The organism is Methylobacterium radiodurans (assembly GCF_003173735.1).
GTDB lineage: Bacteria > Pseudomonadota > Alphaproteobacteria > Rhizobiales > Beijerinckiaceae > Methylobacterium > Methylobacterium radiodurans.
This window is the reverse complement of record NZ_CP029551.1, coordinates 2235314-2290848: the sequence shown is the minus strand read 5'-3', so window position 1 is coordinate 2290848 and position 55535 is coordinate 2235314. Positions and strand designations below refer to the sequence as shown.

General features: G+C 70.3%; 58 protein-coding genes, 1 tRNA gene and 1 riboswitch (2 of these 60 running past the window's edge). Of the genes, 37 read left to right on the top strand and 22 right to left on the bottom strand.

Going from position 1 to position 55535, the window contains the following annotated elements; translation table 11 throughout:
* A protein-coding gene (locus DK427_RS10565; RefSeq protein WP_245930882.1) for a hypothetical protein crosses the window boundary here: on the bottom strand, positions 1 to 111 show its start. 159 nt of this gene lie to the left of the window's left edge; the window shows 111 of its 270 coding nt (coding positions 1-111); it begins with the start codon at positions 109 to 111; its stop codon lies off the left edge, out of view.
* 160 nt (positions 112 to 271) lie between these two features.
* On the opposite strand from DK427_RS10565, the gene DK427_RS10560 reads away from it, so the two are divergent.
* Positions 272 to 1126 (top strand): metal-dependent phosphohydrolase, encoded by an 855-nt coding sequence (locus tag DK427_RS10560; protein ID WP_109951220.1) that lies wholly within the window; start codon positions 272 to 274, stop codon positions 1124 to 1126.
* Between the two features lie 6 nt (positions 1127 to 1132).
* Here DK427_RS10560 and DK427_RS10555 read toward each other — a convergent pair whose 3' ends face one another.
* The 9 genes from DK427_RS10555 to fliL form a co-directional block, all read right to left on the bottom strand.
* Entirely contained in the window at positions 1133 to 1540 is a 408-nt protein-coding gene (locus DK427_RS10555) for a PRC-barrel domain-containing protein (protein ID WP_109951219.1), read from the bottom strand.
* Between the two features lie 76 nt (positions 1541 to 1616).
* A complete protein-coding gene (rfbA, locus tag DK427_RS10550) occupies positions 1617 to 2504 on the bottom strand; it encodes a glucose-1-phosphate thymidylyltransferase RfbA (protein WP_109951218.1) in 888 nt (295 codons plus the stop codon).
* A gap of 2 nt (positions 2505 to 2506) precedes the next feature.
* Positions 2507 to 3400 (bottom strand): dTDP-4-dehydrorhamnose reductase, encoded by an 894-nt coding sequence (rfbD, locus tag DK427_RS10545; protein ID WP_109951217.1) that lies wholly within the window; start codon positions 3398 to 3400, stop codon positions 2507 to 2509.
* Between the two features lie 16 nt (positions 3401 to 3416).
* Entirely contained in the window at positions 3417 to 4472 is a 1056-nt protein-coding gene (gene rfbB / locus DK427_RS10540; RefSeq protein WP_109951216.1) for a dTDP-glucose 4,6-dehydratase, read from the bottom strand.
* A 128-nt stretch (positions 4473 to 4600) separates the two neighbouring features.
* Positions 4601 to 5152, bottom strand: a complete 552-nt coding sequence (rfbC, locus tag DK427_RS10535; protein ID WP_109951215.1) for a dTDP-4-dehydrorhamnose 3,5-epimerase — start codon at positions 5150 to 5152, stop codon at positions 4601 to 4603.
* Between the two features lie 154 nt (positions 5153 to 5306).
* Positions 5307 to 6158: a MotE family protein gene (locus tag DK427_RS10530; protein ID WP_245930880.1), complete on the bottom strand. Its 852-nt coding sequence runs from the start codon at positions 6156 to 6158 to the stop codon at positions 5307 to 5309.
* Complete coding sequence (locus DK427_RS10525) at positions 6155 to 6655, bottom strand: DUF6468 domain-containing protein (RefSeq protein WP_109951214.1); 501 nt, start codon at positions 6653 to 6655, stop codon at positions 6155 to 6157. The genes DK427_RS10530 and DK427_RS10525 overlap by 4 nt, the downstream gene beginning before the upstream one ends.
* Positions 6656 to 6661: 6 nt before the next feature.
* The gene (fliM, locus tag DK427_RS10520) at positions 6662 to 7882 is read right to left on the bottom strand and encodes a flagellar motor switch protein FliM (protein ID WP_109951213.1); all 1221 of its coding nucleotides are present in this window, start codon (positions 7880 to 7882) and stop codon (positions 6662 to 6664) included.
* A gap of 7 nt (positions 7883 to 7889) precedes the next feature.
* Positions 7890 to 8396: a flagellar basal body-associated protein FliL gene (gene fliL / locus DK427_RS10515; RefSeq protein WP_109951212.1), complete on the bottom strand. Its 507-nt coding sequence runs from the start codon at positions 8394 to 8396 to the stop codon at positions 7890 to 7892.
* A 276-nt stretch (positions 8397 to 8672) separates the two neighbouring features.
* Here fliL and flgF point away from each other — a divergent pair, with 276 nt between their 5' ends.
* The 8 genes from flgF (at position 8673) to DK427_RS10475 (ending at position 16120) form a co-directional block, all read left to right on the top strand.
* The gene (flgF, locus tag DK427_RS10510) at positions 8673 to 9413 is read left to right on the top strand and encodes a flagellar basal-body rod protein FlgF (RefSeq protein ID WP_109951211.1); all 741 of its coding nucleotides are present in this window, start codon (positions 8673 to 8675) and stop codon (positions 9411 to 9413) included.
* A 13-nt stretch (positions 9414 to 9426) separates the two neighbouring features.
* Positions 9427 to 10218: a flagellar basal-body rod protein FlgG gene (gene flgG, locus DK427_RS10505; RefSeq protein WP_109951210.1), complete on the top strand. Its 792-nt coding sequence runs from the start codon at positions 9427 to 9429 to the stop codon at positions 10216 to 10218.
* A 119-nt stretch (positions 10219 to 10337) separates the two neighbouring features.
* Entirely contained in the window at positions 10338 to 11336 is a 999-nt protein-coding gene (gene flgA, locus DK427_RS10500) for a flagellar basal body P-ring formation chaperone FlgA (RefSeq protein ID WP_109954102.1), read from the top strand.
* A gap of 23 nt (positions 11337 to 11359) precedes the next feature.
* Positions 11360 to 12118, top strand: coding sequence for a flagellar basal body L-ring protein FlgH (gene flgH / locus DK427_RS10495; RefSeq protein ID WP_109951209.1), 759 nt, complete (start codon positions 11360 to 11362; stop codon positions 12116 to 12118).
* Positions 12119 to 12199: 81 nt separating this feature from the next.
* Positions 12200 to 13261 carry an NAD(P)H-dependent flavin oxidoreductase gene (locus DK427_RS10490; RefSeq protein WP_109951208.1) on the top strand — a complete coding sequence of 354 codons (1062 nt, stop codon included), beginning with the start codon at positions 12200 to 12202 and terminating at the stop codon, positions 13259 to 13261.
* A gap of 174 nt (positions 13262 to 13435) precedes the next feature.
* Positions 13436 to 14299, top strand: coding sequence for an ABC transporter ATP-binding protein (locus DK427_RS10485; RefSeq protein ID WP_109951207.1), 864 nt, complete (start codon positions 13436 to 13438; stop codon positions 14297 to 14299).
* 19 nt (positions 14300 to 14318) lie between these two features.
* Positions 14319 to 15104: an ABC transporter permease gene (locus DK427_RS10480; RefSeq protein ID WP_109951206.1), complete on the top strand. Its 786-nt coding sequence runs from the start codon at positions 14319 to 14321 to the stop codon at positions 15102 to 15104.
* A 14-nt stretch (positions 15105 to 15118) separates the two neighbouring features.
* Positions 15119 to 16120 (top strand): ABC transporter substrate-binding protein, encoded by a 1002-nt coding sequence (locus DK427_RS10475; protein WP_109951205.1) that lies wholly within the window; start codon positions 15119 to 15121, stop codon positions 16118 to 16120.
* Between the two features lie 149 nt (positions 16121 to 16269).
* On the opposite strand, the gene DK427_RS10470 is transcribed toward DK427_RS10475, so the two are convergent.
* Positions 16270 to 16731, bottom strand: coding sequence for a GatB/YqeY domain-containing protein (locus tag DK427_RS10470; protein ID WP_109951204.1), 462 nt, complete (start codon positions 16729 to 16731; stop codon positions 16270 to 16272).
* Between the two features lie 192 nt (positions 16732 to 16923).
* On the opposite strand from DK427_RS10470, the gene carA reads away from it, so the two are divergent.
* Both carA and DK427_RS10460 read left to right on the top strand, forming a co-directional pair.
* Positions 16924 to 18165, top strand: a complete 1242-nt coding sequence (gene carA / locus DK427_RS10465; protein WP_109954101.1) for a glutamine-hydrolyzing carbamoyl-phosphate synthase small subunit — start codon at positions 16924 to 16926, stop codon at positions 18163 to 18165.
* 107 nt (positions 18166 to 18272) lie between these two features.
* On the top strand, positions 18273 to 18650 hold the full coding sequence (locus DK427_RS10460) for a hypothetical protein (RefSeq protein ID WP_109951203.1): 378 nt from the start codon (positions 18273 to 18275) through the stop codon (positions 18648 to 18650).
* Positions 18651 to 18693: 43 nt separating this feature from the next.
* Here DK427_RS10460 and DK427_RS10455 read toward each other — a convergent pair whose 3' ends face one another.
* Positions 18694 to 20856: a TonB-dependent receptor gene (locus DK427_RS10455; RefSeq protein WP_245930878.1), complete on the bottom strand. Its 2163-nt coding sequence runs from the start codon at positions 20854 to 20856 to the stop codon at positions 18694 to 18696.
* Positions 20857 to 21247: 391 nt separating this feature from the next.
* Between DK427_RS10455 and purB the strand changes: the two genes are divergently transcribed.
* The 16 genes from purB to DK427_RS10370 all read left to right on the top strand — a co-directional run bounded on the left by purB (position 21248) and on the right by DK427_RS10370 (position 40162).
* A complete protein-coding gene (gene purB / locus DK427_RS10450) occupies positions 21248 to 22555 on the top strand; it encodes an adenylosuccinate lyase (protein ID WP_109951201.1) in 1308 nt (435 codons plus the stop codon).
* 96 nt (positions 22556 to 22651) lie between these two features.
* Complete coding sequence (locus tag DK427_RS10445; RefSeq protein ID WP_109951200.1) at positions 22652 to 23509, top strand: D-amino-acid transaminase; 858 nt, start codon at positions 22652 to 22654, stop codon at positions 23507 to 23509.
* 64 nt (positions 23510 to 23573) lie between these two features.
* A complete protein-coding gene (locus DK427_RS10440) occupies positions 23574 to 23915 on the top strand; it encodes a hypothetical protein (RefSeq protein ID WP_109951199.1) in 342 nt (113 codons plus the stop codon).
* Between the two features lie 58 nt (positions 23916 to 23973).
* Positions 23974 to 25494: a malonate--CoA ligase gene (locus DK427_RS10435; protein ID WP_109951198.1), complete on the top strand. Its 1521-nt coding sequence runs from the start codon at positions 23974 to 23976 to the stop codon at positions 25492 to 25494.
* Positions 25495 to 25587: 93 nt separating this feature from the next.
* The gene (locus DK427_RS10430; protein ID WP_109951197.1) at positions 25588 to 26736 is read left to right on the top strand and encodes a YihY/virulence factor BrkB family protein; all 1149 of its coding nucleotides are present in this window, start codon (positions 25588 to 25590) and stop codon (positions 26734 to 26736) included.
* Between the two features lie 58 nt (positions 26737 to 26794).
* The gene (gene msrB, locus DK427_RS10425; RefSeq protein WP_109954100.1) at positions 26795 to 27208 is read left to right on the top strand and encodes a peptide-methionine (R)-S-oxide reductase MsrB; all 414 of its coding nucleotides are present in this window, start codon (positions 26795 to 26797) and stop codon (positions 27206 to 27208) included.
* Between the two features lie 268 nt (positions 27209 to 27476).
* Positions 27477 to 28397: a CYTH domain-containing protein gene (locus tag DK427_RS10420; protein ID WP_109951196.1), complete on the top strand. Its 921-nt coding sequence runs from the start codon at positions 27477 to 27479 to the stop codon at positions 28395 to 28397.
* A gap of 440 nt (positions 28398 to 28837) precedes the next feature.
* Positions 28838 to 30253, top strand: a complete 1416-nt coding sequence (locus tag DK427_RS10415) for a dicarboxylate/amino acid:cation symporter (RefSeq protein WP_204165300.1) — start codon at positions 28838 to 28840, stop codon at positions 30251 to 30253.
* A complete protein-coding gene (locus DK427_RS10410) occupies positions 30250 to 31164 on the top strand; it encodes an ROK family protein (RefSeq protein WP_245930876.1) in 915 nt (304 codons plus the stop codon). Before DK427_RS10415 ends, DK427_RS10410 begins: the two co-directional genes overlap by 4 nt.
* 107 nt (positions 31165 to 31271) lie before the next feature.
* A complete protein-coding gene (dnaG, locus tag DK427_RS10405; RefSeq protein ID WP_109951195.1) occupies positions 31272 to 33185 on the top strand; it encodes a DNA primase in 1914 nt (637 codons plus the stop codon).
* Between the two features lie 199 nt (positions 33186 to 33384).
* Positions 33385 to 35379, top strand: coding sequence for an RNA polymerase sigma factor RpoD (rpoD, locus tag DK427_RS10400; RefSeq protein ID WP_109951194.1), 1995 nt, complete (start codon positions 33385 to 33387; stop codon positions 35377 to 35379).
* A 141-nt stretch (positions 35380 to 35520) separates the two neighbouring features.
* Positions 35521 to 36789 carry an adenylate/guanylate cyclase domain-containing protein gene (locus DK427_RS10395; RefSeq protein WP_109951193.1) on the top strand — a complete coding sequence of 423 codons (1269 nt, stop codon included), beginning with the start codon at positions 35521 to 35523 and terminating at the stop codon, positions 36787 to 36789.
* A gap of 311 nt (positions 36790 to 37100) precedes the next feature.
* Positions 37101 to 37231, top strand: a riboswitch (TPP riboswitch).
* A 68-nt stretch (positions 37232 to 37299) separates the two neighbouring features.
* Complete coding sequence (gene thiO, locus DK427_RS10385; protein ID WP_109951192.1) at positions 37300 to 38508, top strand: glycine oxidase ThiO; 1209 nt, start codon at positions 37300 to 37302, stop codon at positions 38506 to 38508.
* A 7-nt stretch (positions 38509 to 38515) separates the two neighbouring features.
* Positions 38516 to 38728, top strand: coding sequence for a sulfur carrier protein ThiS (gene thiS / locus DK427_RS10380; RefSeq protein ID WP_109951191.1), 213 nt, complete (start codon positions 38516 to 38518; stop codon positions 38726 to 38728).
* A 2-nt stretch (positions 38729 to 38730) separates the two neighbouring features.
* Positions 38731 to 39540 carry a thiazole synthase gene (gene thiG, locus DK427_RS10375; protein WP_109951190.1) on the top strand — a complete coding sequence of 270 codons (810 nt, stop codon included), beginning with the start codon at positions 38731 to 38733 and terminating at the stop codon, positions 39538 to 39540.
* The gene (locus tag DK427_RS10370) at positions 39527 to 40162 is read left to right on the top strand and encodes a thiamine phosphate synthase (RefSeq protein WP_109951189.1); all 636 of its coding nucleotides are present in this window, start codon (positions 39527 to 39529) and stop codon (positions 40160 to 40162) included. Before thiG ends, DK427_RS10370 begins: the two co-directional genes overlap by 14 nt.
* On the opposite strand, the gene DK427_RS10365 is transcribed toward DK427_RS10370, so the two are convergent.
* The 7 genes from DK427_RS10365 to map form a co-directional block, all read right to left on the bottom strand.
* Positions 40137 to 40622 (bottom strand): hypothetical protein, encoded by a 486-nt coding sequence (locus DK427_RS10365; RefSeq protein ID WP_109951188.1) that lies wholly within the window; start codon positions 40620 to 40622, stop codon positions 40137 to 40139. The two genes, DK427_RS10370 and DK427_RS10365, sit on opposite strands and share 26 nt — an antisense overlap.
* A gap of 66 nt (positions 40623 to 40688) precedes the next feature.
* Positions 40689 to 41444, bottom strand: a complete 756-nt coding sequence (locus tag DK427_RS10360) for a proteasome-type protease (protein ID WP_109951187.1) — start codon at positions 41442 to 41444, stop codon at positions 40689 to 40691.
* A gap of 58 nt (positions 41445 to 41502) precedes the next feature.
* Positions 41503 to 42330 carry a transglutaminase family protein gene (locus DK427_RS10355; RefSeq protein ID WP_109951186.1) on the bottom strand — a complete coding sequence of 276 codons (828 nt, stop codon included), beginning with the start codon at positions 42328 to 42330 and terminating at the stop codon, positions 41503 to 41505.
* Between the two features lie 27 nt (positions 42331 to 42357).
* Positions 42358 to 43302 carry an alpha-E domain-containing protein gene (locus DK427_RS10350; protein ID WP_109951185.1) on the bottom strand — a complete coding sequence of 315 codons (945 nt, stop codon included), beginning with the start codon at positions 43300 to 43302 and terminating at the stop codon, positions 42358 to 42360.
* An 88-nt stretch (positions 43303 to 43390) separates the two neighbouring features.
* Positions 43391 to 44830, bottom strand: a complete 1440-nt coding sequence (locus DK427_RS10345; protein ID WP_109951184.1) for a circularly permuted type 2 ATP-grasp protein — start codon at positions 44828 to 44830, stop codon at positions 43391 to 43393.
* Between the two features lie 91 nt (positions 44831 to 44921).
* On the bottom strand, positions 44922 to 45659 hold the full coding sequence (radC, locus tag DK427_RS10340) for a RadC family protein (RefSeq protein WP_109951183.1): 738 nt from the start codon (positions 45657 to 45659) through the stop codon (positions 44922 to 44924).
* A 25-nt stretch (positions 45660 to 45684) separates the two neighbouring features.
* On the bottom strand, positions 45685 to 46515 hold the full coding sequence (gene map, locus DK427_RS10335; protein ID WP_109951182.1) for a type I methionyl aminopeptidase: 831 nt from the start codon (positions 46513 to 46515) through the stop codon (positions 45685 to 45687).
* Positions 46516 to 46740: 225 nt separating this feature from the next.
* On the opposite strand from map, the gene DK427_RS10330 reads away from it, so the two are divergent.
* From DK427_RS10330 to DK427_RS10320, 3 genes are all read left to right on the top strand, one after another.
* On the top strand, positions 46741 to 47016 hold the full coding sequence (locus tag DK427_RS10330; protein WP_109951181.1) for a zinc-finger domain-containing protein: 276 nt from the start codon (positions 46741 to 46743) through the stop codon (positions 47014 to 47016).
* A 17-nt stretch (positions 47017 to 47033) separates the two neighbouring features.
* Positions 47034 to 48215 carry an FAD-dependent monooxygenase gene (locus DK427_RS10325; RefSeq protein WP_109951180.1) on the top strand — a complete coding sequence of 394 codons (1182 nt, stop codon included), beginning with the start codon at positions 47034 to 47036 and terminating at the stop codon, positions 48213 to 48215.
* Between the two features lie 47 nt (positions 48216 to 48262).
* Positions 48263 to 48349, top strand: a tRNA-Leu gene (locus DK427_RS10320).
* Positions 48350 to 48363: 14 nt separating this feature from the next.
* Here DK427_RS10320 and mgtE read toward each other — a convergent pair.
* Positions 48364 to 49731 carry a magnesium transporter gene (gene mgtE / locus DK427_RS10315; RefSeq protein WP_109951179.1) on the bottom strand — a complete coding sequence of 456 codons (1368 nt, stop codon included), beginning with the start codon at positions 49729 to 49731 and terminating at the stop codon, positions 48364 to 48366.
* Between the two features lie 438 nt (positions 49732 to 50169).
* Here mgtE and pqqA (DK427_RS10310) point away from each other — a divergent pair, with 438 nt between their 5' ends.
* Positions 50170 to 50259 carry a pyrroloquinoline quinone precursor peptide PqqA gene (pqqA, locus tag DK427_RS10310; protein ID WP_043388520.1) on the top strand — a complete coding sequence of 30 codons (90 nt, stop codon included), beginning with the start codon at positions 50170 to 50172 and terminating at the stop codon, positions 50257 to 50259.
* Positions 50260 to 50324: 65 nt separating this feature from the next.
* On the top strand, positions 50325 to 50414 hold the full coding sequence (gene pqqA, locus DK427_RS10305) for a pyrroloquinoline quinone precursor peptide PqqA (protein WP_109951178.1): 90 nt from the start codon (positions 50325 to 50327) through the stop codon (positions 50412 to 50414).
* Positions 50415 to 50550: 136 nt separating this feature from the next.
* On the opposite strand, the gene ldtR is transcribed toward pqqA (DK427_RS10305), so the two are convergent.
* Both ldtR and DK427_RS10295 read right to left on the bottom strand, forming a co-directional pair.
* On the bottom strand, positions 50551 to 51060 hold the full coding sequence (gene ldtR, locus DK427_RS10300) for a transcriptional regulator LdtR (RefSeq protein WP_109951177.1): 510 nt from the start codon (positions 51058 to 51060) through the stop codon (positions 50551 to 50553).
* 162 nt (positions 51061 to 51222) lie between these two features.
* A complete protein-coding gene (locus DK427_RS10295; RefSeq protein ID WP_109954097.1) occupies positions 51223 to 51660 on the bottom strand; it encodes a DUF6163 family protein in 438 nt (145 codons plus the stop codon).
* A 183-nt stretch (positions 51661 to 51843) separates the two neighbouring features.
* On the opposite strand from DK427_RS10295, the gene hemB reads away from it, so the two are divergent.
* From hemB to carB, 5 genes are all read left to right on the top strand, one after another.
* Complete coding sequence (gene hemB, locus DK427_RS10290; RefSeq protein WP_109951176.1) at positions 51844 to 52899, top strand: porphobilinogen synthase; 1056 nt, start codon at positions 51844 to 51846, stop codon at positions 52897 to 52899.
* Positions 52896 to 53270, top strand: coding sequence for a hypothetical protein (locus DK427_RS10285; protein WP_109951175.1), 375 nt, complete (start codon positions 52896 to 52898; stop codon positions 53268 to 53270). Before hemB ends, DK427_RS10285 begins: the two co-directional genes overlap by 4 nt.
* A gap of 156 nt (positions 53271 to 53426) precedes the next feature.
* Entirely contained in the window at positions 53427 to 53915 is a 489-nt protein-coding gene (locus DK427_RS10280; RefSeq protein ID WP_109951174.1) for an RDD family protein, read from the top strand.
* A gap of 129 nt (positions 53916 to 54044) precedes the next feature.
* Entirely contained in the window at positions 54045 to 54791 is a 747-nt protein-coding gene (locus DK427_RS10275) for an arginyltransferase (RefSeq protein WP_109951173.1), read from the top strand.
* Positions 54792 to 54984: 193 nt separating this feature from the next.
* Positions 54985 to 55535, top strand: the start of a protein-coding gene (carB, locus tag DK427_RS10270; RefSeq protein ID WP_109951172.1) for a carbamoyl-phosphate synthase large subunit. It continues 2923 nt past the right edge of the window; 551 of the gene's 3474 nt are visible here — the first part of the coding sequence; the start codon lies at positions 54985 to 54987; its stop codon lies off the right edge, out of view.

Below are 55535 nucleotides of genomic sequence, written 5' to 3'. Positions count from 1 at the left end.
GTAGGGCGAGAGGCCGCTGCCGGCATCGCTGTTGCCGCCGAAGGCGAGGGCCGCCGCGGGCGTGCCGAGCACGAGGGCGGCGGCGAGGAGCGCGGTCTGCGCGCGGGCCATGAGAGAACTCCTGTTCCGATAGGCGTATCGTATCCGATCGAACGGCGCCGCGCGAAGGGAAGTTCCGGGGGCGCGGCGATGTCCCGCTGCAACCGCCACTGCCGCTCCGACTTGTCGCTGGGCGGGCCGGCGCTTCCCGGCCGCGGGCGCCGGACGGGCCATGCTGGAACTGACGCAGCTCCTGGCGAACGCGCTGGGCCACCACCTCGCCCACACCTACAACCGCATGTTCGGTAGCCGCGAGCCGCGCTACGCCGAGGTGATCGACGAGGCGGCACGCCTCACCATCGAGCGGCTGGTGGGCAGCGACGCGCTCTACCACGACGCCGACCACACCGCCCTCGTCACCCTGGTGATGCAGGACATCCTGCGCGGGCGCTTCGTCAGCCGCTCGGTCGCCCCGGAGGACTGGCTGCACGCGATCCTGGCCGCGCTCTACCACGACATCGGCTACGTGCGCGGGATCTGCTCGGGCGACCGCCACGGGCGCTACGTGGTGGACGCCGACGGCACCACGGTCGGCCTGCCGCGCGGCGCATCCGATGCGGCGCTGGCACCCTGGCACGTCGAGCGCTCGAAGATCGCCGTGCGCGAGCGCTTCGGCGGGCACGACCTCGTGGATGCCGAGCGCGTCGTTCGGGCGATCGAGCTGACGCGCTTTCCCGTGCCCCACGACGCCGATCACGCCGAGACCGCGAGCGAGGCGGGCCTGCTGCGCGCCGCCGACCTGATCGGGCAGCTCGGAGACCCGCTCTACCCGCGCAAGCTCAACGCCCTGTTCCGGGAATTCGCCGAGGTCGGCCTCGACAAGGAATTCGGCTACGCCGACCCGGCCGATCTCGCGGCGGGCTACCCGGCCTTCTTCTGGTCGAAGGTTGAGCCCGTGATCGGCGACGGTATCCGCGCCCTCGACGCGACCGTCGAGGGGCGGCGCTGGGTGGCGAACCTCTACGCCCACGTCTTCGCCATGGAGCACGACCGGCGCCGGATGGGACCCGATCCGGGCCGGGCGTGAAGCGCCTCAGGTCCGGTTGAACTTGCCCTCGTACTTGAACTCGGGCGCGGACTTGAGCTGATCCTTGCTGGCGCCGATGATGGCCTTCCACTTCTTGCCGTCGGCATCGTAGCCGAGGGCGATGGAGTCAGGCTTCACCGCGACGTAGCGCTCACCCATGCCGAGGAAGCCGCCGACCGACAGGATATAGCCGGCGAGCTGCCCGTTCTCGATCACGATGTCCTTGATCTCGCCGACGCTGTTCTGCTGCCCGTCGACCACGTTGAGGCCGATCAGGTTGTAGCTGAGCACCGCGTCCTTGGGCACGCTGGTGAATTCCGGGGCGCGGGTCGGAGTCTTCTGGTCGTTCTCGACTGCGAGAGCGGGACCGCTGAGGGCAACGACAGCGGCGAGCGCGAGAGCGATGCTGCGCATGGGGGACTCCAGGTTTGCGGACGGGCCTGTCCGGGCAATCACCCGCCCGTCCGCATCGTTCCCCGGCGTGCCCGGCTCAGGCCGGGGGCGTGGCGTCGTGCTCGCGCGCGAGGCGCAGGAGGTTCTGGCCGTAATTCGTCTTGGCGAAGAGCTCGCCCCGCGCGATCAGCTGCTCGCGGCCGATGAAGCCCTGCAGAAAGGCGATCTCCTCCAGGCAGGCCACCTGCAGGCCCTGCCGGTGCTGGAGCGTGCGCACGAACTCGGAGGCCTCAAGCAGGCTGTCGTGCGTGCCGGTGTCGAGCCATGCGTAGCCCCGGCTCATCCGCTCCACGTTGAGCTGGCCGCGCTCCAGATAGGCTTCGTTGACGCTGGTGATCTCCAGCTCACCGCGGCCCGAGGGCTTCACGTCGGCGGCGATGTCGAGCACTTGGTTGTCGTAGAAGTAGAGGCCCGTCACCGCCCAGGTGGATTCGGGCTCCTTCGGCTTCTCGACGAGACGCAAGGGACGGCCGGAGCGATCGAGGGTGACCACGCCGTAGGCCTGCGGGTTCTCGACATGGTAAGCAAAGACCGTCGCACCGTGTTTGCGGACGGCCGCGCGCTTCAACATCTCACCCATGCCGGCGCCGAAGAACAGGTTGTCGCCGAGGATCAGCGCAACGTCGTCGTCGCCCACGAAGTCGCGCCCGATGATGAAGGCCTGGGCGAGGCCCTCCGGCCGGGGCTGCACAGCGTAGCTGAAGCTCAGCCCGAACTGCTCGCCGGTGCCGAACAGGCGCTGATAGTTGCCGAGGTGCTCAGGGCTCGAGATGATCAGGATATCCCGGATGCCGGCGAGCATCAGCACCGACACGGGATAGTAGATCATCGGCTTGTCGTAGACCGGCAGGAGCTGCTTGTTGATCGACAGCGTCGCCGGGTGCAGCCGCGTGCCGGAGCCTCCGGCCAGGACGATCCCCTTCATGCTCAAACTCCGGTGCCGACCGGGCCCACGAGCCGGTCGAGAATGTCGTCGAGCGCCGCCTGCCAGGGGCGCATGGTGATGCCGTAGGTCTGGGTCAGCGTCTCGGTCGAGAGCACCGAGTTGGCGGGGCGGCGAGCCGGTGTCGGGTAGGCCGAGGTCGGGATGCCTGAGACCGGCACGCTCCGTCCGCCGCGCCGCGCCCCGCCCGCCACGATGGCCTCGGCGAAGCCGTGCCACGTGGTCTCGCCCGCGTTGACACAATGGAAGGTGCCGGTGGGCGCCTGCGCATCCGCGGCGAGCCGCAGGGCGACGGTCTTCAGCGCCCCGGCGAGATCCGCGGCCGAGGTCGGGCAGCCGTGCTGGTCGGCCACCACGTTGAGGCCGTCGCGCTCGGCGGCGAGCCGCAGCATGGTCTTGACGAAATTCGCCCGGTGCGGGCTCACCACCCAGGCCGTGCGCAGGATCGCGTGGCGCGGGTTGGCGGTGCGCACCGCCAACTCGCCCGCCGCCTTGCTGGCGCCGTAGACGCTCTGCGGGTCGATCGGGTCGTCGGGCCAGTAGGGGCCGGGGGTCTCACCGTCGAAGACGTAGTCGGTCGAGACGTGAACGAGCGCGATCCCGGCCCGGGCGGTCTCGGCCGCCAGATAGGCCGGCGCCAGCGCGTTGAGCTGCCAAGCCTCGGCCACCGCGCTCTCGGCCTTGTCCACCGCCGTATAGGCGGCGGTGTTGATCACGGCGGCGTAGGCGCGCTCCGCGAGAGCCCGCGCGACGGCGGCGGCGTCGGTGATGTCGAGGGTGTCGCGGCCGGGCGCGTGCACCCGCACGCCGTCGGGCCAGGTGAGCGCCCGGAGTTCCGTGCCGACCTGCCCGGCGCCGCCGAGGATGAGGATGTCCATGGGCGCGTCCCCCGGCTCAGCCCGCCTTGGCGAGGCCGAGGCGCTCACCGGTGTAGCGGCCCTCGCGGATCGGGCGCCACCAGGCCTCGTTGGCCAGATACCAGCCGATCGTCTCCTCCAGCGCCGCCTCGAACACCTTGGTGGGCCGCCAGCCGAGCTCGGCCTCCGCCTTGGTGCAGTCGATCGCGTAGCGCCGGTCGTGACCCGGACGATCGGTGACGAAGGTGATCAGCCGGGCGTGCGGGGCGCCGTCGGGCCGCAGCCGGTCGCAGGCCGCGCACAAAGCCTCCACCACCGCGAGGTTGTTCCGCACCGCCCGGCCCCCCAGCAGGTAGGTCTCGCCGATCCGGCCCCGCTCCAGAACCGCCACCAGGCCTCTGGCGTGGTCCTCCACGTGGATCCAGTCGCGCTCGTTCAGGCCGTCGCCGTAGACCGGTAGCGCCCGGCCCTCCAGCGCGTTCAGGATCATCAGCGGGATGAGCTTCTCGGGGAAGTGGCGCGGGCCGTAGTTGTTCGAGCAGTTCGTCACCAGCACCGGCAGGCCGTAGGTCTCGTGCCAGGCGCGGGCCAGGTGGTCGGAGGCCGCCTTGGACGCGGAGTAGGGCGAGCGCGGGTCGTAGCGGCTCTCCTCGGTGAAGAAGGCGCCGGGGGGCAGCGAGCCGTAGACCTCGTCGGTGGAGACGTGCAGGAAGCGGAAGCCCTCCTTGTCCGCCCCGCTGAGGGTCTCGTAGTAGCGCCGCGCGGCTTCCAGCAGGACCTGGGTGCCGACCACGTTGGTGCGGATGAAGGCGCCGGGCCCGGTGATCGAGCGGTCGACGTGGCTCTCGGCGGCCAGGTGCATCACGGCCTGGGGCCGGACCTCGGCGAAGGCGCGGGCGAGCGCGTCGGCGTCGCAGATGTCGGCCTGGATCAACCGGTGGCGCGGGTTGTCGGCCAGCGGCTGCAGCGAGATCGGGTTGGCCGCGTAGGTGAGTGCGTCCAGCGTGGCGATCTCGTGCCCCAGATCCTGCACCAGATGCAGCACGAGCGCCGAGCCGATGAAGCCGCAGCCACCCGTCACAAGTATCCGCATCCGTCGTCTCCGTGCACGAAGGGCCGCATGACTTCAGGCCGGCTGTCGCATCGGGCCGGCTTGTCCCGTCGAGGCTGGGCCTTCGCGCCCCAGACAGGAAGAAAGTAGCGAGCGCGGGACCCCGGCCCCTAGAAGGCCGGCCCGAGATCCGCGAGGCGCGGCGCGCGGCGGTCCTTGTCGGACAGGATCGCCTCGGCGTCGGAGACAGGCCAATCGATGCCAATCTCCGGATCATTCCAGACGATCGCCCGGTCATGGGCGGGACTATAGTAGGCATCGACCTTGTAGGCGACCATCACGTCCGGGGTGAGGGTGCAAAAACCATGCGCGAAGCCGTGCGGGATGAAGAGCTGCTCGCCGCCCTCGGCGTCGAGGGTCACGGCGACGTAGCGACCGAAGCTCGGCGAATCACGTCGGATATCGACCGCCACGTCGAGGATCGCGCCGGCCAGGACCCGTATCAGCTTGGCCTGAGGCTGCGGCGGGATCTGGAAGTGCAGGCCGCGGATGGTGCCCTTCGGCGCCGAGAAGGATTGGTTGTCCTGCACGAAGGCGCAGGCGATCCCGGCCTCCCCGAGGACGTCCGCCCGGAAGGTTTCCGAGAACCAGCCGCGGGCGTCGCCGTGGCGCTTGGGGCGAATGCGCTTCACAGCCGGGATCTCGGTCTCGATGACGTCCATGACCCCTCCGCCCGCCGTCCGGTGTGCCCGGGGCTTCCGGGCATTCCGCCCGGATGTCAAGCGAGCGGTCCCGCGCGCATGTTTGGCCGAGATCCTGGTATCCCGGCCCCGACACACCCGAGATCCTGAGCCTCGGGATCCGCCCCGATCCGGCTCAGCGCGCGGCGCCCGGGTCGATTGCGGGCAGCTCGTTCGGCGGCAGCCCCGGGACGGAGGCCTGCTGGGCGGGTGCGAGGCCGCGGGCACGGTTGGCCAGCGCCACGGTCAGGCGCTCGGCCGCCTCCGGCTGCATCACAGCCAGCACCTCGGCCATCTTGCGCGGGTTCATGGCCAGCACGATCGGCACCAGCACCTCGTGGCCGAGCCGGTCGAAGACGCGCGCGGCATCCTTCGGCTTCATCGTCTCGTACATCGTGACGATGTTCTTCATGCTGGCACGCTCCGCGTCGGCCCGCTCGCGGACGGCGCCCTCGGCCTTGTCCTCGGCCTGTCGCAGCTCGCCGACGCCGGTCTCCAACTTGCGCTCCGCCTCGCCGAGCATGCGCTCGCGCAGCTCCAGCTCCTCGCTCTTCAACCGCAGGGCCTCGCGGCGGGCGCCGAGCTTCTCGAGGAGCGCGCGCTCCGTGGCCGAGACCGGCTCGGGGAGCGGCGGCTGCGCGCGGGTCGGCTCCGCCGGCTTCTCGGCGGGCTTCTCCTGATCCTTCTGGCCGACCGAGCCGGTGGTGGCCGGGTCCTTCGGCTCGTAGCCGGTACGGGCCTGCGCGAGGGCGCGGGCAAAGCTCGGCAATTCACCCCCGGCAGGTTCCTCCGTATGGGACAGTGCGAGGAGCTTGAGCACCAGGAGACCGGCGGCGGCGAGCGTGACCGCATCGACGAGGCGCAGGCGCAGCGGCCTGGGCTGGCGCAGGCGCGACAGGCGAAGCGCCGAGGCGGCCTTGCCCACCGCCCGGCCGGTCGTCCGGCCGGCCGATCCGGCCTCCTGCCGCGCGGGTGGGCCCTTGCTCATGCGGCGCGGCTCCGCACGCGCTGCAGCGCCCGCTCGGTCATGGCGCGGGCGGCGGCGGCGGCGGCCCCGAGGCGCTCGCTGTGCTGGCCCTCGAACGGGTCGGGCGAGGCCGCAGGCAACACAGCGGGCGACGCCGCGGGCTGCGGGGCGGAGGGCGGGCGGCCCGAGCCGCGGGCCTCGCCCACGATGGCGCCGATGCGCGCGATCACGCCCTCCCCGGCCGCGACCTGATCGGCGATCGCGGCCGCGCAATGGCCGGCGGACTCGAGGCGCTCCGCCAGCGTCCGATCGCACTCGTCGATGGCCGCGCGCAGCCCCGCGATCGAGCGCTCGGCGGTCGTGCTCGCGGCCATGAGGTCGCCGATCGTCCGGCGGAAGGCCGCCTCGTCGGCCTTCATCTGCGCGATGCGCCGGGACAGGCGGACCGAGGTCACGATGGTGGCGACGAGCAGGACGGCGACGAGGCCGTCGGCGAGCAGCGTGACCAGGGTACTCATCGGACGCTACCCTTCGTTGCGGTTGTTCATCGAGGCCTCGTAGGCCTGGAGCGTGGTGCGCGAGCGCCGCAGCGGCCGGGTGACCTGGACCGCGATGCTGTCGTCGATGCGGCCGATCCGTCCTTGCGTGAGGTGCCACTCGCCGCAGCGGACGGTGATCAGGTCGGAGGGCTTGGCGTCGAACATCAGGGTGTCGCCGACCTTCAGCCCCATCACCCGCTTCAGCGGCAGCATCATCTCGTGCAGCACCGCCTGCATGGTGAGATCCGCCTGCCAAATCTCGGTCGCGAGGTGGCCTTCCCAGATCTGATCGCGGCCGAGCTTCTCGCCCATGAAGCTCTGCATGAGCAGTTCACGGATCGGCTCGATCGTGGCGTAGGGGAACAGGATCTGCAGGAGGCCGCCGCGGCCGTCCATGTCGAGGCGCAGGCCGATCAGGATCGCGGCGTTGCCGGGCCGGGTGATGGTGGCGAAGCGCGGGTTGGTCTCGATCCGGTCGATGGCGAAATGCACCGGCGAGAGCGGCTGGAACGACTGCTCCAGGTCGCCCAGGATGATCTCCACGAGGCGGCGCACGAGCTGCATCTCGATGCCCGTGAAGGGCCGCCCGTCGAGGCGCGTCGAGGAGCCGCCGCGCTTGCCTCCGAGCAGGAGGTCGAGCGTCGAGTAGGCGAGGTTCTGCTCGACCGTGACGAGGCCCGAATTCTCCCAGGTGTCGGCCCTGAACACGCCGAGCAGGGTGGGCAGCGGGATCGCGTTGACGTAGTCGCCGAAGCGGACCGAGGTGATGTTGTCGAGCGTGACCTCGACGTTGTCCTGGAAGAAGTTGCGCAGGCTCGTCGACAACAACCGGATCATCCGGTCGAAGACGATCTCCAGCATCGGCAGGCGCTCGTACTGGACGACGCCCGAATCGACGATGGCGCGCACGCCTCCGGCCCCTGAGGCCGAGAGCTCGCGCATTGAGAAGCCCAGGACGCCGTCGATCTCGTCCTGGTTGAGGATGCGGTCGTTGCCGGCGAGCTCGGGGAGGTCGTCGGCCTCCCCGTCCTCGATCATCGTCGCCCATTCGGCGGCGACGTCGCTGGCGTTGCGGGTGGTGCCCTGCTCGGCGAGCGCCGCGCCCCATTCCTCGGCGAGCGAGGCGTCGCCCCCCTCGCCGGCGTTGTTCTGCTCGATCAGGGCCGCGGCCCAGTCGTCCTCGAGGTTTGGATCGTCCGGTTCCATGTCGGGCCTACTGGATGATCACGTCCTTGAAGAGCACGGCCTCGACCTTGGCCGGGTAGATCGCCACGTTGACCCGGCGCAGCAATTCCTCGCGCAGCCGGTAGAGGCCCACGGAGCCCGAGAGGTCGCTCGGACGAAGCTCCCGCATGTAGACCTGCAGGGTGTCCTCCACGCGCGGCATCAGGGGCTTCACCTCGCCCTCGACCTTGGCGTCCTTCAATTCGAGCGTGATGCGGAGCTTGGCGTACTTCGCCCGCTCCTGGCCGGAGCCGGCCTCGGACGAGAGGTTCAGCATCATCTCGCGCATGTCGAGAAAGACGACGGGCTTCTGCTCGTCGGCGTGCGCCGCCTGCGCCTCGGCGCCGCGCTTCTTCATCACGAAGGCACCGCCCCCGCCCAGCACGAGGAGCGCCGCGGCGCCGGCCGCGATGAAGAGCTTCTTACGGCTCTTCGGGGCCTCGGCCGCGCCGGCCTCGCCCTCCGCGGCGGGCGCCTTCTTGGGCTTCTTGGCCATGCGAGTCGGATCCGGCGAAGAGTCGGGACTTAGCCGACGCATCCTGACGGTGGACGGCCGGTGTCCTCCGATATCCGGCGAACGCGGTTAACGCGCCGTTAAGGCGGCAAGAACTGCCGGGTCGCCTTTGCCGCCGGGCGCTTCGGGCCGGGCCGGCGACGGCGGGCGCCCCGCGCCAACCCACTGATTCAGAAAGCATCTTCTTCCTGGCCGCCGCTGGCACGAGCGATGCGCTGTGGACAGGGCCGCCCCCCGCGGCACGTCCCGGGTCCAAAGATGCAGAACGCTCTCTTCGTCGGTGTGTCGAGCCAGGCCGCGCTCCAGCGCCAGCTCGACGTCATCGCCAACAACATGGCGAACGTCTCGACCACGGGCTTCAAGTCCCGGGACACCCGCTTCCAGGAATACTTGATGCCGGTGGCGAGCGCCGACAGCTTCACGGGCTCGGACCGGCGCGTCTCCTACGTGATCGACCAGGGCACCGTGCTCAACCTCTCGCAGGGGGCGATCGAGCAGACGGGCAACCCGCTCAACGTGGCGATCCGCGGCGAGGCCTTCCTGGCGGTGCAGACGCCGCAGGGCGAGCGCTACACCCGCAACGGCGCGCTGGAGATCAATGCGCAGGGTCAGATCGTGACGAGCGACGGCAACCCGGTGCTCGGCGAGGGCGGTCCGATCGCGATCAACGCGCAGGAGACCGGCCTGACCATCGGCGCGGACGGCACCGTCTCCACGAATTTCGGCGTCCGGGGCAAGCTCCGGCTCGTCACCTTCGCCAATCCGCAGCGCCTGACGAGCGAGGGCGGCAATCTCTACGCCTCCATCGCGGCGCCCCGGCCCGCCGGCCTCGAGGCCCGACTTGAACCCGGCGCGCTAGAGCGCTCCAACGTCCGGCCTGTCGTCGAGATGACCCGGCTGATGGACCTGAACCGCACCTACGCGACGGTCTCCAGCATGATCACGCGTCTCGACGACCTCCGGGGCACGGCGATCCGCCGCCTCGCCGACGTCGCCTAAGGGAGTCTGAGCGATGCGCGCCCTCTACGCCGCCGCCACCGGCATGGCGGCCCAGGAACTCAACGTCCAGGTCATCTCGAACAACATCGCGAACCTGCGCACCACCGGTTACAAGCGCCAGCAACCGCATTTCCAGGACCTGCTCTACCAGAACCTGCGACGCGCCGGCTCCTCGACCTCGGAGCAGAACACCCAGCTGCCGGCCGGCCTCGCGGTGGGCTCCGGCGTGAAGACGAGCTCGACCGCCCGGGTGATGGCCCAGGGCACGCTGACCTCGACCGAGAAGGAATACGACGTCGCGGTGCGCGGCGAGGGCTTCTTCCGCGTCACCATGCCGGACGGCCGCACCGCCTATACCCGCGACGGCTCCTTCGACCTCTCGGCGCAGGGCCAGCTCGTCACCCGCGACGGCTACCTGGTGGATCCGGGCGTTACGGTGCCCAACACCGCGACCTCCGTGCAGATCAGCGCGACCGGCGCCGTGCAGGCGACCCTGCCTGGCCAGACCGCCCCGCAGCAGCTCGGTCAGTTCCAGCTCGCCCGCTTCGTCAACAAGGTCGGCCTCGAATCGATCGGCGACAACCTGTTCGTCGAGACCGCGGCCTCGGGCCCGGCGATCAACGGCGTGCCCGGCACGGAAGGCTTCGGCAACCTCCAGCAATCCTATCTCGAGGAGGCGAACGTCAACGCCGTCACCGAGATCTCGTCGCTGATCGCCGCGCAGCGCGCCTACGAGATGAACTCGAAGGTCGTCACCGCCGCCGACCAGATGCTCTCCACCACCTCGCAGATGTTCCGCAGCTGATCCCTGGACGCGCCATGACCGACCGTTCCGGAACCGCCTACGCGACCTCGGCCGAGGACCAGGCCGACTTCGCCGACCTGAGGCCGATCGTGCGCCGCCCTCCCTCGCGCGCCGTGCCGATGCGCTTCGCCGTGGTCCTGCGCGCCGGGCTCGCCTTCGCGGCCCTCGCGATGGTCGGGGTCTACGCGCTGCCGGCGCTCGCCGACGCGCCGATGCGCCTGCGTGGCGACGTGACCGCCCGCGGGGACGTGCTCACCCTCGGCGACCTCGTGGAGAACGCTCCCGAGGCGGCGGCGGCGCGCCCGCTCTTCCGCGCGCCAGCTCTGGGCGCCACCGGAACCATCCAGGCCCGGCGCATCATCGACGCCGCCGCCACGGCCGGGCTCGGGCCGGTGGAGACCGGCGGCCGGGTGCAGGTCAGCGTGCAGCGCGCCGCCCGTCGCGTGACGCCGGCCGAGATCGAGGCGGCGCTGAAGCGCGGCCTGGAGACCGGCTTCGCCCTCGACGCGAAGATGCTCAACGTGCGCCTCGACGGCGAGGCGCCGGTGCTGCTGGCGCCGACCGACCTCGACGGGCAGGTCGCGGCGCTGGACCTCACATACGAACCGCGCACCCGCCGGTTCGCGGCGCTGATCAGCCTCGGCGAGCGCCAGGCGAGCCTGCGGGTGACCGGTGTCGCCGTCGAGCTGCGCGAGGTCGCGATCCTCACCCGGGCGGTGACGCGCGGCGAGCGCCTCTCGGATACGGATTTCGCGCTGGAGCGCCGGCCGCGCGAGGGCGCGCCGCAGGACGCACTCGCCCAGCCGGCCATCGGCGAGGTGGCGCAGCGCGCGCTCGGCGCCGGCACGGTCCTGCGCACGGGCGACACGGCGCCGCCCGAACTCGTCGCCCGCGGCGAGATGGTGACGATCCTCTACGAGGCGCCCGGCATCACGCTCTCCATGCGCGGCATCGCGAGTGAGCCCGGCCGGCTCGGCGCCGTCGTCACCGTCGTCAACGCGGTCTCCAAGAAGGTGCTGCAGGCGATCGTCGTGGGCCAGGGGCGCGTCTCGGTCGGTCCGGCCGCGCCGCAGCGTCAGGCCAGCGCCGCCCTGCCCGGCCCCACCGCCCTCCGCTGATCCTGACACGCCGGTTCGAGCCCATGACCCGCCTGGTGACCCGCTCCGCCCTGCGCCTCCCGCTCCTCGCGCTCGCCTGCGCCGGGCTCGGCGCCTGCAACACCGCCGACCGACTCTCTCAGATCGGCGCGCAGCCGGCTCTGTCCGCGATCGAGGACCCGACGAGCCAGCCCGGTTACAAGCCGGTGCGGATGCCGATGCCCGACGTGCAGCCGGTCTCCTACGCGCCGAACTCCCTCTGGCGCACCGGCTCGCGCGCCTTCTTCAAGGACCAGCGCGCCGCCCGCATCGGCGACCTCGTCACCGTGAAGGTGAACGTCACCGACCGGGCGAATCTCAACAACGAGACCAAGCGCTCGCGCTCGAACAGCGAGGGCTTCGGCCTGCCGAACGCCTTCGGCTTGGAGAAGAACGCGGGCGTGGCCGCGGCCGGCATCGCAGCCGACAAGCTGCTCAACGCCACCTCCAACACGTCGAGCGACGGCGCCGGCTCAGTGCAGCGGGCCGAGACGGTCACCACCAACATCGCGGCGGTGGTCACGCAGGTGCTGCCGAACGGCAACCTCGTGGTCGAGGGCAAGCAGGAGATACGGGTCAATTTCGAGGTGCGCGAGCTGATCGTGGCGGGCGTGGTGCGGCCGGAGGACATCGAGTCCGACAACACCATCGACTCGGCCAAGATCGCCCAGGCCCGCATCGCCTATGGCGGCCGCGGCCAGATCACCGACGTGCAGCAGCCCCGCTACGGCCAGCAGGTGATCGACGTGCTGCTGCCGTTCTGAGGCGGGCCGCGCCCCCGCGCGGTAGCGCGGCGGCCGGAAAAGGTGCATCCCTCGTCCATCTTTCGATTCGACGAGGGACCAATGAGCGATCCGCGTCACGCGTTCTGTGAGCGCTTCGGCCTGGAGCACCCGGTGATCCAGGCTCCGATGATCGGGCCGAAGCCGGCGCTCGCCGTCGTGGTGAGCGCGGCCGGCGGGCTCGGCTCGATCGCCTGCGCGGCGATGAGCCCGGATCAGATCCGCGCCGAGGTCGCGGCTTTGCGGGCGCGGACCGACCGGCCGTTCAACCTCAACTTCTTCGCGCACCGCCGCGCCGCGCCGGATCCCGAGCGGGAAGCAGCGTGGGCTGCCCGCCTCGCCCCGGCCTACGCCGCGCTCGGGCTCGATCCGGCGGCGGTCGCGCCAGGGCCGGAGCGCGCGCCGTTCGATTCAGCCATGGCCGAGATCGTGACGGAGTTGCGCCCGCCGGTGGTCAGCTTCCATTTCGGGCTCCCCGAGCCGGACCTCCTGGCCCGGGTGCGGGCCGCGGGCTGCCGCGTCCTGGGCTGCGCCACCACGGTCGCCGAGGCGCGCTGGCTCGCCGAACACCGGGTCGATGCCGTCATCGCGCAGGGCGTGGAGGCCGGCGGTCACCGCGGCATGTTCCTGACGGACGACCTCGCCGGCCAAGTCGGCACGCTCGCCCTGGTGCCGCAGGTCGTGGACGCCGTGGACCTGCCGGTGATCGCGGCGGGCGGCATCGCGGATGCCCGTGGCTCGGCCGCCGCGTTCGCGCTCGGAGCATCCGCGGTGCAGGTCGGCACCGCCTACCTCGCCTGCGAGGCGGCCGGGCTGTCGCCGGTCCACGCCCGCGCGCTAGCGGAAGCGGGCGACGCCGACACGGCGCTCACCACGGTCTTCACAGGCCGTCCCGCCCGCGGCATCCGCAACCGGGCGATGCGGGAGCTCGGACCGATCGCACCCGATGCGCCTGCCTTCCCGCGGGCGGCCGTCGCGCTGCAGCCGCTGCGCGCGGCGGCCGAGGCCGGGGGCTCGGGCGACTTCACGCCGCTCTGGGCCGGCCAGGGCGCGGCGCTGGCCAGGATCCGGGACGCCGCCGCCCTCACCCGCGTGCTCGCCGAGGGCGCGAACCGGCTGCGCTGACGCTTCGCACAGCCCGTTTCATCCCGCGCTGAATGCGAAAAAATCCGGTTGGTGGGGACGTTTCTGTCTCGCCGCAGCGCGCGGCGCGCGATTGATCTCACGCGCCCGCTCGGGGAGAAAGGGCGCCAAGGCCGTCAGGACCAAGGGACGGGTGACGGCCACGGGAGAACACGGATGGACGGCAGCCGGCACGGCTCGGCCGGGACGGTGGACGCGACGGCGACGCCTCGGCAGGCGGCCGTGCGCCTCGACGACGTCACCATCGCGTTCACCCTGAAGGGCGGCAAGAAGGGCGCTCAGCGCTACGTCGCGGTGGAGGGCATCGACCTCGCGGTCGCGCCCGGCGCGTTCGTCGCCGTGGTCGGGCCCACGGGCTCGGGCAAGTCCACGATCCTCAACGCTGCCGCGGGGCTCCTGAAGCCCGCCGCCGGCCGGGTCGACATCTTCGGAGAGCCGCTCGCCGGGTTGAACGGCCGGGCCGGCTACCTCTTCCAGGCCGACGCGCTGATGCCCTGGAAGACGGCGCTCGACAACGTCGCGGTCGCCCTCGAACCGCAGGGCGTGCGCCGGGCCGAGGCGCTGGAGCGGGCGCGCGCCTGGCTCGGCCGGGTCGGGCTCGCGACCTTCACCGACCGCTACCCCCACATGCTCTCGGGCGGCCAGCGCAAGCGCGTGGCGCTCGCCCAGATGCTGATCCGCGATCCCGAGATCCTGCTGATGGACGAGCCATTTGGGCCGCTCGACGCGCAGACCCGCCAGATCATGGGCAACCTGCTCCTCGACCTCTGGGCGCAGAATCGCAAGGCGGTGATCTTCGTGACTCACGACCTCGAGGAGGCGATCGCCCTCTCCGACCGGGTGATCGTGCTCTCGGCCGGCCCCGCCGCGCGCATCGTCGGCGACTTCCCCGTGCCGCTCCCCCGGCCCCGCGACATCAGCGAGATCCGGCTGGAGCCCCGATTCCACGATCTCTATCGCGAGATCTGGTCCTGCCTGCGGGTCGAGGTCTCGCGCGCCTATGCCAGCGGCCCGGCCTGATGCGCCCCGGAGACAGCCGGTGAACCGCCTCGTGCTCCTCGCGCTCCAGATCGGCGTCGGCCTCGTCGGCCTCGGACTCTGGCACGTCTTCACCGCCTACCCGATCCTCGGCGAGACCCGGCAGATCCAGTTCTTCTTCTCGACGCCGGGGGCCGTGCTCTCGCGCGCCTGGGCCGAGATGCTCACCCCCGAGATCTGGGGCCATCTCTGGATCACCCTGCAGGAGACGGTTCTGGCCTTCGTGCTCGGGGCGGCGGGCGGCATCGCCTTCGGCTTCCTGTTCGCCCGCAACGCGCTGCTCGCGGCAGTGTTCGACCCCTACATCAAGGCGGCCAACGCCCTGCCCCGCGTGGTACTGGCGCCGATCTTCGCGCTCTGGTTCGGCCTCGGCATCTGGTCGAAGGTGGCGCTCGGCTTCACGCTGGTGTTCTTCATCGTGTTCTTCAACGTCTACCAGGGCGTGCGCGAGGTGAGCCCGGTAGTGCTGAACAACGCCCGGATGCTGGGCATGAGCGAGCGCGGCCTGCTGCGCCACGTCTACTGGCCCTCGGCGCTGACCTGGATGTTCTCCTCGCTCCACACGGCCGTGGGTTTCGCACTCGTCGGCGCGGTGGTGGGCGAGTATCTCGGCTCGTCGGCGGGGCTCGGCTACAAGATCCACGAGGCCGAGAGCGTGTTCGACGTCACCGGCGTCTTCGCCGGCATGCTGATCCTCACCGTCTTCGTCATCGTGATCGACGCACTCGTCACGCTGATCGAGAACCGTCTCCTCGTCTGGCGCCCGCAAGCCGGCGGCCAAGGCTGAAAGGATCTTATCCGATGCAACGCCGCAGCTTCCTCCTCGGCGCCGCAGCAGTGCTGGGCCTCGGTCACACCGCCCGCGCCGACGTGGTGAAGGTCCGCATCGGCGTCGGCGGCAAGCCCCTGCTCTACTACCTGCCGCTGACGATCGCCGAGCGGAAGGGCTTCTTCAAGGAAGAGGGGATCGACGCCGAGATCAACGATTTCGGCGGCGGCGCCCGCTCGCTCCAGGCGCTGATCGGCGGCTCGGTCGACGTGGTCACGGGCGCCTACGAGCACACGCTGCGCATGCAGGCCAAGGGGCAGGACGTGCGGGCCGTGTGCGAGCTCGGCCGGCTGCCCGCCATCGTCATCGGCGTGCGCAAGGACCTCGTCGACACGATCAAGAGCGTGGCCGACCTCAAGGGCCGCAAGATCGGCGTGACGGCGCCGGGCTCCTCGACCGCGCTCGCGGTGCAGTACGCCATGATCAAGGCCGGGCTGAAGGCCACCGACGCGCCCCTCATCGGCATCGGCGGCGGGGCCGGCGCCATCGCGGCGATGAAGAAGGGCGAGATCGACGCGGTCTCGCATCTCGATCCCGTCATCGCGAAGCTGGAGGCGGACGGCGACATCAAGGTTCTGGTCGATACCCGCACCGACGAGGGCACGCGCCTGCTCTTCGGCGGCCCGAACCCGGCCGCGGTCGTCTACACCAAGCAAGACTGGATCGAGCGCCACGCGATGGGCACCCAGAAGGTGGTGAACGCTTTCGGCAAGGCGTTGAAGTGGCTCGCCACCGCGAGCCCCGAGGAGATCGCCGACCTCGTGCCGCCGGCCTACCATTTCGGCGACCGGGCGCTCTATGTGCAGGCGGTGAAGAACTCTCTGGCGACCTACTCACGCACCGGCATCCCGAGCCGAGACGGCATGAGCAGCGTGCTGGAACTGGTCCGCACCCTCGACCCCGAATTGCAGGGCGCGCAGATCGACCTCGGCAAGACCTTCGAGGACCGTTTCGTCAAGCGCGCGATGGAGTAGGCGGGCTTGCGGCCGCTTGAGGGTGCGGCTCCCCCCTCTCCCCGCGTGCGGGGAGAGGCCCGCAGGAAGCCTGTCGTGCCTGCGGGAAGCGGAGGCTTAGCCGGAGCGGCGGTGAGAAGGGATCCGCGGCCCTCGCGCCGCCTGCTGCCTCAGCCCTTGGCGGCGAGCGCGTCCTTCACGAGGCCGCTGGCCTTGCCGAAATCCATCCGGCCGGCGAACTTGCCCTTCAGGGCGCCGATCACCTTGCCCATGTCCTTCGGACCGGCGGCGCCCGTCTCACTGATCGCTGCTTCGATCGCGGCCTTGGTCTCGGCCTCGTCCATCTGCTGGGGCAGGAACCCCTGGATCACGGCGATCTCGGCGCGCTCGTTCGCGGCGAGTTCCGGACGCCCGCCCTGCTCGTAGACGCCGGCCGATTCGGTGCGCTGCTTGATCATCTTCTGCAGGAGCGCCAGGATCTCCTCGTCGGAGACCGCCTCCTTGCCCAGGCCGCGCGCCGCGATGTCCTTGTCCTTGAGCGCCGCCTGGATCATCCGAATCGTGGCGAGCTTGTCCTTCTCGCCGGCCTTCATGGCCTCCTTCATCTCGGCGGTGAAGCGCGCGCGCAGCATCGAACTGTCTCCTGTGATACGAAAAACGGGCGTCGGCCCTGCGCGGCGCGGGTGTTGAGCGGGGAAGGCGGGCGCGCCACATTGACCCTGACGCGGGCCGCTCGCTAAGAGCGCCGCACGAGGGTTTTGGCCGCCCGCCGCGCCTCATCGCAGGCGCCGGATCCGGCACCGGACATAAGCGAGATCACGCCGATGCTGCAAGACGAAGGCGCCGCCGCGCACGCCAAAGCCACGCCCGAGCCCTGGGCCGAGCCCGTCGCCACCGCGCTCCTGGTGCTGGCGGACGGCACAGTGCTGGAGGGCTTCGGCATTGGACAGACCGGCGTGGCCGACGGCGAGGTCTGCTTCAACACCGCCATGACGGGCTACCAGGAGATCCTGACCGATCCTTCCTACGCGGGCCAGATCGTCACCTTCACCTTCCCGCACATCGGCAACGTCGGCACCAACGACGAGGATCTCGAGAGCCTCGACGCCGCCCCGGCCTCGGGCGTGCGCGGCGCGGTGATCGCCTCGGCCGTGACGCGGCCGTCGAGCTGGCGCTCGTCGAGCCATCTGGACGGCTGGCTGAAGGCCCGCGGCATCGTCGGCATCACCGGCATCGACACCCGCGCGCTCACCGCCCGCATCCGCGACCAGGGCATGCCGAACGCGGTGATCGCCAACGACCCGCAGGGCAATTTCGACCGCGAGGCCCTGAAGGCCCGCGCCGCCGCGCTCGCCCCGATGGAGGGCCTCGACCTCGTGCCACCGGTGACCAGCCGCGCGCACGCGGCCTGGACCGAGACCACCTGGGCGGTCAACGGCGGCTACGGCAGCCGCCAGCAGGGCGAGGGCCTGCGCGTCGTGGCGATCGATTACGGCGTGAAGCGCAACATCCTGCGGCTGCTGGCCGAGGCTGGCTGCGACGTCACGGTGGTGCCCGCCACCACGACCGCCGAGGAGATCATGGCGCTCCAGCCCGACGGCGTGTTCCTGTCGAACGGCCCGGGCGACCCGGCCGCGACCGGCGAGTACGCCGTACCGGTGATCCGGCAGCTGCTCGACGAGAAGGTGCCGACCTTCGGAATCTGCCTCGGCCACCAGCTGATGGGCCTCGCGCTCGGCGGGCGCACCGTGAAGATGGGCCAGGGCCATCACGGCGCGAACCATCCGGTGAAGGACAAGACCACCGGCAAGGTCGAGATCGTCTCGATGAACCACGGCTTCGCGGTCGATCCCGGCAGCCTGCCGGGGAATGCCGTCGAGACGCACGTCTCGCTCTTCGACGGCTCGAATTGCGGCCTCACGCTGACGGACCGGCCGGCATTCTCGGTGCAGCATCACCCGGAGGCCTCGCCGGGCCCGCGCGACAGCCACTACCTGTTCGAGCGCTTCGTCGCGCTGATGCGCTCGGGCAAGCCGGAGACCGCCAATAAGGCCGATCCGGCCTGAACAGGTCATAGAAACAGCCGATTCGGCCTTCATTCCGGGTTCAGCGCCCCGCGAATGGTGACGTCAGAGCACCGTCGCGGGGCATCCCACTGATCTCGGGGGCCGCCTTGACCACGATCGACGACGTCAGCGACGATTTCTCGCGCCTGCACCGCATCTTCACCTTCCATCTTGGTGTCGCGGTGTCGCTGGCCTGGATGACGGCCCTCTACGCCTCCGTGAGCGCCCCTTGGGTGCGCAATATCCGGGCGCTGATTGATCCGGCCGGCCTCGGCCGCGTCGAGAGCACGTGGTCCTTCCTGTTCGTGATGCCGGTGGTGCTCACCGTCGCGTGGCTCTCGGTCTATTTCGGCCGCGAGATCCTGCGCCGCTCGCAGACGCTCGGCAACGTCGCGATCGAGTTCGCGGCCGCCGCAATGGTCGCCTTCGGGCTGTTCTACCTGTCGATCGACCGGGCGGTCTCGGTCATCACCCTGGGCCTCTGAGGACGATGCGCCCCGCGGTTCATCCGCGGGGCGCCGGTTCGTGTCAGAAGCGAACGATGACCTGGGCGCGGATGGTGCGCGGTGCCCCCGGCGTGAGGTTGTTGTTGTTGTCGGCCGTGTAGATGTAGCGCCGGTCGAACAGGTTCTCGATATTGACCTGTGCCCGCGTCGCCTCGTTGATCTGATAGAACAATCCGAGGTCGAAGCGGGAATAGCCCGGCAGCCGCACGGTGTTGTCGGACGAAGCGAAGGTGTGCGTCTGGTAGATGTAGCCGACGCCGATCGAGAATTCCGGTGTGACCGCGAACTTGTTCCACAGCGAGACCGAGTTGAACGGCACAAGGCCGACCGTGTTGCCGGCCACGACCGTGGCCGAGGTCGCACTCTCGATGCGCGCATCCGTGAAGGCGTAGCCGCCCGCGATCTGCCACCAGTCGGTGACGTAGCCGTTCGCACCGACCTCGAAGCCCTGCGTGTTCGTCCGACCCGACAGGATGAAGAAGCCCGCGTTGTTCGGGTCCGGCAGGCGCTGATTCGTCCGGTCGAGGGTGTAGCCCGCCGCCGTCAGCTGAAAGGTCGGGGTGACGTCGTACTTTGCGCCGACCTCGAGGTTCTGGAAGCGCTCCGGCTGAGCGATGACGAGGCCCGGCGTGAAGTTGCCGATCTGGTCGCCGGAACTCGGCAGGTAGGACACGCTGTAGCTGCCGTAGAAGGCGAGGTTCGGCAGCGGCTTGATCACGAGACCGGCCCGCGGCGAGACGAGATCGTCGATCCGCGGATAGGTGACCCCGTTGTTCTGGTTTCGCGCCGCGAAGTCGAAATGGTCGTAGCGCAACCCGCCGACGACCTGCACGTAGGGGTTCAGGTCGATCTGGTCCTGGGCGTAGACCGCGGCGAGGCCGAGGTTGTAGCGCACGTTGGGGTCCGAGCCGCCGTTGTTGCGGAAGGTGAGCGGAACGCGCGTGATCGGGCTCAGCGGGTTCACCGTCACGCTGGTGACGAGGCTGTTGCCGACATAGGCCGTCTGCCGGAAGGCGAGGCCGTCCTGGTAGCCGAGCTCGAAGCCGGCGAGCAGCGTGTGCTTAATGTCGCCGGTGAGGAACCGGTAGGTGAAATCGTTCTGGTTGAAGTAGTTGGTTCGGTCCGTCTCGTTGCGGTAGCCGGTGATGGAGACCGCGGTGCCGGCCGCGTTGACGGCGCTGCCCGGCAGTGTGTTCGTGTAGTACCGGTTGTAGTCGGCAAAGCGCAGCTGGCTGTGCAGCTCGACGCCCGAATCGAAAAGGTGGTCGAGGGTGGCCGTCGCGATGTGGGCGTCGACCTTGGTGAAGTTCACGTCCGGATTGCCGAAGAACGTGCGGATATTGTTGCGGTAGTTGTAGGCCCGCCCGAACTGCGAGGGGATGCCGCGATCCGGGAAGCGGTCGTCGTGGAAGTATTCGTAGGAGAGCCGCAGCGTCGTCTGGGGGCCAAGCAGGAACGTCATGGTCGGGTTGACGCCGTAGCGCGTCAGCTCGCCGAACTGCCGGTAGGTGCCGGAATCCTCGAAGATCCCGTTCAGGCGGAAGAAGGCGCTGTCGCTGAAGCGGTCGCCGACATCGACCGTGAGGCGCTTGTCGCCGAACTGCCCGCCACCGGCGGTAATCTGTCGGACGCGGGCGCCGTCCGCCTCCTTCAGCACGCGGTTGATCACGCCGCCGCCGCCGCCGCGGCCGAAGATCAGGGAGTCGGGCCCCTTCAGCACCTCGACGCGCTCGATGTTGTAGAGGTCGCGGTAGTACTGCACGTCGTCGCGCACGCCGTTGACGAAGAAGTCCGCGCTCGTGCTCTGGCCGCGGATGATCGCCTGGTCGCGGTTGTTCTCGCCCTGCGCCGGGATGACGCCGGGCACGTAGCGGAGCTGGTCCGTCAGGTTCTGGAAGTTCTGGTCGGTGATCTGCTCGCGCGTCACGACGGTGATGGATTGCGGCGTGTCGAGCAGCGGTGTCGCGGTCTTCGTGGCCGTGCGCGTCTGCTTCGTCAGGTAGCCGACCGTGACGCCGCCCTGGGGCCCCACCTGCCCGAGCGCGTTCTCCACGCTGAGCTGGTCGAGGGTTACGGCCGTCTCCGCCTCGGGGACTGGCCCCGGTCGCACCTGCGCGTGCGCTCCGGTGGCGAGGGCGGTCCCGGCCAGAAGAGCCGTCGTCAGCGCGCAGATACCAGTCTTCACTCCCGAGCCCCCTTCAGAGCGAGTCGTCATGACTCCGACCGGGCGGATGTCTTCTTCCGGTCACTGGGGCGGCGGATATCGAATGCACACGGATGCGCAATTCTCTTCCGCAATACGAAACCGTGAACGCTTTTGAATCTATTCTAAGTCAGAATCAAATATCCAGGCTAAGCCATTCATAAGAGGGCTGGACGTCTGTTCTTCCGCGTGCCGATGCGCCCCCCGTCCAGTGCGGGACATTTCTGGGTGTTGCCGGTCGGCAACACCCTGGGCGCGACGCGGCCCGGCGTTCCGGTGCGTTGAGCCCGTCGGGCCCGCGTGCTAGGCGCCGCGCATCGGGCGGCACCCTCCGGGGCGCGGCCCCGCACGCACTGGACTTCGAGGCGCCCGCATGATCCCCCGCTATTCTCGCCCCGCGATGAGCGCGATCTGGACGCCGGAAACCCGCTTCCGGATCTGGTTCGAGATCGAGGCCCACGCCACCACCGCGCTCGCCGAGATCGGCGTGGTGCCGAAAGCCGCCGCCGAGACGATCTGGGCGAAGGGGAAGGACGCGCAGTTCGACGTCACCCGCATCGACGAGATCGAGGCGGTGACGAAGCACGACGTCATCGCGTTCCTGACGCATCTCGCCGAGATCGTCGGACCCGACGCCCGCTTCGTGCACCAGGGCATGACCTCCTCGGACGTGCTCGACACCTGCCTCAATGTGCAGCTGGTGCGCGCCGCCGACATCCTGATCGCGGACGTGGACGCGCTCCTCGAAGCGCTGAAGCGCCGCGCCTTCGAGCACAAGACGACGCCGACCATCGGCCGCTCGCACGGCATCCACGCCGAGCCCGTGACCTTCGGCCTGAAGCTCGCCCAGGCCTACGCGGAGTTCGCCCGCAATCGCGCCCGGCTCGTGGCCGCCCGCGAAGAGGTCGCCACCTGCGCGATCTCGGGCGCGGTGGGCACCTTCGCCAACATAGACCCGCGGGTCGAGGAATACGTCGCCGGGCAGATGGGCCTCAAGGCGGAGCCGGTCTCGACGCAGGTCATCCCGCGCGACCGCCACGCGATGTTCTTCGCGACGCTGGGCGTCGTCGCCTCGTCGCTGGAGCGGCTCGCGATCGAGGTGCGCCACCTGCAGCGCACCGAGGTGCTGGAGGCCGAAGAGTTCTTCTCCGAGGGCCAGAAGGGCTCCTCCGCCATGCCGCACAAGCGCAACCCCGTGCTCACCGAGAACATCACCGGCCTCGCCCGGATGGTGCGCGGCTACGCGATTCCCGCGATGGAGAACGTGGCGCTCTGGCACGAGCGGGACATCTCGCACTCCTCGGTCGAGCGCATGATCGGCCCGGACGCGACAGTGACCCTCGACTTCGCGCTCGCCCGCATGACCGGCGTGATCGACAAGCTCCTGGTCTACCCGGCCAACATGCAGAAGAACCTCGACCGGCTCGGCGGCCTCGTGCACTCGCAGCGGGTGCTGCTGGCGCTGACCCAGGCCGGCGTCTCCCGGGAGGATTCCTACCGGCTGGTCCAACGCAACGCGATGCCGGTCTGGCGCGGCGAGGGCGACTTCCTGACCCTGCTCAAGGCCGACCCCGAGGTCACCGCCGCGCTCACCCCTGAGCAGATCGAGGCATGCTTCGATCTCGGCTACCACTTGAAGCACGTCGACACGATCTTCCAGCGGGTGTTCGGCGAGGCGTGAGCGACGCCGCACTCCCGCCCTGCGGGGCGCGAATGCGTGCCCCCGCATGAATCCTGCTACGCAAGCGATCACCCCCAGCCAGAGGCCAGATCCGCCGTGACCAGCCCCCGCATCGTCTATCTCAACGGCGCGTTCCTCCCCTTCGAGGAGGCCAAGGTCCCGGTGATGGACCGTGGCTTCCTGTTCGCGGACGGGATCTACGAGGTCTCGGCGGTGCTGGACGGTCGGCTCGTCGACAACGCCGCGCATCTGGCCCGCCTCGACCGCTCGCTCGGCGAGATCGGCATCCGCAACCCGCATAGTCTGGAAGAGTGGGAGCGGCTGGAGATGGAGCTCGTGGCCCGCAACGGACTCGCCGAGGGCCTGGTCTACATGCAGGTGACCCGCGGCGTGTACGAGCGCGATTTCGGCTTCCCGCCCGTCGACACCGCCCCGACCGTCGTGATGTTCACGCAAGGAAAGACGGTGGCGGCCAACCCCTTGGCCGAGCGCGGCGCGAAGGTGATCACCGTCGAGGACATCCGCTGGAAGCGGCGCGACATCAAGTCGGTGGCGCTGCTCGCCCAGGTGCTCGCCAAGCAGGCGGCGGTCGCGGCCGGCGTCTCCGAGGCCTGGATGGTCGAGGACGGCGCCGTCACCGAGGGCTCGTCCTCCACCGCCTTCATCGTCACGCGGGACCGCCGGCTCGTGACGCGGCCGCTCTCGACGGCGCTCCTGCCCGGCATCACCCGGGCGGCAGTGCTGCGGCTCGCCGAGGAGGCGGAGCTGACGGTCGAGGAGCGGCTGTTCTCGGTAGAGGAGGCGCATGCCGCGCAAGAAGCCTTCTACACCAGCGCCTCGTCCTTCGTGATGCCGGTGGTCGAGATCGACGGCACCGCGATCGGCGACGGGCGGCCCGGCCCCCTCACCCGACGCCTGCGCGAACTCTACATCGGCATGGCCCGCGCGACCTGATTCCGGAACGGATCCTCTCAGCCCTCGTTCCCTCTGCCATACCGAGGCCTGAGAGAGATTCGAGATGCGCAAGATCCTGACCGGGCTCGCCGCCGCGGCGCTCGCCCTCGCGGCGACCGGCGCGCTCGCGCAGAACCCGGACGCGCCGCTCAAGAACCGCGACACCGATCCGGCCCTGCCGCCCCAGAGCCAGACGCCGCCGGACCGCGTGCGCCCCGAGGCCGACGCTCCGCCGCGCGACCAGAACCTCAGCGACAAGCTCCAGCGGAACGACGGCGTGATCAAGCCACCGGGCAACGCCGCCGAGGGCATGGTGGTGAAGCCGCCGGCGACGGGGGGCGGCACGATGCCGGTGATCAAGCCGAACGAGCTGCCCGGCCGCCAGCCCGGCACCGAGGCGAAGTGAGCCTCGGGCGCGGTGCGCCCGCTGGCGCGCGCGCGCCGCTGTGCTAGGGCTCGCCACCATGACGAATCATCTGTTCGCCCTCGTCCGGGAGGGCCTGCCCGCCGACACCGCCAAGACCTTCATCGAGACGCCCGAGGGGCGCACCTACAGCTACGCCGACCTCGTGGCGCGCTCGGGCGCCTACGCGGCCGCGCTGCAGGGGCTCGGCGTCCAGCCCGGCGACCGGGTCGCGGTGCAGGTCGAGAAGAGCGCCGAAGTGGTGTTTCTCTATCTCGGCGCGGTGCGGGCTGGCGCTGTCTTCCTGCCCCTCAACACGGCCTACACGGCGGCCGAGATCGGTTACTTCCTGGGCGACGCGGAGCCGGCCGTCTTTGTCTGCGATCCGGCCAAGCGCGAGGCGCTCACCGACGTCGCGGCGGCCGCCGGCGTGCGCCACATGCTCACCCTCGAAGCCTCCGGACGGGGGAGCGCCGCGGAGGCCGCGGACCAGGCCGGCGCCGAGGCCTTCAACGAGGTGGAGCGGGGCGCCGACGATCTCGCTGCGATCCTCTACACCTCGGGCACGACCGGGCGCTCGAAGGGCGCCATGCTCAGCCACGACAACCTCGCCTCGAACGCCCGGACGCTGCGGGAATACTGGCGCTTCACCCCCGACGACGTGCTGATCCACGCCCTGCCGGTGTTCCACACCCACGGCCTGTTCGTGGCGATCAATACGGTGTTGGCGTCGGGCTCCACGATGCTGTTCCTGCCGCGGCTCGACCCGAAGCTGATCCTCTCGCTGATGAAGCGGGCGACCAGCATGATGGGCGTGCCGACCTTCTACACCCGCCTCCTGAAGGAGCCGGGGCTCGACCGGGAGACCACCGGGCACATGCGCCTGTTCGTGTCCGGCTCGGCGCCGCTGCTCGCCGAGACGCACCGGGAATGGCAGGCCCGCACGGGCCACGCCATCCTGGAACGCTACGGCATGACCGAGACCAACATGAGCACCTCGAACCCCTACGAGGGCGCCCGGGTCGCCGGCACGGTCGGTTTCCCGCTGCCGGGCGTCTCGATCCGGGTGGTGGATCCGGAGACGGGGAAGGCGCTTCCCGCCGACACGGTCGGCATGATCGAGGTGAAGGGGCCGAATGTGTTCCAGGGCTACTGGCGCATGCCGGAGAAGACGGCCGCCGAGTTCCGGGCGGACAGGTTCTTCATCACGGGCGACCTCGGCAAGATCGACGCCGACGGCTACGTCCACATCGTCGGGCGCGGCAAGGACCTGATCATCACGGGCGGATTCAACGTCTACCCGAAGGAGGTCGAGACCGAGATCGACGCGCTGCCGGGCGTGGTGGAATCGGCGGTCATCGGGCTCGCCCATCCGGATTTCGGCGAGGGCGTCACGGCGGTGGTGGTGCCGGGCGAGAACCCACCCGACGAGGCCGCGATCCTCGCGCATCTCGAAGGGCGGCTCGCCAAGTTCAAATGCCCGAAGCGGGTGCTCTTCGCCGCGGAGCTGCCCCGCAACACCATGGGCAAGGTGCAGAAGAACCTCCTGCGCGAGCAGCATGCGGGGCTCTACGCGGGCTGAGGCGCGCGTCCACAGCCGCCAGCGGAACGCCCCGGCCTACGGCGACGTTTGCCACCTGTGCGCGCACACGCGCATGCCGGTACCCGACGCTCCATGCCAGCCCAAGACCCTCGCCCGTCCGCACCGCCGGAGGGCGCCCCCGCGTCGGTCCTGTGGACGATGCTTCTGGGCTCGGCCTTGATCGCCCTCGCGCTCGCACCGAAGCGCGGGTCAGAGGAGGATGCGCTGGAACCGCCCGCGCGGGGGGAGACGGGCGCACGTTCCTATACCGGCCGCTCCGCCGCGCTGGTCGCCGCGACGCAGCCCGAGCGCGGGCGCGGCGCCAGCCGCCCGGACGAGATCCCGCAGCACGGCTGGAAGGACATCGCCTACCGGGTCTACCTCGAGTTCAACAAGGACCGGGTGCTCTCGGTCGCGGCGGGCGTGACCTTCTACACGCTGCTCTCGCTGTTCCCCGCGATCGCCGCCCTGGTCTCCTGCTACGGCCTGTTCGCGGACGCCAACGTCATCAACGATCACCTCGCGACGCTGCAGGGCGTGCTGCCCTCCGGGGCGATCGACATCATCGGCGAGCAGGTCAAGCGCATCGCCTCGAAGGGCGGCGGCGCGCTGAGCTTCACCTTCCTGACCAGCCTCGCCCTCTCGCTCTGGAGCGCGAACGCCGCCATGAAGGCGATGTTCGACGCGCTCAACGTGGTCTACGAGGAGGAGGAGAAGCGCAGCTTCGTCGTGCTGAACCTGCGCTCGCTCACCTTCACGATCGGCGCCCTCGTCTTCACGATCCTGGCCATCACCTCGATCGTCGTGCTTCCGGTGGTGTTCACCTTCATCGGAATCAGCGACAGCGCGTGGCTCGTCGCGGCGCTGCGCTGGCCGGCCCTTCTCCTTGTGCTGCTCGGCGGCCTCTCGGTGCTCTACCGCTACGGCCCGAGCCGCGAGCACGCGCGCTGGCGCTGGGTCGGCGTCGGCAGCGTCGTAGCCTGCCTACTCTGGCTCGCGGCCTCACTCCTGTTCTCCTGGTACGTGACGAATTTCGGCAACTACAACGAGACCTACGGCTCGCTCGGCGCGGTCATCGGCTTCATGACCTGGATCTGGATCTCCTCCACGATCGTGCTGCTCGGCGGCGAGATCAATGCCGAGATCGAGCACCAGACCGCGATCGACACCACCACCGGCCCCGCTCTGCCGATGGGCCAGCGGGAAGCCCGCATGGCCGATTCCCTCGGCGCGGCGGCGTGACGACTCGCGCGAGCCTGCGGGAGACGCCATATCTGGCACACCAGACATGGAGGACCCGATGGCCGCGACCGACGCGACGACCGCACCCGAGACCCGCAGCGAGAGCGAGTGGCGCGACACGCTGACCCCGGACCAGTACCGGGTGCTGCGCGAGCACGGCACCGAGCGGGCCGGCACGAGCTGCCTGCTCGCCGAGAAGCGGGCCGGCACCTTCACCTGCGCCGGCTGCGGCGCGCCGCTGTTCGAGCAGGGGACCAAGTTCGAGTCGGGCACCGGCTGGCCGAGCTTCTTCGCGCCGCTGCCCGACGCCGTCGAGACCACGGTCGACCGCAGCCACTGGATGGTGCGCACCGAGGTGCACTGCGCCCGCTGCAAGGGCCACCTCGGCCACGTCTTCGACGACGGCCCGGCCCCGACCGGCCTGCGCTACTGCATGAACGGCGTGGCGATGAACTTCGAGCCAGCCGAGTAGACGGCCCGTATCGTGCGAATCCGTGGGGATGGCGCCAACGAACGGGCGCTATCTCCCGGTTTCGTCTTGATTTCGGCGGCTTTCTGCTTAGTCCCTGACGTTACGAGAGGTTGTAATCGCTCTGTCGACCGGCGATCGCGCGCCCCGCGCGCGCCCTGGCTGCCCAGGTCCGCTTACGGTCTTCCGACGACTAAGACCCGAACGGCGTTTGCCGGCCAGGAGCCGTCGGTCGCCGTACCGCCGGAAGGCCTAAGCGGAGGTAAAGAGTATGAGCGTCGTCCGCCGTTTCCTGATCGCGCCCGCGCTGGTCCGTCTCATCCGCAAGGAACGCGGCGGCTCGCGCATCACCGAGGGCTACTTCGCCCCCCAGGCCGGCCGCACCTCCTTCGTGCGCGTCGACGGCCAGAACTGTCACCTCGTCCTCACCGTGAAGGGCGCCGACGGCGTGCTCAACGAGGAGCGCACCGAGGTGCCGCGCGCCCACGGCGACGCGCTTCTCGACGTCTGCCCCGGCAAGGCCGCCTACGACCGCACCGCGCTGACCGTCGCGGGCCGCGAGGTGATGATCGACCGCTACAGCAGCCCCGGGAACCTCGACATCGTCAGCGTCGGTTTCGACAACGAGAACGATGCCCGCGGCTTCGCCGCCCCGGCCTGGTTCGGTCGCGAGGTGAGCGAGGACGCCGCCTACGAGCGTCAGGCCGTGGCGCTTCAGGGCGTGCCGCAGACCGGGGATATCTCGCTCAGCAACGCCGCGCTCGACGCGGTGCTCGACCTGCTCGAGCCCCGTTTCGGCTTCGGCCGCTACGGCAACAGCGCGCCGCGCCCGCCCGAATCCCGCTCCGAGGGCGACGAGGGCGTGGTGAACTCCCTGCGCCGAATCGCGGGCGGCGCCGGCGCTGCGGCACCGGCGGCCGCTCCGACCGCGGCGCCCGAGCCTGCCCCGGAGCCGCCGGCCGAGCAGCCGGCCCCGGCACAGGCCATTGCCGAACCGAGTCCGGCCCCGGCCCCCGAGGAGCAGCGCCCCACCGACGCGCGCATCGACGACGTGATCGAGAGCCTGTCCCAGGCGCTCGGCGCGGCGATCCAGCAGCCGCAGGAGCCGAGCCAGCCGGCGGCCAGCGAGGATCCGGCGGCCGGGTTCGAGCGCTGGACCGTGCGCCCGCGCCGGACGCAGCCGCAAACCTGAGACCAGTATCCGGCCTCGGCCGCGAAGAAACCCGATCGTCGCCCGGCAGCGCCTCGCACTGCCGGGCGAACCATTTCGATCATCCGCGCAAGACCGTTCACGATCGCACCAGCCGCCCGCCTTCCGCCGTGCTTGCGCGGAACGGCGCAGATCGCGCGAAGCCGGTCCGTCGAGATCCGAGATCACGACGTCAACAGTCTAGACCCGTAAATCATCGCACCCGATCCCGGCGCTGCGGCTGAAAAGCTGGTTTTGGTATCCGCCGGCTTTTGTCACGCGTTCCGCTGCGGCGAGGCCCGGGGCGGCGTTGAGGCCCCACGACAAAGCCGCTAGAGCAACCGAGTGCGCGATTTCATCCGCGCCGCGTGAAAAAAATCGCCTGTGTGTCCCCGATGCGGGACCGCGAGGAGGCACGGACTTTCCGTGCGCGGGGGGACCGGATGGCCCAGATGACCCAAGCTGCCACGACGAGCCATACGGGGACGGCGGGGGCCGCTCCGCGCGAGCCCTGGTACAAGGTGCTCTACATCCAGGTGCTGATCGCCATCGTGCTGGGCGTCGCGATCGGCTACCTCTACCCCGAGTTCGGCAAGTCGCTGAAATGGCTCGGCGACGCCTTCGTGGCGCTGATCAAGATGATGATCGCGCCGATCATCTTCTGCACCATCGTGCACGGCATCGCCTCGATCGGCGACCTGAAGAAGGTCGGCCGCGTCGGCCTCAAGGCGCTGATCTACTTCGAGGTGGTCTCAACCCTAGCGCTCCTCATCGGCATCGTCGTCGGCGAGGTGATCCAGCCGGGCGCCGGCTTCCACGCCGACCCGTCAAAGCTCGATGCCAGCAAGGTCGCGGGCTACGCCCAGAAGGCCGCGGCCGACTCGACCATCGCCCACATCATGGCGCTGATCCCGAAGAGCTTCTTCGACGCCTTCGCCACCGGCGACCTGCTGCAGGTGCTGCTGATCTCGATCCTCACGGGCGTCGTCGTCACCGGCATGGGCCAGAAGGCGGAGGGCATCGCCCACGCCATCGACACGGCGGGCCAGATCTTCTTCCGCATCATCGGCTTGATCGTGAAGCTCGCGCCCATCGGCGCCTTCGGCGCCATGGCCTTCACCATCGGCGAGTACGGCATCCAGAAGGTCGTGGACCTCGCCTGGCTGGTCGGCACCTTCTACGTGACCTCGGCCCTGTTCGTGATCGTGGTGCTCGGGGGCATCGCGCGCTTCGCCGGCTTCTCGATCTTCAAGTTCCTGGCCTACATCAAGGACGAGCTGCTGATCGTGCTCGGCACCTCCTCATCCGAGACGGTGCTGCCGCACATCATGACCAAGATGCGCCGCCTCGGCGCCTCCGACTCGGTCGTCGGCCTCGTCGTGCCGACCGGCTACTCGTTCAACCTCGACGGCACCAACATCTACATGACGCTGGCGACGCTGTTCCTGGCGCAGGCGGTCGGGGCCGACCTCTCGGTCGGGCAGTACGCCACCATCATCCTGGTCGCGATGCTGACCTCGAAGGGCGCCTCGGGCGTCACGGGCGCGGGCTTCATCACGCTGGCCGCCACGCTCGCCGCGATTCCGAACAACCCGGTTCCGGTCGCGGCCATGACCCTGGTGCTCGGCATCGACAAGTTCATGTCCGAGTGCCGCGCCATCACCAACCTCATCGGCAACGGTGTCGCCTGCGTCGTCGTCAGCCGCTGGGAAGGCGAGCTCGACGTGAAGAAGCTCAACGAGGTGATGGCCCATCCGATCGCCATCGGCACCGACATCTCTGACCACGCGCCCGCGCCGATCGACGCCGACACGAAGCCGACGCCCGCCCCGGGCACGAAGGTCGCCGCGGCCGAGTGAGCGCGAAGCTGCGCCTCGGCATCGATCTCGGCGGCACCAAGATCGCCGGGATCGTCCTCGACGAGGCCGGCGCCACCCGGGCGGAGGCCAGGGTGGCGACGCCGCGCGGCGACTACGCAGGGACGCTCGCCGCCATCTCCGGCCTCGTCGCCCGGCTGGAGGCCGAGGCCGGCGCGCCGTGCAGCGTCGGCATCGGCATGCCGGGCGCGGTCTCGGCCCGCAGCGGGCTCGTGAAGAACGCGAACTCCACGTGGCTCAACGGCCGTGCGTTTCGGGCCGATCTCGCGGAGCTCCTCGGGCGGCCGGTCCGCGTGGAGAACGACGCCAACTGCCTCGCCGTCTCGGAGGCGGTCGACGGCGCGGCCAAGGGGGCGGAGGTGGTCTGGGCGATCATCCTCGGCACCGGGGTCGGATCAGGCATCGCGCTTCGTGGCCGAGCGCTCTCCGGCCGCGACCGCATCGCGGGCGAGTGGGGCCACAATCCCCTACCCGCCCCGACCGACGACGAGCGGCCGGGGCCGCCCTGCTATTGCGGCCGCTCGGGCTGCATCGAGACCTGGCTCTCGGGTCCGGGGCTCGCCGCCGACCACGCCCGCCGCACCGGCGCGGCCGCGACCGGCGAGGCGGTGATCGCCGCCTTCCGGGCGGGGGATCCGGCGGCGCGAATGAGCGTCGCGGCCTATCGCGACCGGCTCGGGCGCGGGCTCGCCCACGTCGTCAACATCCTCGACCCGGACGTGATCGTGATCGGCGGCGGCCTCTCCCGGGTGCCGGAACTGATCGACGGCCTCGCCGAAGAGACCGCGCCGCACGTCTTCTCGGACGCCTTCGACACGCCGATCCGCCCGAGCCTGCACGGCGACGCCTCGGGCGTGCGCGGCGCGGCGTGGCTCTGGAACGGTGACGCCTGAGCCCTGCCGTCACCGCAATTCACAGGCGCGGCGCCTTAACCCCGCGATGGGCGAGCCTGCGCTACAATCACGGGTCCGCCGAAGGATTCGTCAGGCCGCCGAGACCCGTGCGCTACCCGCCCCACATCCTCGAAGAGATCCGCAGCCGCCTGCCGGCCTCCGACGTGGTCGGGCGGCGCGTGAAGCTGAAGAAGGCCGGTCGCGAGTGGCGCGGTCTGTCACCCTTCAACGCCGAGAAGACGCCCTCCTTCTACGTGAACGACCAGAAGCAGTTCTTTCACTGCTTCTCCTCGGGCAAGCACGGCGACGTCTTCACCTTCCTGATGGAGACCGAGGGGCTGACCTTCCCGGAGGCCGTCGAGCGCCTCGCCTCCGAGGCCGGAGTCGCGCTGCCCGCCCCCTCCGCCGACAGCGTGGCGATCGAGATCAAGCGCCGGGGCGCGATCGAGGTGATGGAGCTGGCAGCTACCTGGTTCGAGGAGCGCCTGCGCGCGCCCGCAGGCGCGGCGGCCCGCGACTACCTCGACCGGCGGGGCCTCGGCGGCGAGACGCTGAGGCGCTTCCGCATCGGCTACGCGCCGGGCGAACGCTACGGCCTGCGGGACTTCCTGGCGGGCAAGGACGTCGAGAAGGGCCTGATGGCCGAGCTCGGCCTCTTGGTCACGGGCGACGACATCGCCGTGCCCTACGATCGCTTCCGCGACAGGGTGATGTTCCCGATCTGCGACGCCCGCGGCCGGGTCATCGCCTTCGGCGGCCGGGCCATGCAGGCCGACGCCAAGGCGAAGTATCTGAACTCCCCTGAGACCCCGCTTTTCCACAAGGGTCAGGGCCTCTACAACCTGCATCAGGCCCGCCAGCCCGCCCACGAGCGCGGCACCATCCTGGCGGTCGAGGGCTATGTCGACGCCATCGCGATGACGCTCGCCGGCCACCCCAACACGGTGGCGCAGCTCGGCACCGCGGTCACGGAGGAGCAGCTCGCCCTGCTTTGGCGCCACGCCGACGAGCCGATCCTCTGCTTCGACGGCGACAAGGCCGGCCAGCGCGCCGCCCACCGAACGCTGGAGGTGGCGCTGCCGCTGCTCACCCCGGGCAAGTCGCTGCGCTTTGCCGTGATGCCGGAGGGGCAGGATCCGGACGACCTCCTGCGCGCGGAGGGGCCGGCTGCGATCGACCGGGTCCTCGCCGCGGCGCAGCCACTCGTCGAGGTGTTCTGGGCGCACGCGCTCGCCGCCGGCCCGACCGACACGCCCGAGCGCCGGGCGCGGCTCGCCGCGACGCTCCGCGAGACGGTCGGCGGCATCCGCGACGAGACGGTGAAGCGCTACTATCGCGACGAGATCGAGGAGCGTCTGCGCGGCCTCTCGCCCCGCAACGCTCCGCGCCAGCCCGGCGCCCCGCCGCGATCGGGCGGCTACGCGACCGGCTTCCAGCGCCGGCTCCGCCCCGGTGATCCGCCCCCCTCGCCCAGGATGCGGGCCGCCCCCAGCCCCTCGATGACGGCCTCGGCGGGCTTTGCGGGCGCCGCGCCCGTGCGCGAGGCGGTGATCGCGGCCCTGCTCCTCGTCCATCCGGACATGATCGGCGCCTTCGCCGACGAGTTGATGGTGCTGGAATTCGAGCACCCGGACGCCCGGGCGATCCTGTCGCTGCTCCTCGACTGCGCGGCGGAGGCCGGCGACCCGGACCGGGCCGTGATCGAGGCGCGGCTGGCGCGGGCCGGGCTCGGGGAATCGGCGGCCCGCCTCACCGCGATGGCCCGCTCGCGTGACTGGCGGACGCTTGAGCCGCACGCCGACCCTGCCCTGCGTGAAGACGCTCTGAGACAGGCCATGATCTTGCACCGCAAGGCCGGAGCGCTACATAGCGAACTCCGTCAAGCAGAGCGGGCCTTCGCCGAAGAGCCGACCGAAGCGAACTGGATGTGGCTCTGTCAGGCCAAGGAGGGGTTGGCGGTCGTGTTGGCGGCGGAGGCGGAGACGACACCGTCCGAGACGAGCGACTCGACTGTGGCCTGATCCTTGTGCCATTGGCAGGCACGCGCCGCATTCGTGCGGCATGGTTAACAATCGGTCAAGCGTCACGCTTGCATACGGGATGTGGAATAGGGCGCGGCCGGAAAGTCCGGGCGCGCGGCAGGCGCGGTGCGGCGCCGATGATGCGGAAGCGGCCGGAAGGCCCCGTCATCGGACCGCCGGACAAAACAATAGGCTGATCATGGCGACCAAGGCAACGGAACGGGACGAGGCGGATACCGCTCCGGAGCAGCAGACGGATGGACCGCTCCTCGACCTGACCGATGCGTCGGTCAAGCGGATGGTGAAGCTCGCCAAGAAGCGCGGCTACATCACCTACGAGGAGGTCAATGAGGTCCTGCCCGACGGGCAGTCCGACCCGGACCAGATCGAGGACGTGCTGTCCCAGCTCTCGGAGATGGGCATCAACGTCGTCGAGGCCGAGGAGACCGACGAGGCGGCGGCCGAGAAGCCGGCCAACGGCGAGGCCGCCGACGACGAGGAGCCCGAGGGCTCCGAGGTCGCGGAGGTCGCGCCCACCAGCCGTGCCGTCGCCACCACCACCACGACGCGCGAGCCGACCGACCGCACGGACGATCCCGTGCGCATGTACCTGCGCGAGATGGGCTCGGTGGAGCTCCTGTCGCGCGAGGGCGAGATCGCCATCGCCAAGCGCATCGAGGCGGGGCGCGAGGCGATGATTGCGGGCCTCTGCGAGAGCCCGCTGACCTTCCAGGCCATCATCATCTGGCGGGACGAGCTCGTCGAGGGCAAGGTCCTCCTGCGCGACATCATCGACCTCGAAGCCACCTACGCGGGCCCGGACGGGCGCGGCGGGCCGCAAATCGCCGAGGGCGAGGAGGCCGAGGGCGAGGACGGCGAGCAGGCCCCGCCCGAGGGTGGCGACGACGAAGACGACATGGAGAACAACGTCTCCCTCGCGGCGATGGAGGCGGAGATCAAGCCGAAGGTTCTCGAGACCTTCGACGCGATCGCCAACAACTACCGCAAGCTGCGCCGGGCGCAGAACGAGGGCTCGGAGCGCCGCGCCGCGGGCGAGCAGAACACCGACGCGCAGAACCTACGCCAAGTCGAGCTGAAGGACACCGTCGTCGCCGACGTGAAGTCGCTCTCGCTCAACAACAACCGCATCGAGGCGCTGGTCGAGCAGCTCTACGACATCAACAAGCGCCTGATCAGCCACGAGGGCCGGCTGATGCGCTACGCCGAGAGCCACGGCGTGGCGCGCGACGAGTTCCTGCGCCACTACCAGGGCTACGAGCTCGATCCGAACTGGATGGAGCGCGTCGGTACGCTGGGCGGTCGCGGCTGGAAGAACCTCGTCGAGAAAGGCGGCCGCCAGGTCGAGTCCTTGCGCGAGCAGATCCTGACGCTCGCCTCCGAGACGGGCCTGGAGATCGGCGAGTACCGCCGCATCGTCAACATGGTCCAGAAGGGTGAGCGCGAAGCCCGTCAGGCCAAGAAAGAGATGATTGAGGCGAACCTCCGCCTCGTGATCTCGATCGCCAAGAAGTACACCAATCGCGGCCTGCAGTTCCTGGACCTTATCCAGGAGGGCAACATCGGCCTCATGAAGGCGGTCGACAAGTTCGAGTACCGCCGCGGCTACAAGTTCTCGACCTACGCCACGTGGTGGATCCGGCAGGCGATCACCCGCTCGATCGCCGATCAGGCCCGCACCATCCGCATTCCGGTGCACATGATCGAGACGATCAACAAGATCGTCCGCACCTCGCGCCAGATGCTGCACGAGATCGGCCGTGAGCCGACCCCGGAGGAGCTGGCCGAGAAGCTGGCGATGCCGCTGGAGAAGGTGCGCAAGGTCCTCAAGATCGCCAAGGAGCCGATCTCGCTCGAGACGCCCATCGGCGACGAGGAGGACAGCCATCTCGGCGACTTCATCGAGGACAAGAACGTCGTCCTGCCGATCGACGCGGCGATCCAGTCGAACCTGCGCGAGACCACAACCCGCGTGCTCGCTTCGCTGACGCCGCGCGAGGAGCGCGTGCTGCGCATGCGCTTCGGCATCGGCATGAACACCGACCACACCCTCGAAGAGGTCGGCCAGCAATTCTCGGTGACCCGCGAGCGCATCCGCCAGATCGAGGCGAAGGCCCTCCGGAAGCTGAAGCACCCGAGCCGTTCGCGGAAGCTCCGGAGCTTCCTCGACAACTGAGCATTCCCGCCGCGCGTCTTTCGACTCGCGCGGCGGTTGCGCTAAGATCGCGCACATCGCCGCGAACGGGTGGGGCAGCCTGTCCCACACGTTGCCGGCATCGTGCCTTGCTTTGCATGGCCGACCCACCACCTTGGCCTTATGCTCGAACGCCGCCCGCCACAGCCCGTACCGCCCACGGCCCTGGCCGATGGGTCGGAGGCGGACGACGTCCCCTTCGGCGCGCTCCAGACCTGCGTGGCCATCCGCGACTGGCTCCTGAGCGAGGGCGCGCGACTGCCCCAGGCCGACGACCTGCTCTCAGGGTTGGCCGAGCGTCTAAACCAGATCGGCGTGCCGGTGGACCGCGCCTCGACGGCGATCGACACCCTGCACTCGGAGTATTCCGGCGTCGGCCGCGTCTGGACGCCCGAATCCGGCACGACCGTGCGGCTGTTCCCGCACGGTGAGGTTTCGGAGCGGGCCTATCACGAGAGCCCGTTCTATACCGTGCACGAATCGGGTGAGTGGCTGCTGCTCGACCTCACCGAGCCTGGCGACGTGCCCTACAGCATCCTGCCCGAGCTGCGGGCCGCGGGTTACACGCACTACGTCGTGGCACCGCTCTTCTTCACCAACGGCACCCGCAACGGCATCACATTCGCGACCCGCTCTCCGGAAGGTTTTCGCGACGACGACATCGCGATCCTGCGCTTCGTGATGCCGGCGCTCGCCGCCGTGATGGAGATGCGCCTCGTCAACAAGCAGCTCGATCACGTGCTGCGGATCTATGTCGGCGACGAGCCGCACCGGGCGATCCTGTCCGGGGACATCCGGCGCGGACAGGTCAAGCGCATTCGCTCGGCGATCCTGTTCGCCGACATGCGCGACTACACCCGCATCTCCGCCGACATGACCCCCGAGGAGGCGGTGGATCTCCTCAACGTGTTCTTCGACTGCCTCGTGCCGCCGATCGAGCGCGAGGGCGGCGAGGTGTTGAAATATCTGGGTGACGGCCTGCTGGCGATCTTCCGCGAGCCCGGCGACGATCTCGGCGGCGCCGCCAAGGGCGCGCTGACCGCGGCGGAGGCGGCGCTCGCCGCCCTCGACGAGGCGAACGCCCTGCACCTCTTCTCCGTACCGGTCACGGCCGGCATCGCGCTCCACCACGGCGAGGCGGCCTACGGCAATGTCGGCTCGGGCCAGCGGCTCGACTTTACGGTGATCGGCCGGGACGTGAACCTCGCGAGCCGCCTGTCGCGCCTCAACCGCTTGCTCGGCGAGCCGCTGCTGATGTCGAAGCCCTTCGTAGACTTCCTCTGGGGCGATCCGGAGCATTGCGGCGAGCACCAGCTCGACGGCTTCCCCGAGCCGATGGCCGTGTACAAGCCGAAGGCGAAGGCCGCGGTTCTGGAACGCCTGCGGGCGTGAGGGGCAGGATCGTTCACGAAAAAGGCGCTCTTTTTCCTCTCTCCGCGTGCGGGGAGAGGCCCGCAGGCACCCTGTCGTGCCTGCGGGAAGCGGAGGCGAAGCCGCAGCGGCGGTGAGGGGGCGGCTCCGGCAGAGACTTCTGCGGTGAGGCCCCCTCACCTTCGGCTGCCGCCTCGCTCCAGCGACGACAAGGTCGCCGGAGCCCTCTCCCCGCACGGCGGGGAGAGGGAAAGCCGCTCGGCCCGAATCGACCATCCGCCTCCCCTGTCATCCCGCCGTCTTGACCCCGCCCGCGGCCGGGTCCACATCACGCCTGTTCCAGGGAGATCCCCGGCAAGGGGCTGAGAAACCGCTGGCACGCTCACACCAGAGCCTGCGGCGCGGAAATCCTTCGAACCTGATCCGGCTCATACCGGCGTAGGGATTGGACCGGGGCCCCCTGACGGGCTCGCACGCTTCACCACGAAGCGGAAGGCCACCGATCCCTGCGGGCAGACGCGGAGATCTTGCGTGGCACAGTGGCCCGCCTCACCCATCGGACAGCGCCGCGGCCTCGGCGAGGCCGGCGATTCCGGCGCTCTCCCCGCCCGGGCCGACGTCGCGATCGTCGGCGGCGGCCTGATCGGGCTCGCGAGCGCGTGGCGCCTGGCCCAGGCTGGCAAGCAGGTCGTGGTGGTCGAGCGCGATCGGGTCGGCGCGGGCGCGAGCCTCGCGGCCACCGGCATGCTGGCACCGGCCGCCGAGCACGAGCCGGGCTCCGATCTCCTCCTGCCGCTCGCCATCGATTCGCTCGCCCGCTGGCCGGCCTTCCGCGACGCGCTCCAGGCGGCCGCCGGTCTCGACATCGACTATCGCCAGGAGGGCACGCTGGTGCTCGCCATCGGCCGCGACGAGGTCGAGCGCCTGCGCTTCCGCTACGACCTGCAGCGCCGCTCCGGCGTCGCCGCGGAGTGGCTCTCCGGCACCGAGGTGCGCCGCCGCGAACCGACCCTTCGCCCATCCGTCACCGCGGGCGTGTTCTGCCCGCTCGACCATCAGGTCGACCCGCGCAAGGTGATGCAGGCGCTGGTTCTCGCCTGCCGGGCGGCGGGCGTCACCGTCGTCGAGGGCTGCGCCGCGACCGGGCTCGACTGGACGGGATCGCGGGTCACCGGGCTCGTCACCGAGCGCGGCGCTGTGACAGCCGGCACCGTCGTGCTGGCGAGCGGCGCCTGGAGCGGCGCGGCAGGCCTGCTGCCCGACCATCTCGCCCTGCCCGTCCGCCCGCTGAAGGGTCAGTCGCTGGCTCTGCGCACAACGCGCCAGACCGGTACCCTCTCCCACATGGTCTGGACCGAGCAGGTCCACATGGCGCCGAAGGGCGACGGGCACCTGATCGTCGGTGCGACGGTCGAGGATTGCGGCTTCCGCGACGGCGTCACCGCGGGCGGGCTCTACGCCCTGCTGGAGGGAGCGCGCCGCGTGCTGCCGGGCATCGAAGAGATGGCAGTCGAGGCCGTGTGGAGCGGCTACCGCCCGACCTCGGACGACGATGCGCCGATCATCGACACGCTGGCCCCGGGCCTCGTCGCGGCGACGGGCCATCACCGCAACGGCTACCTGCTGGCGCCCGCGACCGCGGACGCGATGGCCGCCCTGCTCACCAGCGGCGCGCTCCCCGCAGTGGCGCGCCCCTTCACGCTCGCCCGTTTCCGGGCGGAGGCGCGAGCGATCGCGTGAGAGCCCAATGACCATTCTGATCAACGGCGAGCCGCGCGAGATCGCGGCCGAGACGGTCGAGGCCCTGTTCCGGGCCGAGGCCGAGGAGACCGGCATCGAGAGCCCGGAGGGCGTCGCCATCGCGCTCAACGGGCGCGTCGTGCGCCGCCGCGACTGGCAGGCGACGCCGGTTCGCGACGGCGACCGCGTCGAGATCGTCCGCGCCATGCAGGGAGGCTGAGCATGAGCGAGCAACAGAACACCGTCACGCCGCTGCGGACCGGGACTGACGACCCGCTGGTGATCGCCGGCGTGAACTTAGGCAGCCGCCTGTTCATCGGCACCGCCGGCTATCCGAGCCAGGCGATCATGCGCGACGCTGTGGAGGCGAGCGGGGCCGAGATCGTCACCGCCTCGATCCGCCGCGTCTCGCTGCAGGGCCACGGCTCGGACACGGTGAAGATCCTCAAGGGTAAGCGCTTCCTGCCGAATACCGCCGGCTGCGAGACGGCCCGCGACGCGATCATGACCGCCGAACTGGCCCGCGAGGCGCTCGACACGACCTGGATCAAGGTCGAGGTGATCGGCGACCGCGAGACGCTCTACCCCGACGTCGCCGAGCTGATCGAGGCCTGCCGCCACCTCGTGGATGAGGGCTTCACGGTCCTGCCCTACTGCAACGACGACCCGATCGTCTGCCAGCGCCTCGAGGACATCGGCTGCGCGGCCGTCATGCCGATGGGCTCGTTGATCGGCTCCGGCATGGGCGTGGCCAATCCGGCCAATCTCGAGCTGATCTGCCGCCGCGCCAAGGTGCCGGTGGTGGTCGATGCCGGCATCGGCACCGCCTCCGACGCGGTGATCGCGATGGAACTCGGCGCCGCCGCCTGCCTCATCAACACCGCGGTGGCGAAGGCGGACGACCCCGTGCGCATGGCGCGCGCCATGCGCCGCGCCGTCGAGGCGGGCCGCGACGCGCATCTCGCCGGCCGGATCCCGCGCCGGGGCCGGGCTGAGCCGTCGAGCCCGCAGCTCGGCCTTGTCGGCTCGTAGCCTTCCCTGGCCCCTCCTCGTCGTCACGGACCGGCATGGTTCGGAACGGCCGCTCGCCGACACGGTGACGGCCTGCCTGACGGGCGGGGCGCGCTGGATCTGGTTCCGCGACCGGGACATGGCGGAGGCCGAGCGCCGCCGCCTCGGTGCCCGGCTGCGCGACCTGACGCGGTCAGCGGGCGCGGTGCTCACGGTCGGCGGCGACGTCGATCTCGCCGCCGAACTCGAAGCCGACGGCGTCCACCTGTCCGGCGCTCGGCTCGACCGGATCGGCGCGGCGCGCGCCCGCCTGGGACCGGGCGCCCTGATCGGTCTCTCCGCCCATTCGGTCGCGGAGGTCGCGCGCGCCGGAGCGGAGGGCGCCGACTACGCGACCCTGAGCCCGATCTTCGCGAGCGCGAGCAAGCCGGGCTACGGCCCCGCGCTCGGGCCTGACACGATCCGGGCGGCTGCAGGCACGGGACTGCCGGTGGTGGCGCTCGGCGGCGTCTCGGCGGAGCAAGCGGCTGAGTGCCGCTCAGCGGGGGCGACGACTCTGGCCGTCATGGGCGGCCCGATGCGCGCTGCCGATCCGGAGGCGGAGATCCGCCGTCTGCTCAAGGCTTGGCGGGACGCCGCATGATCCGGGGCCGCCAGACACCGAGCACGACGTTGGCGGTGGCGACCGCGAGGATCACCCAGAGCGTGCCGCGCTCGGCACCGAGCGACTGGGCGAGCGTCGCGGGATCGACCTTGCCGGCGAGCGCGGCGGCGCTGCGCCGGGCCTCCTCCTGCATCGGCCCCAGGATGCCGACGAAGCCGGACTCGAAGACCAGGATGCCGGTAGCGAGCTTGAGGAGCGCCCAGCCCGCGTTGTGGAAGGCGCGGTTGAAGGCGATGGCGAGGAGCCCCGAGAGCAGCACCAGCGCGAGCGAGGGGAAGAAGATCCAGGTCGCGACCGCGCCCATCGCGCCGCGCATCAGCGCGTAGCCCTCCAGCGCCGAGGGCGAAGGCGCGTGGGCAAGCATCACCAGGAGCGCGGCCATCGCGCCCATGAGCCCGATCGCCCCCATCGTGTGAAGGAATTTGAGCAGGCGTCGCACGGCGTCCCCCCGGCACTCCGCGTCGGGAACGAAGCTTAACGCGGGACGGGGCCGTGCGGTAGCGGGCTACTTCGCCGCCGGGGCCGGCCCGTAGGGCGGGCGCGGGATCGCCCGGTGGGCGGCCCGCAGAGCCGCCGACCAGCGCTCGCGCAGGTCGTGGAAATAGGTCTCGCCCGCCTCGATCCGGTGGTTCACCTCCAGCGCCAGGGCGCCGCGGCGCGCGACCGCGATGTCGAGCGGCAGGCCGACGCCGAGATTCGAGCGCATGGTCGAATCCATCGAGACGAGCCCGACCTTCAGCGCGTCGTAGAGGTCCGTCTCGAACTTCACGGCCCGGTCGAGGATCGGCTTGCCGTATTTGTGCTCGCCGATCTGCAGGAAGGGCGCGTCGGTCGAGCACTCGATGAAATTGCCGGCCGAGTAGATCAGGAACAGCCGCATCGGCTCGTCGCCGATCTGGCCGCCGAAGAGGAGCGAGATCGAGAAACGGATCTGCGCCGCCTCGAAGCCCGCCTTCTCGATGGCGCGCACGCGGCGGATCGCCCGTCCGATCAGCTGCGCCGCCTGGAACATGGTCGGCGCCTCGACGAGCTTCGTCGCCGGCTCCCCGTCCTCGCCCGGCACGCCCTCGGAGAGCAGGCTCAGCACCGACTGCGTCACCGAGAGGTTGCCGGCCGAGGCCAGCATCATCACGCGCTCGCCCGGCACGTTGAAGTGGTGCAGCTTGCGGTAGGTCGAGATGTCGTCGAGCCCCGCATTGGTGCGGGTATCGGCCACCATCACGAGCCCGTCCTCGACGAGCAAACCGACACAGTAGGTCATGAGCGGGCACAGCTTCTCGCCCGCTGCCGGCGCGGGCGTTTCGAGAACGGGGCAGCAATCAGGATTGCCGGGCGGCCTGGGCTTGCTCCACCTTGAGCGTGACGTCCAGCGTCTCCGTGCCGCCGCCCGTGCGGCTGCCGCGGATCGGCGCGGCGCCGAGATAGTCGAGGCCGCTGGCGACGCGGATGTAGTGCTCCGAGGTGCCGGTGCCGTGGGCGGGATCGAAGGCGACCCAGCCGAGATCCGGGACGAGCGCCTCCGCCCAGCCGTGCGGCGTCTCGGCGCCCTCGTCCTCGTCCTCCCGCTTGCGGTAGCCCGAGACGTAGCGGGCCGGGATCTCCAGATGGCGCGCCGCCGTGATGAAGACGTGGGCGACGTCCTGGCAGACCCCCTGCTCCACCTCGAAGGCCTTCGCGGCGGTGACGGCCGCGCTCGCCGGGCCGCGCGCGAAGCGGACCCGCTCGTGCACCGCGGCGAGCAGGCGGTGCAGCATCGGCAGAGCGGCGCGCTCGCCCGCGTCCCGGACCTGCTCGGCGAAGTCCTGAATCGGCTGGCTGGCGACGCAGAGATCGGTCTCACGCAGGTAGAACAGGTCGGGCAGGCGCTCGACCGCGCCGCGCACGATGCCGTGTGTCTCCAGCGTGTCGACCTCGCCGGTCACCCGGACGGTGAGCGCGTCGGCGGCCTCGTCGGGCGTGAACCAGTGGACGACGTTGCCGAATCCGTCCTCGCGCTCGGTCAGCCGCCCGTCGACCGAGGTGTCGATGCGCCAGCGCCGGACATACTGCCCATCGTGGTCGCGCGGGGTCAGCCGCAGGACCTGGATCAGGCTCCGGGCCGGCTGCTCGTAGGTGTAGTGGGTCTCATGGACGACGCAGAGGCGCATGCGGGTCTTCTACGGTTGGCAGTTCGGTCAGACCAGATACTGCTCGGCGATTGCCTGGCCGACCCGGTTGTTCTCGGCGATGAAGGCGGTCACGAACTCGTGCAGCCCCGCGGTGAAGATCCGGTCGATGTCCTCGCCCTCCAGCCGCGCCAGCATGTTGCTGGCCAGCCGCTGGCTCGGGCCGCGTCGCCCGTAGGCGTCGGCGATCAGGTCGAGATGCTCCACCAGCATCGCGTAACAGTTGGCAAAGGAGCGCGGCATCTGCCGATTGAGGATGAGGAGGTCGGCCACCAGGAGCGGCTTGATGCTCTCCCGGTAGACCCAGTGGTAGGCGTTGAAGGCCGAGACCTCGCGCAGGATGGTGGTCCACTGGAAGTAGTCGAGGCTGCCACCGACCTTCTCGCTTGCCGGCAACAGGATCTGGTATTTCACGTCGAGGATGCGGGCGGTGTTGTCGGCCCGCTCGATGGCGGTGCCGAGCCGCGTGAACCAGTAGGCGTCGTTCCGGAGCATCGTGCGGTAGGCCGAGCCGTCGAAGGTCAGCGAGATGCCCTTCACCCAGTCGAGGAAGCGCGAGAACTCGTCGCGCGTGAGGTCGCGGCCCTCGTAGGAGCGCAGCTCCAGCCACGCCCCGTTGATCGCGTCCCACATCTCGGTGGTGAGCGCGGTGCGGACGGAGCGGGCGTTCTCGCGCGCCGTCTCGATGCAGGTGCGGATCGAGGACGGGTTCTTCGGGCTGAAGGCCAGGAAGTCGCAGACCGTGTGGCTGTTCACGGTGTCGTAATGGGCCTTGAAGGCCTCGGCATCGCCCGCGGAGGCGAGCGCGGAGGCCCACTCGTTGGTCTCGCCTCCGCCGTAGCTCGTCGGCAGCGAGGCGAGCCGGTGGGCCGCGTCGAGGATGCGGGCGACGAACTCGGCGCGCTCGACGTAGCGCGAGAGCCAGTACAGGTTGTCGGCGGTGCGGGACAGCATGGGCGCTTCGCTGGGTTCGGCCGGTGGGGCCTCGATCGCGTGGAAGGGTTCTCTTGGAAGGATTCTCTCGTCGCGCGGGGCGGCGCACTCAGCCGTCCAGCACCCAGGTGTCCTTCGTACCGCCGCCCTGGCTGGAATTCACCACCAGCGAGCCCTCCTTCAGGGCGACGCGGGTGAGGCCGCCCGGCACGATGCGGATCTCGTCGGCGCCGCAGAGCACGAAGGGCCTGAGATCCACGTGGCGCGGCGCCACGCCCGAGGCCACGAAGGTCGGGCAGGTCGAGAGCGAGAGCGTCGGCTGGGCGATGAAGCCGTCCGGCGCGTGGCGCAGGCGCCGGCCGAACTCCTCGATCTCGCGCTTCGTCGCGTGCGGGCCGACCAGCATGCCGTAGCCGCCCGAGCCGTTGACCTCCTTCACGACGAGGTCCTTGAGGTTGTCCATCACGTACGCGAAGGCGTCCTTCTCGCGGCAGCGGTAGGTCGGCACGTTGTGCAGGATCGGCTCCTCGCCGGTGAAGAACTTCACGATCTCCGGCATGTAGCTGTAGACCGCCTTGTCGTCGGCCACGCCCGTGCCGACCGCGTTGGCGAGGGTCACGGTTCCGCGCTCGTAGGCGTTCATCAGTCCGGGCACGCCGAGCACCGAATCCGGCCGGAACACCAGAGGGTCGAGGAAGTCGTCGTCGAGGCGGCGGTAGATGACGTCGACCCGGCGCGGCCCTTCGGTGGTGCGCATGTAGACGACGTCGTCCTTGGTGAAGAGGTCGGAGGCCTCCACCAGTTCGACGCCGAGCTTGTCCGCCAGGAAGGAGTGCTCGTAGAAGGCCGAGTTGTAGCGCCCCGGGGTCAGCAGCACGCAGGTGGGGTCGCGCGTGGCGGTAGCGGGCGCGAGGCTGCGCAGCGTCGCCAGCAGCGCGTCCGGGTAGTTCTCGACCGGCGCGACGCGGTGGCGCGAGAACAGGTCGGGGAAGAGCCTGAGCATCACCTCCCGGTTCTCCAGCATGTAGGAGACGCCGGACGGGATGCGGGCATTGTCCTCCAGCACGAAGAAATCGTTCTCGCCGGTGCGCACGATGTCGATGCCGGCGACGTGGACGTAGAGGTCGTGCGGCACCCGGAAGGCGCGCATCTCCATGCGGTAATGCGCGTTGCGGTAAACGAGGTCGGCCGGGATGATGCCGGCCTTGATGCATTCCTGCGGGCCGTAGACGTCCTTGAGGAAGGCGTTGATCGCGGTCACCCGCTGCTTCAGCCCGCGCTCGAGGAAGCCCCATTCGGGTTTGGTGAGCACCCGCGGGATGATGTCGAACGGAATCAGTCGCTCGGTCGACTCGTTGTCGCCGTAGACCGCGAAGGTGATGCCGATGCGGCGGAACAGCAGCTCGGCCTGGCTGCGCCGGGTGTTGAAATGGTCGGAGGGCGTGGTGTCGAGCCAGGTCTTCAGTTGTCCGTAGGCGTTCCGGATCTCCGCCTCAGTGGCGGCCGGTCCGCTCAATCCCGTCATCTCGTCGAACGCCACACCGGCCATCGCGCTGCCTCCCAGATACCGCACGCTAGAGGCAAGAGGCGCGCCACGCCAAGGATCCGCTGGGGCCCGCGGTCTCGAACGCGCTACAACCTCAGAACAGCTTCAGCCCTTTCAGACTGGCGTGCCCGGTGCGTCCGAGAATGATGTGGTCGTGCACGATGATTCCAAGTGGATCGAGCACATTCACCACCTCGCGTGTCATCCGCACGTCGGCCGCCGAGGGCGCCGAGTCGCCCGAGGGGTGGTTGTGGGCCAGGATGATGGCGGTGGCCGAGAGTTCGAGCGCCCGTCGCGCCACCTCGCGGGGATAGACCGGCGTGTGATCGACGGTGCCGCGCCCCTGCACCTCGTCGGCGATGAGGTGGTTGCGCTTGTCGAGGAACAGGATCCGGAACTCCTCACGGGCCGAGAAGGCCATGGTGGTGCGGCAATAGTCGAGCACCGCGCTCCAGGACGACAGGAGCGGGCGCTCCTGGATCGCGCCGCGGGCGAGGCGGCGCCCGGCCGCCTCCATCAGCTTGAGGTCCGTGATCACGCCCTGGCTGACGCCCTCGACCTCGGCGAGCCTGGCCGGCTCGGCGCTCACCACCTCGGCGAAGCTGCCGAAGCGCCGGATCAGGGCCTTGGCCAAGGGCTTCACGTCCCGCCGCGGGATCGCGCGGAACAGGACGAGTTCGAGCAGCTCGTAGTCCGGCAGGGCGTCGGCGCCGGCCTGCAGGAAGCGGGCACGCAGGCGCTCGCGGTGGCCGAGATAGTGCGGCGCCTCCCCGGCGCCCGCGGCCGGGGCTTCTGATTCAGGCTCGGTCCCGGGATCGGGCGGGCCGACCATATCGGGGCCGCGCCGCCGCACGGGATCAGGCGCCCGGGTTGACGGGCTGGTGCAGGCCCTTGGGCGAGACCGTGAAGATCTCGCAGCCCGCCTCGGTGACCGCGACGGTGTGCTCGAACTGGGCGGAGAGCGAGCGGTCGCGAGTCACCGCGGTCCAGCCGTCGGCAAGGACCTTCACGGCGGGGCGCCCGAGATTGATCATCGGCTCGATGGTGAAGAACTGACCGGGCTTCAGCGGCACGTCGTAGCTCGCCTCGACGTAGTGCAGGATGGTCGGCGCGTCGTGGTAGGTGCGCCCCAGGCCGTGGCCGCAGAAATCGCGCACCACGGAGCAGCGCTCGGCCTCGGCGAAGTCCTGGATCGCCCGGCCGATGTCGTTCGTGGTGCCGCCGGGCCTGACCGCCGCGATGCCGCGCATCAGTGCCTCGTAGGTGATCTCGCAGAGGCGCGCGGCCTTGCGGGGCACCTCGCCCACGAAGGCCATGCGGCTCGAATCGCCGTGCCAGCCGTCCAGGATCAGGCAGATGTCGAGGTTGACGATGTCGCCCTCGCGCAGCGGCTTGTCGTTCGGGATGCCGTGGCAGACCACGTGGTTGATCGAGGTGCAGATCGATTTCGGGTAGCCGCGGTAGAGGAGCGAGGCCGGGTAGGCGCCGTGGTCCATCGCGAACTCGTAGGCGAGCTTGTCGAGTGCCTCCGTGGTGACGCCCGGCTGGGTCGCTTCCATCAGGAGGTCGAGAGCCTCGGCGGTGAGGCGGCCCGCCCGGCGCATGCCCTCGAAACCCTCCGGCCCGTGGATCGGGGCCTCGGGCGAGCGGCGCGCACCCTGCGCGGTGGCTTGGTCTTGCTGGTTCATGGGGCGGGCTTTGCGGCGGGCTCGGCGACGGATGCGGGCGGGGGCGGCGTCCTGCACGCCGTGTCCTGCGCTATGTACGGTGCCGGGGGCCGTTCCGCCAAGCGGGGCGGCACCCGTGCGCGCCGCGGGGCCGGACCGGCGGCCCAGACTTGCGCGCGGCGCGGAGCTTACCCCATAAGCGGCGGCGGATCGGGCCGGCGGCCCTCACGAGCAGCAGGGCGGCAGATGGCTGACAAGGCGGTTCCGCACTTCCACAACGACCTCGGCGTCCCCGTCATCCATGTCGGCGCGCGGGAATTCATGTGCATCGGCGCGCGCCCGCCCTTCGACCACCCGCACGTGTTCCTCGACATGGGCGCGGACGACGAGATCATCTGCCAGTACTGCTCGACGCTCTACCGCTACCGCGCCGGCCTGAAGGCCACCGAATCGGACCCGCCGGCCTGCCTTTGGGACGACAAGGCCATCAACCCCAAGGCCAGCAGCCACAAGGCCGCCTGACCGCGACCGCGCCGGCCGTGGCCGCGCTCGACATCGCCGTCGTCGGCGCCGGCATCGGCGGGCTGACCGCCGCGCTCGCGCTCAACGATGCCGGCCACCGGGTGACCCTCGTGGAGCGCCGGACCGGCTTCAGCGAGGTCGGCGCCGGGCTCCAGCTCTCGCCGAACGCGAGCCGGGTGCTCTGCGATCTCGGGCTCGCCGCAGCGCTCCGCCGGGCGGCGAGCGAGCCGCCGGGCGTGGTGGTGCGCGCCCTCGACGGGGGGCGCTGGATCGGCGCGGTGGCGCTCGGCCGCGCCGCGCACGAGCGCTACGGCGCCCCCTACTACGTGATCCACCGGGCCGACCTGCAGACGCTGCTCCTCGACGCGGTGCGCGGGCGGCCGAACATCCGCCTGATGGTGGGGCGCGACGTCACCGCCATCGCGCAGACGCCGGAGGGCGTCGAACTCACCTGCGCGGGCGACGCGCGCACCGACGTGGTGGCGGCCGATCTCGCGATCGGCGCCGACGGGCTGCGCTCGCGCATCCGCGAGCAGCTCGACCCCGCGCCGCTGCGATTCGGCCAGATGGCGGCGTGGCGGGCCGTGCTGCCGCGCGAGGGGCTGCCCGAGGCGTTCGGCGGCGAGGAGACTGGGCTGTGGCTCGGCTCGGGCCGGCACGTGGTGCATTACCCGATCCGCGGCGGGCGCTTCCTCAACGTGGTGGCGATCGTGCCCGAGCGGCAGAGCGACGCCGACTGGGGCCGGATCGGCGATCCCGCCGTCCTGCGCACGCATTTCCGCGGCTGCGCTGCCCCCCTGCGCGAACTCCTGGCCCTGCCCGATTCGTGGCTCGTCTGGTCGCTCGCCGAGCGCGCGGTCGCGCGCCCGCTCGCCCGCGGCCGGGTCGCGCTCCTGGGGGACGCCGCCCACCCCGTCCTGCCCTTCCTGGCGCAGGGCGCGGCCCTCGCGATCGAGGACGCGGCGGTCCTCGCCCGCTGCCTCGCGGACCGGCCGGTGCCCGAGGCGCTGGCGGCCTACGCGGCGGCGCGGGCCGCCCGCGTCGCCCGCGTCCAGCGCGCGGCCCGCGGCAACGGCCGCACCTACCACGCGGGCGCGCTGACGGCCTTCGCCCGCGACCTCGTGATGCGCCGCCTCGGCCCAGACGGGATGCGCGAGCGCTACGCCTGGCTCTACGGCTGGAAGCCGGATCCTGCCTGATCGGCCCGCTTGATCTCGGCCCGGCGCCCGGCTACCGCTCGGACCGCGCGGACGTGGCGGAACCGGTAGACGCACGAGACTTAAAATCTTGCGGCCGTAAGGCCGTGCGGGTTCGAGTCCCGCCGTCCGCACCACGCGCCGCAGCGCCTCACAGCAGCGTCCCCCGCAGGATCACCAGCGCCACCGAAAAATAAATCACCAGCCCGGTGACATCGACCAGCGTCGCCACGAAGGGCGCCGAGGCGGTGGCCGGGTCGAAGCCGACGCGCTGGAGCAGGAAGGGCAGCATCGAGCCCGCGAGCGAGCCGAAGGTGACGATGCCGACGAGCGCCGCGCCCACGGTCGCCGCCACCAACACCCAGTGCGGGCCGTAATCGTAGAGCCCCGCCTCCTGCCAGATCGCGATGCGGGCGACCGCGATCGCCCCCAGGATCGCGCCGAGCACGAGGCCGGTCGGCAGTTCCCGCAGGGCCACCCGCCACCAGTCGCGCAGGCGGATCTGGTGCAGCGCGAGCGCCCGGATCAGCAGCGAGGTCGCCTGGGAGCCGGAATTGCCGCCCGAGCTCATGATGAGCGGGATGAACAGCGTCAGCACGAGGGCCCGCTCCAGCTCGCCCTCGAAGCCCTGCATGGCGGAGGCCGTCAGCATCTCGGAGAGGAATAGGGCGCAGAGCCAGCCGGCCCGCTTCCGGATCATCGTGAGGAAGCCGATCTCCATGTAGGGCTCGGGCAGCGCCTCCATGCCGCCGAAGCGCTGCACGTCCTGCGTCTGCTTGGCCACCATCGCGTCGATGATGTCGTCCACCGTGACGATGCCGATGACGTGGCCGACCGCGTCGACGACGGGCAGCGCCAGCAGGTCGTACTTGGAGATGAGGCGCGCGGCCTCCTCGCGGCTCGCCGTCGGCGTCACGCTCAGCGGGCGCCGCTCCGGCGCGACCGCGAGCACGCTGTCCCCGGGCTCGCCCGCGATCAGGCGGCGCAGGGGCACGGCCTTGGTCAGTGTCCGCGTGCGCGGGTCGAGCACGAAGATCGCGTAGACCGTCTCCCGGGTCCGCTCGACCTGCCGGATGTGGTCGAGAGTCTGCGCCACCGTCCAGCTCCCCGGCACGGCGACGAACTCGGTGGTCATCAGCGAGCCCACCGTCTCCTCGCCGTAGGCGCTGAGGCGATCGACCGCGCCGCGGGTCTCGGCATCGAGCCGGGCGCGCAGGTCCGAGCGGCCGGGCTCCTCGATCTCCCGGAACACGTCCGTCACCCGGTCGGCCGACATGCCGGTGAGATAGACCGCGACCCGGTCGCGGGGCAGGATCTCGATGATGTCGGCGGCGCAGGCGAGTTCGGGCTGGTCCAGCACCTCGACCGCCCGCTCGATGGACAGACCGAGCAGGATCGCGGCGGCGACCTCGGGCGCCTCGGCGTTCAGTGCCTCGACGATGTCCGGCGCCCGCTCGTCGGAGAGCAGCGCGGCCAGCACGGAGGGCTCGACCCGGACGGGGTCAACGATCTCGGTCATGGGACTCGCCTCGGGTGAGGCGACGATCCTGCGGGGGCGCCGGCCGAGCCCGGCCCTGCCCTCTCAGCCCCGAGCGCGCGGCCGGCGCGGCGGAGAGAGCGGCGTGCCCGGGTTCGGCACAGACGGTCGGTCGGGAACGTCGCCAGGCATCGCGCTCGGATGGATCGGGGAGCCGGCGGGCCGGCGCGCGCCTCCGTTGCGCCCGCCAGGCGTGGGCGTCAAGCAGCGCGGCGGGTCCGCGGCGCCGCCGGATCGTTGCGAACGGGCGGCCCGGCGCCCATATGATTGATGGTACTCGACAATCCGCCGCGGACCACCCTCTGGGGCGCGCCGCCGGCCGCACGATAGTGCAGCCTATGAGAAATATAAGCGTCGGGCCCGCTTGTATTGCGCCCAACACATTGCCTATCTTGGGTCCATCAACAGAGGAGAAGCGCGATGGCTTGGTCTGCCCCGGTCGTTCAGGAAGTCTGCGTCGGCATGGAAGTCACCAGCTACGAGTCGGCCGAGATCGACACCTTCAACTGAGGTGAGCCGGCCGGTTCATGCCGGCCATCCCTCGAACCCTCACGCAACGCATCAGGAGAAACGCCATGAAGTGGTCCGCCCCCATCGTCCAGGAAGTCTGCGTCGGCATGGAAGTCACCAGCTACGAGTCGGCTGAGATCGACACCTTCAACTGAGCCGACGACCGCTTCCGCGGTTCGTTTCGGGCGCTGCCTCCCCGGAGGCGGCGCCCTTTTTCGTTCAGCACAAACGCATCGGGCCCGAAACGCTTCGCGCGTCCCGGGCCCGATGCGTTTGCCAGAACCCGACCGATCAGAGGCGGTAGCGGATCTGGTCGGTCCAGAAGCGCTCCAGGCGGCCCAGCGCGACGTTGAGGCGCCCGAAATCGTCCTCCGAGATGCCGCCGATCGGCGCGATCGTGCGGGCGTGCTTGTCGTAGAGCCCCTGGATGATGTCGTGCACCATGCGGCCCTTGTCGGTGAGGCTGATGCGCACCGCGCGCCGGTCCGTCTTCGAGCGGGCGTGGTGGAGGAAGCCGAGCTCGACGAGCTTCTTCACGTTGTAGGAAACGTTGGAGCCGAGATAGTAGCCCTTCGTGCGCAGCTCGCTCGCGGTGAGTTCCTTGTCGCCGATGTTGTAGAGCAGCAGCGCCTGGACGCTGTTGACGTCCTCGCGGCCGCGGCGCTCGAACTCGTCCTTGATCACGTCGAGGAGCCGGCGGTGCAGCCGCTCCACCAGATGCAGCGCCTCGAGATAGGCGCCCGCAGCCGGGGCGGCCTCGTTGGCCGGGGTCTCGATCGCCTTGGTCGCCTGGGTCTTCATCCGCCTGCCTCGCCTGATCCGGTTGTGCCGGCCGCCGCTGTCCGGCGCCGCTTATGGGTTCAACCTATGGGCCGGGAATGAAAGGCGGTTTAAGCGACAGGATGAATTGGCGATTTACTTCTGTGGGTAAACGCAAGCTGAAGGATCCCGACAACTTTCCGTTTACCGCACCTCGCGGGCTGCCGACCAGGATAGGAGAAAGTAGATCAGCACAATACTGATCTGAGCGCCGATCAACGCCACGGGCATCGGCAACAGCAGCGGGGTGAGCAGGGCGAGCGTGACCGAGGAGGTCACGGCGAGCAGCCAGATCACGCCGCCCCAGGCGCTGGTGAGCCAGAGTCCGATCGCGGCGGTCGCGTCGATCACCGCGAAGTAGACGATCGCCGCCTGCCGGCCGAAGGGCTCGCCCTCGAAGGGGCGGCCATGCGGCCACGCGTCGAGGATCGCCGCCCAGGACCAGATGCTCTTGGCGAGCCAGACCAGGGCGGTCACGCGCATGAACCAGATCAGCGCCGTGTCCCAGTTGGACGTGCGGGTGGTCGCGCTCCGCTCGATGCGGTCGCCGCCGAGATCGGGCTCGCGCCCGCGCGCCTGCATGCGCATCACCGTCGTGCCTCGCCTCTCCGTCGCGCGCCGGTCCCGGTTAGAGGCCGCGGCCGGGCTCGCGTCAACCGCAGGGGAGGCCCCCGCCCGGAGGCTTCGACAGGCCCGGCGGATGTGCTAGGCCCCGGCCCAAGCCCGGCTCAAGCCTCTGGCATTTCACAGTTCCGGTGACCCGAGATGTCGCACGACACGCCCGAACCGCGCCCCCTGGCCGTCGAGGCCGCCCGGACCACGACCCGGCAGGGCCTCGCCATCACCCAGCGCCCGCGGCGCAATCGCAAGGCGGCGTGGTCGCGCCGGCTGATGCGCGAGAACACGCTGACCGTCGACGACCTGATCTGGCCGCTTTTCGTGATCGAGGGCGAGGGACGGCGCGAGCCGATCGCCTCGATGCCGGGCGTCGAGCGGTTGAGCGTGGACGAGATCGTGCGCGCGGCCGAGCGGGCGGCCCGCCTCGGCATCCCGGCCGTGTCGTTCTTCCCCTACACCGAGGCGAGCCTGCGCGACCCCACGGGCTCCGAGGCCCTCAACCGCGAGAACCTGGTCTGCCGGGCGGTACGGGCGGTCAAGCGCGCCGTGCCCGAGATCGGTGTGATGACCGATGTCGCGCTCGACCCCTACACCAGCCACGGCCACGACGGCCTGCTGGAAGAGGGCGCGATCCTCAACGACGAGACGGTGGCCCTCCTCGTGGAGCAGAGCCTGATCCAGGCCGAGGCCGGCACCGACATCATCGCGCCATCCGACATGATGGACGGGCGCGTCGGCGCGATCCGGGCGGCGCTCGACAAGGCGGGCTTCCTCGACGTGCAGATCATGGCCTATGCGGCGAAGTACGCGAGCGCCTTCTACGGGCCGTTCCGCGACGCGATCGGCACCAAGGCGGCGCTGGTGGGCGACAAGCGCACCTACCAGATGGATCCGGGCAATTCCGACGAGGCGCTGCGCGAGGTCGCGCTCGATCTGGCGGAGGGCGCGGATTCGGTGATGGTCAAGCCCGGCCTGCCCTATCTCGACATCATCCGGCGGGTGAAGGACGAATTCGGCGTGCCGACCTTCGCCTACCAGGTGTCGGGCGAGTACGCGATGCTGGAAGGGGCCGCCCGCAACGGCTGGCTCGACGGCGAGCGGGCCATGCTGGAGAGCCTGCTGTCCTTCAAGCGCGCGGGTGCGGACGGGGTGCTGACCTACTACGCCCCGCGCGTCGCAGAGCACCTGCGCGCCGGAGCGTGAGGCCGGGCCTGCGCGCCGGGCTCGTCGGCGCTGCGACGCTCGCGGGGCTTCTGGCCGGCCTGGCCACCTGCGAGGACAGGCTGCAGCGCGAGCGCGTCGCCCTCTGCCGGCGCGCCGTGCCGGCGCTCGTGCCCGCGGAGACGAACCTGCGCGTCCTGCGCGCGGGCACGGGTGCGACGCCCGACAGCGTGCGGATCGACTACGCGGTAGGGCCCCGGCCCCACTGGGCGCTCTGCCGCTTCGGCGCGGATACGGAGATCGTCGGGATCACCACGGACCGGCAGAACCTGAGCGGGGCGTCCCTGTACCTGCTCAAGCGGTTCTACCTCGATACCCCGGACGCGGCCGAGGCGGATCCGGGGGAGCGGTGAGGGTAGCCTCTCGGCAGGGCATGGCCGGCGCGGGCCAACATCCCCGTCGCTTCCCTCCCCCGCAGAGGGAGAGCCGCAGCGGGGATCTTGAGCGGGGCGCCTCCCCTCCCCACCTCATCCTCTGAAAAGAATCCCGCCGCGCGAGGATGCGACACCATGCAGAGCCCCCGCCCCGGTTACGCCCCCCGCTACGACGCGCCCGGCTACCTGCCGCCGATGCCGCTGCCGGCCGTCCGCGCGAGCCTCGGCGCGCGCTTCTGCGCCTACCTGCTCGACATCGTCTTCATCTTCGGCTTCTCGGTGCTGCTCTGGCTGGCGATCGCCCTGATCGGCCTCGTCACCTTCGGTCTGGGCTGGACGCTGTTCGCGGTGCTGCCGGCGAGCGGCATCATCTACAGCGCGATCACGGTCGGCGGGTCCCGCCAGAGCACGCTCGGCATGCGGATGATGGGCCTGCGCGTCGTCGCCCCCGAGAGCGGTCGCACCGTCGACATGCTGACGGCGGCGGTGCACGCCCTGCTGTTCTACGTGGCGATCACGACCTTCCTGCTCTGGTTCGTCGACGTGATGTTCGGGCTGGTGCGCAGCGACCGGCGTCTGGGCCACGACCTCCTGCTCGGCCTCGCGGTGGTGCGGGCCGGCTGAGCCCGCGACCGCGGGACCGCCGAGAAATGTGTTCGGCAACCCTCTCGCCCCATTGAGCGTCGGCGGACGGGCGTTACACTCAACCTCAGGCCCGGCACGGACGCCGGGTCGCCCGAGGCGACCTGACGCGTGACGAGCCACCCGCGCGATACCCCGCAATTCTACCTGACGGCGCCCTCGCCCTGCCCCTACCTGCCGGGGCAGGAGGAGCGGAAGGTCTTCACCCACCTCGTCGGGCGCCGCGCCCGCGACCTCAACGAGATCCTGACGCAGGGCGGTTTCCGCCGCTCGCAGACCATCGCCTACCGGCCGGCCTGCGAATCCTGCCGGGCCTGCATCTCGGTGCGGGTGGTCGTGGACGATTTCGCCCCATCGGGCAGCCAGCGCCGGATCCTCGCCCGCAACGAGGATCTGGTCGGCGCGGCCGAGCCGAACCGCCCGGCCTCGGAGCAGTACGCCCTCTTCCGGCGCTATCTCGACGCCCGCCACGGCGACGGCGGCATGATCGACATGACCGTGCTCGACTACGCCATGATGATCGAGGACAGCCACGTCGACACCCATCTGGTGGCCTACCGACGGCGCGGGCCGGACACCGCGATCAACGGCCGCGGCAGCGGCCCGCCGGTGGCCTACTGCCTGACCGACGTCCTCGCTGACGGCCTGTCGATGGTCTACTCGTTCTACGACCCCGCGGAGGCGTACCGGTCGCTCGGGACCTTCATGATCCTCGACCACATCGCCCGCGCGCGCGCTCTGGGGCTGCCCTACCTCTATCTCGGCTACTGGGTCGAGGGCTCCCGCAAGATGGACTACAAGGCCCGCTTCCGGCCGCAGGAGCGGTTGATGGGTCAGGGCTGGGTGCGGGTGCCGTAAGGATCGCGGTGCACGGCGCTTGCATGCGCCGCGCACAGGGGATGATCTCGGCGCCGCGCGGTCGCCCTTCCCAAACCCGCGATGCTGCGTGTAAACGCGAGCCTCAACGACATTCCGACCATCGCGCTCGCCCGCGGAACCCCATCGGGGGACCGTGCGGGATCGGGCGCGCGTCCGTGACAGAAGGCCGAGCATGCCCAAGCGCACCGATATCTCCTCGATCCTGATCGTCGGTGCGGGACCGATCATCATCGGGCAGGCCTGCGAGTTCGACTATTCGGGCACCCAGGCCTGCAAGGCGCTGCGCGAGGAAGGCTACCGGATCGTCCTCGTCAACTCGAATCCCGCGACCATCATGACCGACCCGGACATGGCGGACGCGACCTATGTCGAGCCGATCACTCCGGAGGTCGTCGCCAAGATCATCGAGAAGGAGCGTCCTGACGCGATCCTGCCGACCATGGGCGGCCAGACCGCGCTGAACTGCGCGCTCTCGCTGCAGAAGATGGGCGTGCTGGAGAAGTTCGGCGTGCAGATGATCGGCGCGACCGCCGAGGCCATCGACAAGGCCGAGGACCGCAGCCTCTTCCGCGACGCCATGACCAAGATTGGTCTGGAGACCCCGAAATCGGCGCTCGCCAACGCCTCCGCGGCCAAGAAGGCCGACCGCGAGAAGTACCTCGCCGAGGTGGCCCGCATCGAGGCGGCCAACAGCGATCCTGAGGCGCGCCGGGCCGCGCTCAC

Coding starts and splice junctions, on each gene's coding strand:
- rfbB (WP_109951216.1), bottom strand. CDS start 4,472: ATGCGGATACTTGTGACGGGTGGCTGCGGCTTCATCGGCTCGGCGCTC.
- rpoD (WP_109951194.1), top strand. CDS start 33,385: ATGGCGACCAAGGCAACGGAACGGGACGAGGCGGATACCGCTCCGGAG.
- DK427_RS10415 (WP_204165300.1), top strand. CDS start 28,838: ATGGCCCAGATGACCCAAGCTGCCACGACGAGCCATACGGGGACGGCG.
- DK427_RS10555 (WP_109951219.1), bottom strand. CDS start 1,540: ATGCGCAGCATCGCTCTCGCGCTCGCCGCTGTCGTTGCCCTCAGCGGT.
- DK427_RS10440 (WP_109951199.1), top strand. CDS start 23,574: ATGCGCAAGATCCTGACCGGGCTCGCCGCCGCGGCGCTCGCCCTCGCG.
- DK427_RS10485 (WP_109951207.1), top strand. CDS start 13,436: ATGGACGGCAGCCGGCACGGCTCGGCCGGGACGGTGGACGCGACGGCG.
- rfbA (WP_109951218.1), bottom strand. CDS start 2,504: ATGAAGGGGATCGTCCTGGCCGGAGGCTCCGGCACGCGGCTGCACCCG.
- pqqA (WP_043388520.1), top strand. CDS start 50,170: ATGGCTTGGTCTGCCCCGGTCGTTCAGGAAGTCTGCGTCGGCATGGAA.
- DK427_RS10420 (WP_109951196.1), top strand. CDS start 27,477: ATGAGCGTCGTCCGCCGTTTCCTGATCGCGCCCGCGCTGGTCCGTCTC.
- DK427_RS10330 (WP_109951181.1), top strand. CDS start 46,741: ATGGCTGACAAGGCGGTTCCGCACTTCCACAACGACCTCGGCGTCCCC.
- thiS (WP_109951191.1), top strand. CDS start 38,516: ATGACCATTCTGATCAACGGCGAGCCGCGCGAGATCGCGGCCGAGACG.
- DK427_RS10560 (WP_109951220.1), top strand. CDS start 272: ATGCTGGAACTGACGCAGCTCCTGGCGAACGCGCTGGGCCACCACCTC.
- DK427_RS10470 (WP_109951204.1), bottom strand. CDS start 16,731: ATGCTGCGCGCGCGCTTCACCGCCGAGATGAAGGAGGCCATGAAGGCC.
- DK427_RS10525 (WP_109951214.1), bottom strand. CDS start 6,655: ATGAGTACCCTGGTCACGCTGCTCGCCGACGGCCTCGTCGCCGTCCTG.
- DK427_RS10345 (WP_109951184.1), bottom strand. CDS start 44,830: ATGGCCGGTGTGGCGTTCGACGAGATGACGGGATTGAGCGGACCGGCC.
- DK427_RS10295 (WP_109954097.1), bottom strand. CDS start 51,660: ATGCAGGCGCGCGGGCGCGAGCCCGATCTCGGCGGCGACCGCATCGAG.
- flgH (WP_109951209.1), top strand. CDS start 11,360: ATGACCCGCCTGGTGACCCGCTCCGCCCTGCGCCTCCCGCTCCTCGCG.
- purB (WP_109951201.1), top strand. CDS start 21,248: ATGATCCCCCGCTATTCTCGCCCCGCGATGAGCGCGATCTGGACGCCG.
- DK427_RS10430 (WP_109951197.1), top strand. CDS start 25,588: ATGCCAGCCCAAGACCCTCGCCCGTCCGCACCGCCGGAGGGCGCCCCC.
- DK427_RS10350 (WP_109951185.1), bottom strand. CDS start 43,302: ATGCTGTCCCGCACCGCCGACAACCTGTACTGGCTCTCGCGCTACGTC.
- DK427_RS10360 (WP_109951187.1), bottom strand. CDS start 41,444: ATGACCTACTGTGTCGGTTTGCTCGTCGAGGACGGGCTCGTGATGGTG.
- flgF (WP_109951211.1), top strand. CDS start 8,673: ATGCAGAACGCTCTCTTCGTCGGTGTGTCGAGCCAGGCCGCGCTCCAG.
- fliL (WP_109951212.1), bottom strand. CDS start 8,396: ATGGCCAAGAAGCCCAAGAAGGCGCCCGCCGCGGAGGGCGAGGCCGGC.
- carA (WP_109954101.1), top strand. CDS start 16,924: ATGCTGCAAGACGAAGGCGCCGCCGCGCACGCCAAAGCCACGCCCGAG.
- rfbD (WP_109951217.1), bottom strand. CDS start 3,400: ATGGACATCCTCATCCTCGGCGGCGCCGGGCAGGTCGGCACGGAACTC.
- flgA (WP_109954102.1), top strand. CDS start 10,338: ATGCGCTTCGCCGTGGTCCTGCGCGCCGGGCTCGCCTTCGCGGCCCTC.
- DK427_RS10530 (WP_245930880.1), bottom strand. CDS start 6,158: ATGAGCAAGGGCCCACCCGCGCGGCAGGAGGCCGGATCGGCCGGCCGG.
- thiG (WP_109951190.1), top strand. CDS start 38,731: ATGAGCGAGCAACAGAACACCGTCACGCCGCTGCGGACCGGGACTGAC.
- DK427_RS10280 (WP_109951174.1), top strand. CDS start 53,427: ATGCAGAGCCCCCGCCCCGGTTACGCCCCCCGCTACGACGCGCCCGGC.
- DK427_RS10355 (WP_109951186.1), bottom strand. CDS start 42,330: ATGCGCCTCTGCGTCGTCCATGAGACCCACTACACCTACGAGCAGCCG.
- DK427_RS10490 (WP_109951208.1), top strand. CDS start 12,200: ATGAGCGATCCGCGTCACGCGTTCTGTGAGCGCTTCGGCCTGGAGCAC.
- flgG (WP_109951210.1), top strand. CDS start 9,427: ATGCGCGCCCTCTACGCCGCCGCCACCGGCATGGCGGCCCAGGAACTC.
- hemB (WP_109951176.1), top strand. CDS start 51,844: ATGTCGCACGACACGCCCGAACCGCGCCCCCTGGCCGTCGAGGCCGCC.
- ldtR (WP_109951177.1), bottom strand. CDS start 51,060: ATGAAGACCCAGGCGACCAAGGCGATCGAGACCCCGGCCAACGAGGCC.
- DK427_RS10475 (WP_109951205.1), top strand. CDS start 15,119: ATGCAACGCCGCAGCTTCCTCCTCGGCGCCGCAGCAGTGCTGGGCCTC.
- msrB (WP_109954100.1), top strand. CDS start 26,795: ATGGCCGCGACCGACGCGACGACCGCACCCGAGACCCGCAGCGAGAGC.
- fliM (WP_109951213.1), bottom strand. CDS start 7,882: ATGGAACCGGACGATCCAAACCTCGAGGACGACTGGGCCGCGGCCCTG.
- map (WP_109951182.1), bottom strand. CDS start 46,515: ATGAACCAGCAAGACCAAGCCACCGCGCAGGGTGCGCGCCGCTCGCCC.
- pqqA (WP_109951178.1), top strand. CDS start 50,325: ATGAAGTGGTCCGCCCCCATCGTCCAGGAAGTCTGCGTCGGCATGGAA.
- DK427_RS10435 (WP_109951198.1), top strand. CDS start 23,974: ATGACGAATCATCTGTTCGCCCTCGTCCGGGAGGGCCTGCCCGCCGAC.
- mgtE (WP_109951179.1), bottom strand. CDS start 49,731: ATGACCGAGATCGTTGACCCCGTCCGGGTCGAGCCCTCCGTGCTGGCC.
- DK427_RS10395 (WP_109951193.1), top strand. CDS start 35,521: ATGCTCGAACGCCGCCCGCCACAGCCCGTACCGCCCACGGCCCTGGCC.
- radC (WP_109951183.1), bottom strand. CDS start 45,659: ATGGTCGGCCCGCCCGATCCCGGGACCGAGCCTGAATCAGAAGCCCCG.
- rfbC (WP_109951215.1), bottom strand. CDS start 5,152: ATGGACGTCATCGAGACCGAGATCCCGGCTGTGAAGCGCATTCGCCCC.